Annotated in this window: 36 protein-coding genes, 2 tRNA genes and 1 pseudogene (1 of these 39 only partly in view); 19 read left to right on the forward strand and 20 right to left on the reverse strand. The window is 62.9% G+C overall.

Going from position 1 to position 47,523, the window contains the following annotated elements; translation table 11 throughout:
• The 3 genes and pseudogenes from QM672_RS20920 to QM672_RS20930 all read right to left on the reverse strand — a co-directional run.
• Positions 1-91 carry the start of a hypothetical protein gene (locus QM672_RS20920; protein WP_311938362.1) on the reverse strand. It extends 191 nt beyond the left edge of the window, so the window shows 91 of its 282 coding nt (coding positions 1-91); the start codon lies at positions 89-91; its stop codon lies off the left edge, out of view.
• Positions 92-194: 103 nt separating this feature from the next.
• Positions 195-1,668 (reverse strand): annotated as a pseudogene (locus QM672_RS20925) (FAD-dependent monooxygenase).
• A 239-nt stretch (positions 1,669-1,907) separates the two neighbouring features.
• Positions 1,908-2,747 carry an oxidoreductase gene (locus QM672_RS20930; RefSeq protein WP_415084864.1) on the reverse strand — a complete coding sequence of 280 codons (840 nt, stop codon included), beginning with the start codon at positions 2,745-2,747 and terminating at the stop codon, positions 1,908-1,910.
• A 112-nt stretch (positions 2,748-2,859) separates the two neighbouring features.
• On the opposite strand from QM672_RS20930, the gene QM672_RS20935 reads away from it, so the two are divergent.
• The 5 genes from QM672_RS20935 to QM672_RS20955 all read left to right on the forward strand — a co-directional run bounded on the left by QM672_RS20935 (position 2,860) and on the right by QM672_RS20955 (position 6,072).
• Positions 2,860-3,501: a TetR/AcrR family transcriptional regulator gene (locus QM672_RS20935; protein WP_415084866.1), complete on the forward strand. Its 642-nt coding sequence runs from the start codon at positions 2,860-2,862 to the stop codon at positions 3,499-3,501.
• Between the two features lie 231 nt (positions 3,502-3,732).
• Complete coding sequence (locus tag QM672_RS20940; RefSeq protein ID WP_068282915.1) at positions 3,733-4,218, forward strand: hypothetical protein; 486 nt, start codon at positions 3,733-3,735, stop codon at positions 4,216-4,218.
• Between the two features lie 194 nt (positions 4,219-4,412).
• A complete protein-coding gene (locus tag QM672_RS20945) occupies positions 4,413-4,613 on the forward strand; it encodes a hypothetical protein (RefSeq protein ID WP_156771352.1) in 201 nt (66 codons plus the stop codon).
• A 270-nt stretch (positions 4,614-4,883) separates the two neighbouring features.
• Positions 4,884-5,414 (forward strand): dihydrofolate reductase family protein, encoded by a 531-nt coding sequence (locus QM672_RS20950; protein WP_415084869.1) that lies wholly within the window; start codon positions 4,884-4,886, stop codon positions 5,412-5,414.
• A gap of 217 nt (positions 5,415-5,631) precedes the next feature.
• The gene (locus tag QM672_RS20955; protein ID WP_311938369.1) at positions 5,632-6,072 is read left to right on the forward strand and encodes a hypothetical protein; all 441 of its coding nucleotides are present in this window, start codon (positions 5,632-5,634) and stop codon (positions 6,070-6,072) included.
• Between the two features lie 188 nt (positions 6,073-6,260).
• On the opposite strand, the gene QM672_RS20960 is transcribed toward QM672_RS20955, so the two are convergent.
• From QM672_RS20960 to QM672_RS20970, 3 genes are all read right to left on the reverse strand, one after another.
• Complete coding sequence (locus QM672_RS20960; RefSeq protein ID WP_415084871.1) at positions 6,261-6,713, reverse strand: hypothetical protein; 453 nt, start codon at positions 6,711-6,713, stop codon at positions 6,261-6,263.
• Between the two features lie 51 nt (positions 6,714-6,764).
• Positions 6,765-7,073, reverse strand: coding sequence for a hypothetical protein (locus tag QM672_RS20965; RefSeq protein ID WP_415084873.1), 309 nt, complete (start codon positions 7,071-7,073; stop codon positions 6,765-6,767).
• A 412-nt stretch (positions 7,074-7,485) separates the two neighbouring features.
• A tRNA-Ser gene (locus tag QM672_RS20970) sits at positions 7,486-7,575 on the reverse strand.
• A 463-nt stretch (positions 7,576-8,038) separates the two neighbouring features.
• Here QM672_RS20970 and QM672_RS20975 point away from each other — a divergent pair.
• The 6 genes from QM672_RS20975 (at position 8,039) to QM672_RS21000 (ending at position 14,908) form a co-directional block, all read left to right on the forward strand.
• Entirely contained in the window at positions 8,039-9,130 is a 1,092-nt protein-coding gene (locus QM672_RS20975; RefSeq protein ID WP_415084875.1) for a sugar ABC transporter substrate-binding protein, read from the forward strand.
• A 123-nt stretch (positions 9,131-9,253) separates the two neighbouring features.
• On the forward strand, positions 9,254-10,213 hold the full coding sequence (locus QM672_RS20980) for an ABC transporter permease (RefSeq protein ID WP_415084877.1): 960 nt from the start codon (positions 9,254-9,256) through the stop codon (positions 10,211-10,213).
• A gap of 12 nt (positions 10,214-10,225) precedes the next feature.
• Positions 10,226-11,728 (forward strand): sugar ABC transporter ATP-binding protein, encoded by a 1,503-nt coding sequence (locus QM672_RS20985; protein WP_311938374.1) that lies wholly within the window; start codon positions 10,226-10,228, stop codon positions 11,726-11,728.
• 2 nt (positions 11,729-11,730) lie between these two features.
• Complete coding sequence (locus QM672_RS20990; protein WP_311938376.1) at positions 11,731-12,675, forward strand: ABC transporter permease; 945 nt, start codon at positions 11,731-11,733, stop codon at positions 12,673-12,675.
• A 23-nt stretch (positions 12,676-12,698) separates the two neighbouring features.
• Positions 12,699-13,460 (forward strand): SDR family NAD(P)-dependent oxidoreductase, encoded by a 762-nt coding sequence (locus QM672_RS20995; protein ID WP_311938377.1) that lies wholly within the window; start codon positions 12,699-12,701, stop codon positions 13,458-13,460.
• 227 nt (positions 13,461-13,687) lie between these two features.
• The gene (locus QM672_RS21000; protein WP_311938378.1) at positions 13,688-14,908 is read left to right on the forward strand and encodes an ROK family protein; all 1,221 of its coding nucleotides are present in this window, start codon (positions 13,688-13,690) and stop codon (positions 14,906-14,908) included.
• Positions 14,909-15,254: 346 nt separating this feature from the next.
• Here the strand turns inward: QM672_RS21000 and QM672_RS21005 are convergent, their stop codons facing one another.
• Positions 15,255-18,056, reverse strand: a complete 2,802-nt coding sequence (locus QM672_RS21005) for an ornithine decarboxylase (protein ID WP_311938379.1) — start codon at positions 18,054-18,056, stop codon at positions 15,255-15,257.
• Positions 18,057-18,441: 385 nt separating this feature from the next.
• On the opposite strand from QM672_RS21005, the gene QM672_RS21010 reads away from it, so the two are divergent.
• Both QM672_RS21010 and QM672_RS21015 read left to right on the forward strand, forming a co-directional pair.
• Positions 18,442-19,248, forward strand: coding sequence for a class I SAM-dependent methyltransferase (locus tag QM672_RS21010; RefSeq protein WP_415084881.1), 807 nt, complete (start codon positions 18,442-18,444; stop codon positions 19,246-19,248).
• A 177-nt stretch (positions 19,249-19,425) separates the two neighbouring features.
• Complete coding sequence (locus QM672_RS21015) at positions 19,426-20,106, forward strand: haloacid dehalogenase type II (RefSeq protein WP_367622708.1); 681 nt, start codon at positions 19,426-19,428, stop codon at positions 20,104-20,106.
• A 149-nt stretch (positions 20,107-20,255) separates the two neighbouring features.
• On the opposite strand, the gene QM672_RS21020 is transcribed toward QM672_RS21015, so the two are convergent.
• Genes QM672_RS21020 through QM672_RS21035 form a run of 4 tightly spaced genes read right to left on the reverse strand, consistent with a single transcriptional unit; the run spans position 20,256 to position 29,354 of the window.
• Complete coding sequence (locus tag QM672_RS21020) at positions 20,256-23,363, reverse strand: efflux RND transporter permease subunit (RefSeq protein WP_415084884.1); 3,108 nt, start codon at positions 23,361-23,363, stop codon at positions 20,256-20,258.
• Positions 23,360-26,548, reverse strand: a complete 3,189-nt coding sequence (locus QM672_RS21025) for an efflux RND transporter permease subunit (RefSeq protein WP_415084886.1) — start codon at positions 26,546-26,548, stop codon at positions 23,360-23,362. The genes QM672_RS21020 and QM672_RS21025 overlap by 4 nt, the downstream gene beginning before the upstream one ends.
• Positions 26,545-27,909 (reverse strand): efflux RND transporter periplasmic adaptor subunit, encoded by a 1,365-nt coding sequence (locus tag QM672_RS21030; RefSeq protein ID WP_415084888.1) that lies wholly within the window; start codon positions 27,907-27,909, stop codon positions 26,545-26,547. The genes QM672_RS21025 and QM672_RS21030 overlap by 4 nt, the downstream gene beginning before the upstream one ends.
• 59 nt (positions 27,910-27,968) lie before the next feature.
• Entirely contained in the window at positions 27,969-29,354 is a 1,386-nt protein-coding gene (locus QM672_RS21035) for an efflux transporter outer membrane subunit (RefSeq protein ID WP_311938389.1), read from the reverse strand.
• A gap of 679 nt (positions 29,355-30,033) precedes the next feature.
• Here QM672_RS21035 and QM672_RS21040 point away from each other — a divergent pair.
• The gene (locus QM672_RS21040; RefSeq protein ID WP_415084890.1) at positions 30,034-31,188 is read left to right on the forward strand and encodes a septal ring lytic transglycosylase RlpA family protein; all 1,155 of its coding nucleotides are present in this window, start codon (positions 30,034-30,036) and stop codon (positions 31,186-31,188) included.
• Between the two features lie 93 nt (positions 31,189-31,281).
• Here QM672_RS21040 and sseA read toward each other — a convergent pair whose 3' ends face one another.
• From sseA to gnd, 5 genes are read right to left on the reverse strand one after another with little or no spacing between them, the layout of a single operon-like run.
• On the reverse strand, positions 31,282-32,127 hold the full coding sequence (gene sseA, locus QM672_RS21045; protein ID WP_415084892.1) for a 3-mercaptopyruvate sulfurtransferase: 846 nt from the start codon (positions 32,125-32,127) through the stop codon (positions 31,282-31,284).
• 9 nt (positions 32,128-32,136) lie between these two features.
• A complete protein-coding gene (locus QM672_RS21050) occupies positions 32,137-33,651 on the reverse strand; it encodes a tetratricopeptide repeat protein (protein WP_415084894.1) in 1,515 nt (504 codons plus the stop codon).
• A 51-nt stretch (positions 33,652-33,702) separates the two neighbouring features.
• The gene (gene pgl, locus QM672_RS21055) at positions 33,703-34,428 is read right to left on the reverse strand and encodes a 6-phosphogluconolactonase (protein WP_415084896.1); all 726 of its coding nucleotides are present in this window, start codon (positions 34,426-34,428) and stop codon (positions 33,703-33,705) included.
• Positions 34,425-35,945 (reverse strand): glucose-6-phosphate dehydrogenase, encoded by a 1,521-nt coding sequence (zwf, locus tag QM672_RS21060; protein WP_311938399.1) that lies wholly within the window; start codon positions 35,943-35,945, stop codon positions 34,425-34,427. Before zwf ends, pgl begins: the two co-directional genes overlap by 4 nt.
• A 3-nt stretch (positions 35,946-35,948) precedes the next feature.
• A complete protein-coding gene (gnd, locus tag QM672_RS21065; protein WP_415084899.1) occupies positions 35,949-36,941 on the reverse strand; it encodes a phosphogluconate dehydrogenase (NAD(+)-dependent, decarboxylating) in 993 nt (330 codons plus the stop codon).
• Positions 36,942-37,154: 213 nt separating this feature from the next.
• Here gnd and QM672_RS21070 point away from each other — a divergent pair.
• From QM672_RS21070 to QM672_RS21080, 3 genes are all read left to right on the forward strand, one after another.
• Positions 37,155-37,230 (forward strand) — tRNA-Lys (locus QM672_RS21070).
• A gap of 130 nt (positions 37,231-37,360) precedes the next feature.
• Positions 37,361-38,206 (forward strand): SAM-dependent methyltransferase, encoded by an 846-nt coding sequence (locus QM672_RS21075; protein WP_311938403.1) that lies wholly within the window; start codon positions 37,361-37,363, stop codon positions 38,204-38,206.
• Positions 38,207-38,295: 89 nt separating this feature from the next.
• Entirely contained in the window at positions 38,296-38,499 is a 204-nt protein-coding gene (locus tag QM672_RS21080; RefSeq protein ID WP_415084901.1) for a heavy-metal-associated domain-containing protein, read from the forward strand.
• Between the two features lie 96 nt (positions 38,500-38,595).
• Here QM672_RS21080 and QM672_RS21085 read toward each other — a convergent pair whose 3' ends face one another.
• Positions 38,596-41,454 carry a phosphoenolpyruvate carboxylase gene (locus tag QM672_RS21085; RefSeq protein ID WP_415084903.1) on the reverse strand — a complete coding sequence of 953 codons (2,859 nt, stop codon included), beginning with the start codon at positions 41,452-41,454 and terminating at the stop codon, positions 38,596-38,598.
• A 328-nt stretch (positions 41,455-41,782) separates the two neighbouring features.
• Positions 41,783-42,238 (reverse strand): manganese-binding transcriptional regulator MntR, encoded by a 456-nt coding sequence (gene mntR / locus QM672_RS21090; RefSeq protein ID WP_149255206.1) that lies wholly within the window; start codon positions 42,236-42,238, stop codon positions 41,783-41,785.
• A gap of 225 nt (positions 42,239-42,463) precedes the next feature.
• Between mntR and QM672_RS21095 the strand changes: the two genes are divergently transcribed.
• Positions 42,464-43,828: an Nramp family divalent metal transporter gene (locus tag QM672_RS21095; RefSeq protein ID WP_311938513.1), complete on the forward strand. Its 1,365-nt coding sequence runs from the start codon at positions 42,464-42,466 to the stop codon at positions 43,826-43,828.
• A gap of 207 nt (positions 43,829-44,035) precedes the next feature.
• Here the strand turns inward: QM672_RS21095 and QM672_RS21100 are convergent, their stop codons facing one another.
• Positions 44,036-45,487 (reverse strand): hypothetical protein, encoded by a 1,452-nt coding sequence (locus QM672_RS21100; RefSeq protein ID WP_415084905.1) that lies wholly within the window; start codon positions 45,485-45,487, stop codon positions 44,036-44,038.
• 578 nt (positions 45,488-46,065) lie between these two features.
• Between QM672_RS21100 and panB the strand changes: the two genes are divergently transcribed.
• Positions 46,066-46,887: a 3-methyl-2-oxobutanoate hydroxymethyltransferase gene (gene panB / locus QM672_RS21105; RefSeq protein ID WP_311938412.1), complete on the forward strand. Its 822-nt coding sequence runs from the start codon at positions 46,066-46,068 to the stop codon at positions 46,885-46,887.
• 55 nt (positions 46,888-46,942) lie between these two features.
• Here the strand turns inward: panB and QM672_RS21110 are convergent.
• The coding region (locus QM672_RS21110) for an AMP nucleosidase (protein ID WP_415084908.1) at positions 46,943-47,523 on the reverse strand (581 nt) is incomplete at its 5' end.

Raw genomic sequence — 47,523 nt, forward strand, 5'->3', positions numbered from 1 at the left:
CCAGATGAACCGGAGCAAGGGCGGATGACGGTGCAACGCTGGCAGACAACGCGCCGACGGCAATCAGGGCAGCAAGAAGAAGCTTTTTCATTGAAAATCTCCAGTCGGATTTGACGACACTGACATTCCGTTACGTAATATGAATGGATGCTGAATGAATTTCATCATCCGTATCCAATCGCCTCGCCCAAATCCTATCGCGTCGCTGGTTTCCCGAACCAGGTTCCGAGGGCAGCCTCGAGGCCCCGTGCGTCTCCATTCCCGACCCAGGCGACGTGGCCGTCGGGCCGGATCAACACGGCGATTGGCGATGAGACCGGGCCGATCACGGGAAGCTCGCATATCCCTTCGAATCTCGCCTCGACCAGCGCGATGCGATCCGCCCATCCCGGAATGTCGAGGCTGCCGGGCACTCCGAGATCAAGCAGCACGGGCCGGGCATCGCGCAGGAGATCGAAAACTCGAACTGGCCCTTTGGCGCCGACCAGGTCGAGATCGGGCATGCGGCGGCCGAGCAGCGGATGCCCCTCACCGAGGTCGTAGTGAATGTCGAGGCCGGACATCATGGCGCCATACCAGATGCGTGGAGCATCCATTTGCATCACCGGCGCCATCATCTCGCGCAAGGCCTTCGTTCGTTCATCGCCGCGATTGAGAGCCGTGAGCGCGAGGGTGTGTTTCAACAGGGCTGCTCCCACCGGATGCCGTTCGGCATGATAGGTGTCGAGCAGGTCGTCCGGTGAGATGCCCTTGACCACCTGTGCCAGCTTCCATCCCAGATTGACGGCATCCTGCAGGCCGACATTGAGGCCCTGTCCGCCGACCGGAGAATGCACATGGGCGGCGTCACCGGCGAGCAGCACGCGTCCCTGCCGATAGGAAGCCGCCTGTCGGGCAGCGTCGGTGAACCTCGACAGCCAAGTGACGTCGTTGATGCCGAAATCCGACCCATAGGCGGCGGCAAGCGTCCCGCGGAGTTCGTCCACCGTGGGTTTGCTGCCTGGTTCGAGACGCTGCTCCGTCACGACGCCGCGGACGCGCTTGCCGTCCTCCAACCGGCCAAGGGCATAGACACCTCTTGCGCCATGGCGCATGCCGATGGGCGGTTCGTCCGCCATGTCGGCTTCGAAAATCAGATAGCTGATGTCGGGATCCCATCCGGGGAATTCGATCCCCGCCGTCTTACGGACAAGGCTGCGACCGCCGTCGCAGCCGGCAAGATATTGCGCCCGCATCGTCCGGCCATCGTCCAATCCGATATTTACACCGGTGTCGTCCTGCGTGAAGCCCGTCACCTCACAGCCCCGATAGACCGGCACCGCCAATTCGGAAACCCAATCGGCGAGAAGGCGCTCGATCTTGGCCTGCCACAGCGCGAGCGTGTAGTTGTGGCGGGTTGCACGGTCGCTGGCGTCCAGAACCGTTCCGGCAAACGGCACGACCCGATGCTTTTCGCCCTGTGCGACAAAGCGATCGGCGATGCCGCGCTGGTCCAGCACCTCGATCGATCGCGGATGCAACCCGCTTGCGCGCGAACCCTCGACGTCCTGAATTCAAGCGCCGTTCGACGATGGCGACGTCGACACCCGCCAGGGCCAGTTCACCCGCCAGCATCAACCCGGTCGGGCCACCTCCAGCGATGACCACGTCATGTCCGGACGAATACATCTGCCACCTCACGAAATCACGGTCGGGGCCCGTTTTCTACGCGATGACCGACATCTTGAAGCAAGAGGGGGCGGCGCCCTATATCAGAGTGGAAGGAGCGGCATTCGCCGAACACCGACAGGACGCCTGCGGATCCAGGCAGTTTCACCGCCCCCGATAGCGAACAGGACAGGGAAGCCAAGCGGCGCCGGGTAGGAATCTTCGTCCCGTCAGCGCAGCAACGGCCTCTCCGATCAGGCTCACTCGATGAAGTCGGTCGAACGGGAGACTTCTTCCCAAGCCACCATTTCCGCCTTCATCGCATCGATCTTGTCGCGGACGAGCTTGAGCGCATCGACCCCGAGATAGAGCCGGACTGGCGGGTTCTCGGCCGAGACGAGTTTGAGCAGCGCCTGTGCGGCCTTGGCGGGATCACCCGGCTGATTGCCGCTTTTTGCCTGCCGGGCGGCGCGGATCGGGTCCATGACCGCATCATAGGCGGCAAGACTGCGCTCGGAGCGAACCATCGAGCGCCCGGCCCAGTCGGTGCGGAACTGGCCCGGCGCCAACGCCGTCACATGGATGCCAAGAGGCTTCACTTCCTTGCCGAGTGCTTCGGAGATGCCTTCGAGGGCGAACTTGCTGCCGCAGTAATAGCTGATGCCCGGCATGGTGATGAAGCCTCCCATGGAGGTGACGTTGACGATATGGCCGGAACGCCGCGCCCGCATGCCCGGCAACACCGCCTTGATCATCGCGACCGCGCCGAACACATTGGCGTCGAACTGGCGACGCATCTCGTCCAGCGACGATTCCTCCAGGATACCCTCATGGCCGTAGCCGGCATTGTTGACGAGGACGTCGATGGGACCAACCTCGTCCTGCGCTTGGGCAACGGCCTTCGGAACGGCATCAAAATTCGTCACATCGAGCAGCATGGCATGCGCACGGCCCGGTGCAAGCACCATGAATGCCTGTGCCGCCTCCGCATTGCGGACCGTGCCGATCACCTGGTGCCCGGCTGCAAGCGCGCCTTCGGCAAAGGCTTTGCCCAGCCCCGAACTGACACCCGTAATGAGAAAGGTCTTGTTGTTGCTCATGGGAGCTCCTTTTGCAGCGCGCCATCTGGCTCGCCATATTATATCGTGAACTTAATTATATATCGTGATATAGCTTTTCAAGTGATGCTCGAAACAGGGAGTTGAAGCGGTCATGGCCGGAACGGAGCGACAGCCCCTCAGGGAAAGGAACAGGCAGCTTGCCCGGGAGGTCGTACTCGACGCCGCCGAGCGCTTGCTTGAAAAAGGCGAGACAGCGGATTTCTCGATGCGGGCGCTGGCGGCCGAGGCGGGCGTAGGGTTCGCAACGCCGTTCAATCATTTCGGCAGCAAAAATGCGATCATGCAGGCGCTTTCGGCCCGCCTGATCCAGCGGATGGCGACGCAATTCGGCGACGAGGCCCCCGCCGGTGACGCGATCGACCATGTGTTGGCAATGGGACGGATCAGCGTCGCGCTCCTGCTGGAGAAGCCGGACGTCCACAAGGCGGTGGTGGGATCGCTCGGCGTTGCCAATTCCGAGCCCGGTCCGGTGCGGCAGAACTCGCGGGAACTCTGGTTGCTGGCATTGGGGGATTTCGCTGGCATGACCGTCGAGACGAAGGCGCTTGCCCAGGCCGTGCTGGCAGACCAGCTTGCCTTCAATTTCCGGGGTTGCGTCTCGTTCTGGATCGCGGGCGAACTTCAAGATGAGGATCTTGATAGCGCTTTCCGGATTGGCGCTTCCACGCTTCTTCTCGGCTTTGCCAGCCCGTCGCGTCGCACCGACCTGATCGAGCAGATCAAGCGCTCCTAGGGGCCGTGGGACGATGCCCGGTCCATCAGGCGAGTGACTTGACAGCCACCCTACCAGAAGGTAGATAGTGAGTGCCTCACTTAGCGGACGGAATGAGGCATTTTTCATCCCCGTAAAGATCGGAAAATCGGCTGAGGGCTCCCCCTCGATCGGTCCGGCTCAACTTTGAAGGTGTGTGTTGAGTTTGCCTGCTCAACTACCTTCTAGTTGGAAGAAAAATAGGAGACTGAGATGTTTGGAATCTCTCCGATCGGCTGGGTGCATACACTCGGCAGCTTGCCCGCCATTCCGCTGGCTCTTTATATGCTTATTCGCCACGGGCGGATTGTACCTGGCTCGACATCCGGCATCATCTATTTCATCTCGATGGTCATCGGTGCCGCAACGGCATTTCTCGTTGCGCATCAGCCGGTGAGCTATGTCATCGGTGCGGCGACCATCATGTTGCTGGTCGCAGGCTATGGCGTTGGGCGGCTTCCGGGGCTGGAACGCACCAAGCGCTTCATCGAGACGATCTGCCTGAGCCTGACCGTCTTCCTGCTGATGGTGCCGACGGTCACCGAGACCCTGCGCCGTGTGCCGGACGGCCATCCCCTCGTCACCGACTTGAAGTCGCCACTCCTCCTCGGGGCTCAGGGCAGCCTTCTCGTCCTGCTCATCGTCGGCCTGACGGCCCAGATCGTCTATCTCCGCCGGCAGGGGAGGGTTGTGGCATGACAGCCTCGCTGGCGTGACGGCCATCGCTGACATGCAGCCCGGCAGGGCTAGGGCTTGCAGTCGACGCACCCATTAACCATCATTCCACAGCGCTCATCATGCCGTGACTGATACTATCATTTTTCAGAAACCGTTCATTTTTGTCTCGCTAGTTTGCTCCCCATAGCTGGGGGCGGCTTTTCTAGGAGAATATTATGAAAAAGCTTATTTGCGCCGTCGTCCTTTCCATTGCGGCACTTGGCGGAACAACTCTTGCTGCCTCGGCGGCGCCCCGGCATGACTGGCGGCATCCGGGTTTTGATCGCCACCACCATCGCCCGGTGTGCAAGGTCGTCAAGACCAAGACCTTCAAGCATGGCCGGCCGGTGTGGGTGACGCGGCGCGTCTGCCGATAAGGGCGCTTGCGCAGCGCCGGACGCAAACAAGACCCCTCTGGCCTCACGGGCCGGAGGGGCGGCAACCGGGATTATGAAACCCGGATACATGAGCGAAGTTTCTCACCGTTTCGCGGCGGGGCTCCGTGCCGACTGCCTTAGCCTGGCTGATCACCGTCGCTCACCTTGCAGGTCTATCCCGGGCTTGGCCCCGGCAATCTGCGAATTTGATTGCCATATCCGGCAGCCCGTCAAAATATTCCAGGAGATTTGGGCTGGAGGCTTGGCGGTATGGCGAGGATCATCTTCGGAATGAATCTGTCCCTGGATGGCTATGTCGACCACCAGGACTTCGCGCCGGATCCCACGCTCTTCCGTCACTGGATAGAGCATGTGCGTAATCTGGCGGGCAGTGTCTATGGCCGCCGCATGTACGAGGTCATGCGCTATTGGGATGAAGACCATCCTGAGTGGACCTCGGATCTCCGCGCTTTCGCGGCGGCGTGGCGTGGCCAGCCGAAATGGGTCGCGTCGCGCTCGTTGAAATCAGTCGGCCCCAACGCCACGCTTGTCGCGGAGGACATTGCGGCTCTGATAGGCCGGTTGAAGAGCGAGCTCGATGGGGAGATTTCGGTTTCAGGACCAGACCTGGCTCAAAGCCTGACCGATCTTGGCCTCATCGATGAATATCGCCTCTACTTCCACCCCATCGTGCTCGGTCGCGGCAAGCCGTTCTTTGCCGGCCCCCGGCCGCCGCTGCGCCTTGTGGCCAGCGACTTGATCGGCACGGATGTGATCCGGTTGACCTATGTGCCTGCCTGATCACACAACGCCCCCGGGGAATCGCGCCAGCGCATCGGGGCGATACTGTCCGCAAGTGGCGATGGTCGCGTTGAAGGCCGTTCGATGAAGCCAGGGGGGCGGCCATTCGAACCGGCATGCCTGGAACCAACGACGGGCGAGACTGTTTAGCTCTAGCTTTGGCATGACGCTCACATGCCCTTCGCCGGGTCACCGGCAATTTTGAAAGATGTGCATCATGAATATTTCGCCCAGATTTCGCACAATCGTCGCTGCGGTTGTCGCTACGGCCGGCATCGGCCTCGCCAGTTCCGCCCAAGCCGACAGCGGTACGATCCGCTTTTACGTCTACAAGGCCGCCTTCTTCGTGGGAGGCTCCGGAGGTGAGGGCACCTTGACCTTCCATGGTCGCCGCTATCCCATCTCCATCGGCGGCATCTCGGGCGGCCTCGCTTTCGGCGCGTCCAAGACTTATTTCCAGGGCAGGGTGCGCAATATTTACCGCGTCCGAGACGCGACAGGGGTCTATGGCGCGGCAGGCGGCGGCGGCGCCGTCGGCAAGGGCGCGCAGGTGATCGTCATGACCAACGGAAAGGGTGCCCAGCTTGAACTCCAGGGCAGGCAGGTCGGTCTGCAGGTCAACGCCGATGTCACCGGCCTGGCGATCTCAATGAAGTAAGGGCGATTGCAATGGCGGCCGTATCGGAAGATGGCGGGTATCTTTCGCTTTGCGTTCTATGACGGCCGCCAACTTTGTTCACCATGGCCCGCGAGCATCTTGCGGCCCGAACGTCGCAGTTCGCCGTCTCATTCAGCCGTTAGTGTAGCCGGACTTGGATAAGAGGTACGCGCGCCTATGCGTATTATCTATGGGGAAGCGGGCTGTTGCGTCCGTTTCCAAAGATAGAGAGCACCGGCCGCCAAAATGACGAAGCTCAGTTCCCAGGCGTAGAAGGCTGAACCTGCGCGCTCGAACGGAACCCAATTACCCGCTTCATCGATCTCAAACCGTTCAAGGCGAAAGGTATCCAATCCGACTAGGGCGGCTACGATGGCCGACAGCGCTGATATTTTATACTCCGCAGCAAGGAAGAATATGAGCGACATCGCGAAGATCGGATTTGCCAGCCAAGCCTCACATTCGAGAGTCATAGCTTTAATCCACCCCAACAATAACAAAAACAAACCATATAAGCTTGATCCATGGCCATGAATTGCAGGCAAACACAGGGCGAATGCATAGAAGGACAATGAAAGAATAGTTATAGAAAGTCGGATAATCATGCAGCCATTTTTGGCATATTTCAGATCTTCATGCATATGATACCTTGATGATTTGGCCGCAGATGCGCTTCCAAGTGGAAAAAGCACTCAATTATTGTTCCTCGATTTCCATGTATTTTTGACCAATTTTACAATAAATATGCTTACCGCGGAGCCTATGATGCCACCGATGAGAGGGAAATAAGCGTGCATTCTCGTGCCCTCGATAACGAAGTCTTCGAAACCCCTTGTGCGTAAATTATTGACGTTCCATTCTGTAACCGCGATCTGCCAGCCAATTACCGCGATGCCTGCGGCGATAAGTGCAATTTTAAGAGGGCGCAAACCAAACATATTTTTGCACTTTTCTTCCGCCTTCGGTGGCGGGGAGGTCGGGATGCTGCCGTTGTCTGACATGCTTCATTCTTAGCGGGTGCAACCGGTAGGCAAGATACCTGAAGGGCATTTGTGAGAGTGCACTATGGGTGTTCTTAGCCATGTAAACGTTGGAAACTCACCAGACTTATAAAAAACTGAACTGTGTGGAAAGTACCAGCGGAAACAGGAAGTGCCTGCCGGCGCTTTCTTGCGGTGCCAATCGGCGGCGTGGCCGCTCCGAGAGCGGAAATGGTTTTAATCGGACAACAGCCAGGGTCGCCCTTCGCGCGACCGCAGGGGTGCGCCCAGATAGGTATCCCTTCAGGACATTGTGGCCTGCTCAACTTTGGCCAATCGCTCATACAGCAACGATTGCTGCGACAAGCCTGGGCTAGGCGAGTGCGCCAGAGCAAGAAATGGCGGCATTTGAAGTGGTCAGAAGAGATTGAAATGGCGGAAGGGGTGGGATTCGAACCCACGGTAGACTTGCGCCTACGACGGTTTTCAAGACCGTTGCCTTAAACCACTCGGCCACCCTTCCACATATTCGCGCGCTCGCAACGAGGTCACGCGAATAGGGGCGGTCTAGCAGAGTAGGGGGCTTCGTCAAGACCTTCTGCATCGAGAAAGGTCTTAGATCGCTCATGCCGGCGGCGATGGACGCTCGAATGCCGCGATCCGGCCTTTGCCGCCGGCCCTGTAGACGGGCGTCGGCATCGGCGAACGAGCCAACGCCATCCCGAAGCAACCCGCAGCGATTGCGCGGTTTGAGCGCCCGCGGCTTCGCCAGCGTGGTTCGAACACACCCACGGTTCCGGGATCAAGGTTCGGCAACGTCCCATCCCCAATTCCCTGTGCCATCCGACAGGCGCACCCTCGTCTCACCCACGTAAGAAACGCGCTTGACTCACTTAAATTCATCAATTTAATTAAAGATCGACGGCGCGAACCATAAGCATGAAAAGCCGTCTCTCGAACAACGAGATCCGAGGAGGAATAGTCCAATGGCTTCTGGCCTTGATTTCATCGAGGCGGCGCTGATCGAACGCCGTCGCTTTCTGATCGGTTCGGCCCTCGCGGCCGGGTCTTTGTTGCTGCCTGCCGGTGCAAGGCGTGCCTTCGCGGCATCCGACCTGCAATTTGCCAGCTCGATCCGTTCGCTCTCGAACGCCTTTCATGTCGCCTGGGACAAGGGCTCGAAGGCCTATGCCGATACGGTGGGTGCGCCCTATGCGGCTCTGGTGACGGAGGGCAACAGCGAAAAAGGGATCGCCGACATCAAGGCCATGCTGGCCAAGGTCGGCAACAAGCTGGTGCTGGGCGTCGATCCCAACGATGTTCCCGATGCCCGGCCGATCGTGGAAGCCGTCGCCAAGGCCGGTGCTCATGTCGTCACGGTGTGGAACAAGCCCGACGATCTGCATCCCTGGGATTTCGGCGACAACTACGTTGCCCACATGTCGTTCAACGGCGTGCCGGCCGGCGAGCAGACGGCCAAGGCCCTGTTCGACAGTTTCGGTGGTGAGGGCGGCATCGTGGCGCTTGGCGGCATTGCCTCCAATGCCCCCGCCATCCAGCGCAAGCAGGGCCTGATGAATGCAATCAAGGCCAATGGCAAGGTCGAACTCCTCGATTTCCAGGATGCCGACTGGGATTCCACCAAGGCCAACAATGTCGTGGCCGCCTGGATCACGCGCTTCGGCGACAAGATCAAGGGCATCTGGGCCGCCAATGACGGCATGGCCGTCGGTGCGCTCGAGGCGCTACGCGCCGAAGGCCTGGCCGGCAAGGTCCAGGTCACCGGCATCGACGGCACCAAGGACGCGGTCACGGCGATCCGCAACAAGGAAATGGCCGCGACCGTCGACTGGAATCCCTACTGGATCGGCGGCATCGCCCTTTCCCTGGGCTATCATGCGGCGACCGGCGCTTTCTCTCCCTCCAAGGAACCCAAGGAACACCGCGAGTTCTACGGTACCGGTGTCATGATCACGCAGGCGGATGTCGAGGCCTATTGGAAGGCCAATATCGACGAGACACCCAAGGTCGACTGGAACGATCTGTGGGGCAAGGTTACGGGCCAGATCACCTACTGAGATCGCGCCCGTCGGCGATGCGCGACACGCGGGGCAAGGTCTCTCCCAGCCTTTCCCCACCGGCGTTCGCGCATCGCCCCTCTCGCAAGGATTGTACGGAACTCTCGAACCGAGACAGTCGAAATGGTGATCTCCAGACAATCCCTCGCGCGTGCTGCGCCGGTTCTGGTCCTGCTCGGCCTGTGCCTCGGCATTTCGTTGCTGGACGCGCATTTTCTTTCGCTCGGCAATCTCATCCGCGTGGCCGCGTCGGCGGCAGCGCCGCTGACCCTGGCCCTGGGCGTGACCTTCATCATCCTGATGGGATCCATCGATCTGTCCATCGAGGGATCGATGGCGGTGACGGCGGCAGCGCTCTGCGCCTTCGTGGCCAATTCCACCGGCTCGGGCTTCGATCTCGGCCTGCTCGCACTGCCTTTGGCGCTTGCGACGGCGGCTGCCTTCGGTTGCATCGTCGGCACCATCCATGTGGCCATGAAGGTGCCGTCCTTCATGGTCAGCCTCGGCATGGGTTTCGTCGGCACCGGCCTCGCCACGGTCCTGCTCGGTGGTGAAAGGGTGCAGATCCTCGATCCGTCGATCCGCGCTTTGGCGCTCTCTCGTCTGGCCGGCGTTCCCCTGGCCGTCTATGTCGCAGCCTTCATGCTGCTCATCGCCTGGTATGTGCAGGATCATACCCGCCTCGGCCGTCACATCATGGCGCTGGGTGGCGGCGAGGATCTTGCCAAGGCTTCCGGCGTCGCAGCCGGGCGCGTCCGCATCCTCGCCTTCACCTTGGCGGGGGTCTTCTTCGGGGTAGGGGCCATCCTCGCCTGCGCGCGATTGGGCGCCGGCAGCGCCTTGATCGGCAGCGGACAACTGTTCACCGCGATCAGTGCCGTCGTGGTGGGGGGAACTGCGCTGACCGGCGGCAAGGGCGGGGTGTTCAACACGCTCGTCGGCGTGCTGATCGTGATGGTGCTCAACAACGGCATGATCATCATCGGCCTGCCGACCTTCGTGCAGCAGGGCGTGCTCGGCGTGGTGATCATCGGGGCGGTTCTCTTGAATACGCCCCTGCGCGCACTCTCCGTGGTGAAGTGAGGGGCCGGCGCCATGCTCGAACTTCTCGACATCACCAAGCGCTTCGGCAAGGTCGAGGCCCTCAAGAATGTCTCGATCACCGTCAAGCCCGGCGAGGTCGTCGGCCTGGTCGGCGAGAACGGGGCCGGCAAGTCGACGCTGATGAAGGTGCTCAACGGCATTAATCAACCCGATGCGGGCGAGATCCGCATTCACGGCAAGGCGGCCTCGATCTCCGGCCCGAAGGATGCGGCGGCGCGCGGCATCGGCATGGTGTTCCAGGAGCAGTCCCTGATCACCAATCTGTCGGTGGCGGAGAACATTTTCCTGGGTCACGAAAGCCCGTTCATCCGCCTCGGTCGCATCGATTGGCGGCGCATGGCCACCGCCGCCAGGCATCAGCTCGCCAAGGTTGGCCTCGACATCGATCCCCTGGCCGCCACCTCAGAGCTCAGCTTCGCGCAACGCCAGATGGTCGAGCTCGCCAAGGTGCTGACCCTGGAGGAGGCGGTGGAAGGAAGCCTGTGCATCCTGCTCGACGAGCCGACTTCCGTGCTGGAGCAGGCGGAGATCGATATTCTCTTCGACGCGATCCGTAAGCTGAAGCAGCGGGCCGGCATCATCTTCGTCTCGCATCGGCTCGACGAGGTCATCGACATTTCCGACCGGATCTATGTCCTCAAGGATGGTGTCGTCGTCAGCCGGATGGCCAAGCAGGAGGCGAGCCCCGAGCGCATCCATCACCTGATGGTCGGGCGCGCCGCCACGGGTTCCTACTACAAGGAGGAAGGACGGGCGCCGTTCGGGGCGGACATAGCCCTGCAGGCCAGGGGGCTGGCGCGGGCACGGGCCTATGCCGACATCGATCTCGATCTTCACGTCGGCGAAGTCCTCGCCCTCGTCGGCACCGAGGGGGCCGGCAGCGAGGCCCTGATCCGCAGCCTGTTCGGCCTGGAGAAGATTCACCTCGGCAGCGCCCACTATCGCGGCCGCAATCTGCGTTTCGTCTCCCCGAGCCAGGCCGTCTCCCTGGGCCTCGGCTATGTCCCGCGCGAGCGCAAATTCGAGGGTATCGTCGAGGAAATGTCGGTCGAGGAGAATATCAGCCTCGCTCATCTCAGGGGCATGAGCCGCTTCGGCATCCTGAAATTCGGCGAGATCGGCCGCGCGACGCGCAACCTCATCGACCGCATGCGGATCAAGACGCCCAGCGCCGACACGCTTTGCGCCAACCTGTCGGGCGGTAACCAGCAAAAGGTGGTGCTGGCGAAATGGTACAATGCCGGAGCCCGCATCTTCCTGCTCGATCATCCCACCCGTGGCCTCGATGTCGGCGCCAAGGAGGATGTCTACGGCCTGATCCGCGAGCTTTGTGCCAATGGCTGTTCCGTCATCCTGATCGGCGACACTTTGGAAGAGGCGCTCGGATTGGCTCACACGATCATCGTGATGAAGGACGGGCGCCAGACGGCGCGCTTCGACACGATGGCGGTGCCGCCGCCTGAGCCGCTCGACCTCATCCGGCACATGGTGTGAGCATGGTTCGCCTGCGTTTCCTCAATCCCTATCTGCCCTGGATCGCACTGGTCCTCGCCATCCTCGTCGTGGGCCTGTTCGACGCCCGCTTTCTCGATCCCATGACGCTGATCGGCCTGATGGCCGACAATGCCACGCTGTTCGTGATGGCACTCGGCATGACCTTCGTGATCTATGTCGGCTCGGTCGATCTGTCGATGCAATCGGTAGCAGCCGTCGCCTCCATCGTGCTCGCCCTTCTGCTGCCGGGATACGGCCTGGCCGCCATTCCGGCCGCCATCGTCATCGGCGGACTGCTCGGCCTGCTTTCGGGCTTCGTGCATGGCAAGCTGCGCATCCCCAGCTTCGTCGCCACCCTTGCCACGGGCGGCATTGCGGCGACGGCAGCGCTGTGGATTTCGGGCCAGAGAGCTATCGGCATCGCCGGCGACGTCCGCAACGACACCCTGGGCTGGATCATCGGCTCCACGCTCGGCCTCCCCAACGAAATCTGGGTCAGTCTCGTCGTCTTCATGCTGGCCTTCGTGCTGGAGCAGGCAACGCCCTTCGGCAAGATGATGAAGGCCGTGGGCTGCAGCGAACCGGCCGCGACCGTGTCCGGCATCCGCGTTACCAGGATCAAGCTTGCCGTCTTCGCCCTGGCCGGCGCCTTTGCCGCCCTGTCCGGGATCATGCTGGCAGGGCGTCTGTCGAGCGGAACGCCAACCATCGCCAATGAATTCCTGCTCCCGGCCATTGCCGCGGTGGTGCTGGGCGGCACCTCGCTCACCGGCGGCAATGGCGGCGTCCTGCGGACCCTTGCCGGCACCATGCTGATTGCCGTGTTTCGTACCGGCATGACCTTCGTCGGGGTCAATGCCCTGGCACAACAGATCGTCTTCGGCACGATCCTGATCCTGGCCGTCTGCCTGAACAGCGGCCATGCGCCCAAGGGCGTGATGAAATAACCACCACCACATAGGAAAAACGAATGCTCGAGAAATTTCGTCTGGACGGCAAGACCGCCCTCATCACCGGCGGCAATCGCGGCATTGGGCTCGCCGTCGCGCACGCCCTCGGCGAGGCCGGAGCCAAGCTCCTGATCTCAGGCCGGAGCAAGGTCGAGGAGGCCGAAAAGAGCCTGGCCGATGCCGGCTATGACGTTGCTTTCGTCCAGGCCGACATTCGCGATCCGGCCGCGCCGCAGCAGCTGGTCGATGCCGCCCTCGCACGCTGGGGGCGGCTCGACATTCTCGTCAACAATGCCGGCATTGCCAGCCATGGCGACACCCCCGATTTCGACGAGGAACGCTGGCGCCAGGTGATGGACACCAATGTCGATGCCGTCTTCCGTGGCTGCCGCGCCGCGCTCGTGCCGATGCGCAAGCAAGGCAGCGGCGCGATCGTGAATGTCGGCTCGATTTCCGGCTTCATTTCCAACGTACCGCAGAACCAGGTCGCCTATAACGCTTCCAAGGCCGCGGTTCACATGATGACCAAGAGCCTGGCCAGCGAATTCGCGGCCGAGAACATCCGCGTCAATGCGGTGGCGCCTGGCTATATCGACACCAACATGTCGCGCGGCGGCATCGAGAACCCCGAATGGTTTCCGATCTGGCGCGACATGACACCGATGGCCAGGGTGGGACAGCCGGAGGAAGTTGCCGCCTGCGTGCTGTTCCTGTGTGCGCCGGCGTCGAGCTATGTCACCGGTGAGGTCCTGGTCGTGGACGGCGGCTATCTGACCCGTTGATCCCGCTCGTTCCGGCTCTGGATGGACCGGGCTGTCGCGGCTGGAGCAAGATGTGTTCTGACGTCAGCGCCTGTGTGCTCCAGCCCGTTGTTTCCAGGGCGCTTCAAGGGCTCGGCGAAAGGGGCTTTGCGATTCTTGGTGATACCGCCTAATCGCAAAGCGCTTTAGGGTGAACAACCTATGTTTCTCAAGGCAGGGCCGAAAGCCCTGCCGGTTTTGGTCGCGTCATGAATGAGTCCAACCGGGAAAGACCGGCCCCATCGTCCGTCGGGCGGCGCAGGCAGCGAGGCTACAATGCCTCGCGGGTCGGCGATCTCAATCGCGGCCTGGTGATCGAGGGCATCCGGCAATCGCCCGGAATCGGGCGCACGCATCTCGCTGCCGAAACGGGCCTGACCCCTTCCGCCATCACCCAGATCGTCGCGGCGCTGATGGAAGAAGGACTGGTGGCGGAAGTCGCGGCCGCGCCCGCGGCGGATCGAGCCGGGCGTCCCCGCCTGGGACAGCCCATCCGCGGGTTGCGCCTGATCTCGGGCTACGCCGCCACGATCGGCCTGCATTTCGATCATGAATTTGCCCGCGCCGTGCTCGTCGATGTCGCCGGCAACATCATCGCGCATGAAAAGGAGCAGTTGCGGATCGAGGAACCCGAAGCTTCGACGCATCTGCTCGCCACGCTGTTCTCCCGGCTCGACGCCCATCCGCTGCGGCCGAAGCGCCTGTTGGGCGTCGGCGTTTCCGTCATGGGGCCGGTCGATCACGACAGAGGGGCCGTAGGGCAATCGAGCCAGTACCCCGCCTGGCGCAATTATCCCTTCGAAAAGGCGCTGTCGGACCTGATCGGCCACGATGTCTTCATCGCCATAAACGGAGCCGCGGCCGGCCTGGGGGAATACTGGTTCGGCGGCGGCCATCATCTGCCGAGCTATATCTATGCCTTTGTCGGCTATGGCCTCGGCGGCGCCCTGATCTTCAACCGACGCGCCGTGCGCGGCTCCTACGGCAATGCCGGCGAGATCGGCCATATCCATACCTATCCCGACGGCGAGATCTGCTATTGCGGCGCCCGCGGCTGCCTGGAAACGGTGGTGTCTCTGCGCGGATTGGCGCGTTTCCTGGGCAAGCCCACTGTCGAGGCCCTCGATTTCACCGCGCCGGGCTTTTGCGACGATCCCGATCTCGGCCGCTGGGTCGAGCAGGCGGGGACCGATCTCGGCCGCGCCCTGACCAGCGTCTCCAATATCGTCGACATCTCCAGCATCCTGATGAGCGGCCTGCTGCCCGAACCCGTGCTCGGACGCCTCGTCGAGCGCACCCGACGGACCGTTGCCGCCTATCAGATGAATGCACGGCCCAAGCCGATCGTGCTGGAGCGGGCGCAGGCACCGAGCGACCTCGTCGCAGCCCTCGGTGCCGCCGCCATGCCGCTCTATGGCAATCTGTTCTGATCGGATTTTCGGGAGCCACTCGGCCGTGTTTCAAGCCGAATGCCAGTGAACAACGCTTCCCGGCATTCGGGCATCGTCCCCCAGAGCAAAACGCGTTCAAGTGTGAACGCTTATTTTCTCTAACTCTTTGTTTGGACGCGTCTTTGCGATTCTTGGTGATTCCAAGAAATCACAAACCGCTATGGGATCCATGCGTCAATAGACGAATCGAATTGGCTCGACCTTTGTCATTGCCGGGCTTGCCCCCAATCCAGCCCCTCCTTCCAGACGTCGAAGGCGACCCCTGGATGCCCGGGTCAAGCCCGAGCATGACAAAAGTGGCGCCCAGCTATTTGCAGACGGTACCTCAGTTCTGCATGGCCTCCTGCTGGGCCTGGATCACGGTCGTCTTGGCCAGGGTCCGCTCTTCGGTACGGGCCAGGGCCTCCTCGCTGAAGATGCGGAAGCCGAGATCGGGGCGATAGCCGTGGATCTCGTGCACGTCGAGCGCCGACATGAACTGCAGGATTTCCATGCTGATGACCTGGCCGGGCACCAGGATGGGGAAACCCGGCGGGTAGGGGATCACGAACAGGGCGGAGACCAGCTCGCGCCCGGCCTGGATCGCCCGTGACGCCTCCATCATGTTCACATACTCGCAATTGCTGTCGTCATAGGACAGGAAGAAGGCACTGCGGATGTCGCCATTGCGGGTCTGGGTATTGCTGGTGAGATTGTCGCCCCTGAAGGCGCGATGGAAGCTGGAGAAGTCGGGCAGGGGCGGATGCTCCAGCGTCAGCGACCGCACCTTCTTGGCATGGATGCGGCGCTCGATGCTGCTCATGTCGGCGGCACGGCGGTCGAGGTCCCGGGCGATCTTGACCAGCACCTCGATCAGATAGGCCACCGCCGAGCGCGTCGAGCCGATATTGGTCATGAACAGGACGGTGTTGCGCGAGGTCTTGTTGATCTGGATGCCGTATTTATCCATCAGCTCCTTGTTCTTGAAGGTGTCGCCGTCGAGGCCGGTGGCCCCGATCGCCAGCGTCGCTCGGGTTGGGTCCAGCGCGAACTCGTCGGTGCGCCAGGCGAGCTCAAAATTGTTCCAGCCCGTCTCCTCGTTGAAATAGCTTTCGACGCCGGATTCCCGGTGCTGCAGCGGCACGAGGTCCCCGACCGCCAGGAAGCGGAAATAGCGCTTGAGCAGGGGATGCGCCTGCACCTGGTCGCGCAAATTCATCGCCAGTTCGAGCTGGCGCTGTACCAGTTCGTAACCCTCGAGCTCCACCTGCCGCCGCCCGACATCGAGCGAGGCGAGGATCTGGTAGTTCGGCGAGGTCGACGTATGGGTCATATAGGCTTCGTGGAAGGCTTCCTCCGCCTTGTCCCTAAAATCCTGGTCCCAGACATGGATCATCGAGCCCTGGCGCAAGGCCGTCAGGGTCTTGTGCGTGGAGTGCGTGGCATAGGCACGTATGCGTACCTTGTCGGGATCAGGGATCAGCTGCCGTTCGAGCAAAGCCTCTTCGTCGTCCCAATCGACGCTGGCCGCGAACTCCTCATAGCGCTTGGCGTAGCCGGGATCCTTGAACATCTCGGCAAGGCGCGCCGCCGTGGCCATGGCCGTGCGCGGCCGATAGACGGGGTGGCAGCGCGCGAAGGCGAACCAGGCCTCGTCCCACAGGAAGACCAGATCCGGCTTGATCGCCAGGCATTCCAGCATGACGCGCTCGACGTCATAGACGATGCCGTCGAAGGTACAGTTGGTCAACAGCACCATGCGGACGCGATCGAGCGTGCCGGCGCGCTTGAAGGTCAGCAACTGCTCCTTGATGTGGCGGATCGGCACCGCGCCATACATCGAATACTGGTCGAGCGGATAGGAATCGAGATAGGCGACCTGCGCGCCCGCCAGCACCAGGCCGTAATGATGCGATTTGTGGCAGTTGCGGTCGACCAGCACGATGTCGTCGGGCCGCACCAGGGCCTGCACCACGATCTTGTTGCAGGTCGAGGTGCCGTTGGTGGCGAAATAGGTACGGCGGGCGCCGAAGGCGCGGGCAGCATGTTCCTGGGCGATCTTCAAGGGCCCGACCGGATCGAGCAGAGAGTCCAGGCCGCCCGACGTTGCCGACGTCTCGGCCATGAACAGGTTCATGCCGTAGAATTGCGAGAGATCCCCGATCCAGCTCGAATTGAGGATGGCCTTGCCGCGGGCGAGAGGCAAAGCGTGAAACACCCCTGTCGGCTGCTTGGCATAGTCGCGCAGCGCGTCGAAGAACGGCGTGTGGTAGCGCTCGCCGACGCCCTGCATGATGGCGCCGTAGAGCTCGACGTGGTCCTCTTCGCCGAAGAAGATGCGCTTGAATACCTCCCCGGCAGTCGCCGCGATGTCCTCCACCTTCATGTCGGTGACCAGATAGAGATCGAGTTCCGGACGCAAGCGGGCGATCTGGCGGCCGAGCAGGGGGCCGCGCTCGAATTCGGGGATGGTCTCGATGCCGTCCTGAACGCCGTCGAGAAAGCGGCGCAGCATATCGTCGCTGTAGATCGAGCGGAACGGAAAGCCGTGGCGGATCACCACCGCCTGCAGATTGAAGTTCACCAAGGTGGCGATCAGGGCGTCTTCGAAACTGGGCACGATGACGATGTCGAAGACGAACTCATCCTCGGCATGGCGCTTGCGCTGGACGCGCCGGCGTAGCGCCGCCTCTTCGCTCGCCGACATCTCGTCGACGATGAGCACCTCGAAATAGGGACGCGACAATTGCGCCTGGCGTTCGCTTTCGGTCTCGATCTGCGAGGGCAGTTCGCCCTCTCCTTCGAGCGAGCTTGCCTCATGCCGATAGGTCCGGGCCACCAGCACGCGATGGATGCGGCGCGCGGTCTGGTGGGCGCGTGCCAGTTCTCCCCGTTCGATCCAGCTGCAGAGATCCGCGAAAACCCTGCCGCCCGGAAAGGCCCAGTAGCTCTCGATCGGCACCAAAGCGGCAATCAGCTCGTTGATATGGGCAAGCCGGGACTGGCGTTCGGGATGGTCGGGCGGGAGGGCTACCAATCGGCTCAGATCGTCGACAAGGCCGATCCAGCTTTCGGAGCGCATTTCCCATACGCTGCGATGACGGCTCAGCGAGTTCTTGCTTTTGTCGAACGAGACCCCGGCACTCATATGTTCCTCCAACGCATTATCGTTATACTTTGTGATTTCTTCCGTGAGAGGTGGTAGCGGACATCATAGGTTGAGCTCTCAGGACTGTGCTTTCGCTTTCGGCCCAGGCACATTCCCTTATGCAACCATCACGCCCGTCACGCATCGTCGAAGATACTGATCGGCTCAATGTCGAATCTGTCGGCCAATCCCCCCTGCATCTCTTGATATTGGCAGTCAGATTACAGTCACCGGGATGTCGCACAAGCGGATTTCAGCGCCCATCCGAGCTATTTCGAAAGGGGTGGCCGGTTATTCATTCATCTTCCGAATAGGCAGGTACCATAGGACGACGAGGGGCTAGTCGGCACTCGGACACACCAGAACAGGGCAGACGGGTAACGCCATGGCATCGACGATCGCGCGAACCGCTGGCAGGGTGCTCTTCGGGGAGAATGCCCGCGCCTATGCCGCGTTCCGCCCTGGCTATCCCGAGCGTGTCTTCGATATCCTCAGGGCCCGCTGCGGGGCGGGCGAGGGCAGGACCGTTTTCGAGGTCGGCGCCGGGACCGGCCTGGCGACCGCTCCCTTGCTTGCCATGGGCTGCCGGGTGACGGCTGTCGAACCGGACGCGAAGCTGGCAGCCCTTCTCGTCGACAGCCAGGCCGCCTATGCGGAGCGGCTGGCCGTGCAGGTCGGTCCGTTCGAAGAAGCGGCCCTGTCGCCCGGCTCCTTCGATCTTGGCATTGCCGCGACATCCCTGCACTGGGTCGACCCCGACCTCGCCCTGACCAAGGCATTCCATCTCCTCCACCCTGGCGGCCATTGGGCGATGTGGTGGAACATCTTCGGAGACCCTGACGAGCCCGACGCATTCCAGCAACGCACGCATGCGCTGTTCGAGCGATTGTCGAAAAGCCCTTCGCATGGCGATGGACCGAAGGGGCATTTCGGCCTCGATAGGAAGCGCCGCATCGCCGAGCTTGAGCAGGCGGGTTTTCGATCCATCGTCGCCGAGGAACTGCGCTGGCGCCCTGTTTTGAACAGGCAACAAATCCTGGGGCTGACGGCGACTTTTTCCCCCGTCGCCCGCCTGCCGGAAATTGAGCGCCAGGCGTTCCTCGGTCGTCTCGGAGCCATTGTCGACGAGGAATTCGGGGGCAGGGCTCAGCGGCATTTCATGACGGCGATCTATGTGGCAAGGCGGCCTTGAGAGGCACTCCACATATTGTCGCCATCTGGCGATCTTCGCACCACTCCTGGCAATCAGCTTGCCGCGACGCCGACCAGATGCTTGAAAGGCTTCTGGAAACAGTCCGGCGGAAGGCATCATCGGCAGTCCGCCCCATCGTTCACCCATTGTCATGACAGATTGCTGCAGGGTTCATCGATGAGTATGTCCGTGCCTTTTTCGGCTGTTTTGTTCGATGCTTACGGCACATTGCTCGACCTTGGCTTCATCACAGAAAAGGCGGAGCAGGCTTTTCCGGGGCATGGCGCCCAGCTCGCCACGCTCTGGCGCGACAAGCAGCTCAACTATACCTGGCTGCGTACGATCAGCGAAAACTACGCCGATTTCGCCTCGGTCACGGCCGATGCCCTGGATTATTCGATCGAGCGGCTCGGCCTCACAGCTTCTCGGCAAAAGCGGGAGGAGTTGCTGGCCGCCTACTGGTTCTTGCCGAGCTTTCCTGAAGCGCCTGCAACCCTGGTACATCTCAGGCAGAAGGGGGTGCGGCTCGGCATCCTCTCGAACGGCACGCCAGCCATGCTGGAAGCAGCCTTGCGGTCGTCCGGCCTCGATGGCCTCTTCGACGATATCCTCAGTGTCGATGCGGCCGGCTGCTACAAGACGGCGAGGGCTGCCTATCAGTTGGGAACCACTCGATTGGCCCTGCCGCCCGAGCGTATCCTTTTCGTCTCCTCCAATGGCTGGGATATCTGCGGCGCAACCTGGTTCGGCTATCGCACCTATTGGGTAAACCGCGCCGAGCAACCAGCGGAAAGATTAGGCGTTTCTGCCTATGCCACCGGCGAAAGCCTGAAGGACCTCGCGGCCCTGTTCGCTTAGGGCCACGGTTGCAGTTTTCATGCGAAGGAATTTGGAGTGTCAGTCTCCTGGCTGACATCCTGAAAACGAAGCGCTTTCCGGCGAGTCGGATGTCGGCCAGGAGACTGACACTCCGCATAGAACGCCTTCATGCAGGCGTAGGTGTCGTGCTAACCGGAATTTGATGTCTGCACCGTCGTTCCTGGCGGTTTCTGAGGCTTGACGCTCCAGCGCCGGTGGAGGCGCGACAGCATGAGATAGATCACCGGGGTGGTATAGAGCGTGAGGATCTGGCTGACGATCAGCCCCCCGACGATGGTGACGCCGAGCGGACGGCGCAGTTCCGTACCGGGACCGGTCGCCAGGATCAGGGGCAGGGCGCCCAGAATGGCGGCAAGCGTGGTCATCAGGATCGGACGGAATCGCACCAGGCAGGCCTCGAAGATTGCGTCCCTGGCGCTGAGATTGCGCTCGCGTTCGGCCTCCAGCGCGAAATCTACCAGCATGATGCCATTCTTCTTGACGATGCCGATCAGCAGGATGATGCCGATGAAGGCAACGATGGTCAGTTCCATATTGGCGAAATGCAGGGCGAGCAACCCACCCAATCCAGCCGATGGCAGGGTCGAAAGAATGGTGAGCGGATGCGCCAGGCTCTCATAGAGAACACCGAGGACGATGTAGACCGCCAGCAGGGCCGCCAGGATCAGCAGGGGCTGGCTTGATCCGGATTGGGCCGCCTGTTTGGCATCGCCGGCAAATTCCCCCCGGATATCGGCAGGCAGGTGCATGCCGGCGACTGCCGCCTCGATGGCCTCCGATGCATCCTGGATCTTGGTACCCGGCGTCAGATTGTAGGAGAGGGTGATAGCCGGATATTGGCCCTGATGATTGACCTGCTGCGGCGCGAGCCCGCGCTCCACCGAGGCAACCGCCGAAAGCGGCACCAGGCCCGACCGGCCGGGGACGTAGAGGCCCGTCATGTCGCCGGGATCGCGGCTTTGCTCGGGGGAGGCGGCGAGCACCACGCGATATTGGTTGCGCTGGGTATAGATCGTCGAGATCTGCCGTTGCGAAAACGCGTTGTTGAGGGCGCTGTCGATGGAGGTAATAGCCACACCGAGGCGTGCGGCAGCCTCGCGATCGATGACAAGCTTTGCTTGCAACCCGTTGCGTTGCCTGTCGGAATTGACATCGGTCAGGCCCGGCACGCTTTTCAGCCTCTCCATCACCTTCGGCGCCCATTCGACCAGCAGGTCGGCATCACCCGACCACAGCGTATACTGGTATTGCGACTGGGATTGGCGCCCTCCCGCGGATACGTCCTGCGGCGAGAACATGAAGACGTTGAGCCCGGCGACGGCCCGCACGCCCTTGCGCAATTGAGCAATGACCTCCTCGGTGGGCGGGCGCTGGTCCGGAGGCAGCAGGGAAATGCTGAGCTGGCCGGAATTGGTGCCCCCGAAGGGGCTCGAACCGATAGAGGAACCGACCCCGGTGACATAGGGGTTACGTTGAATGATGGCCGCGACCTCGCGCTGCCAGACCACCACCGCGTCGTAGGACGCATCTGAGGAAGCTTGAGAAAAACCTTGAATGAAGCCGCCATCATCCTGAGGGACCAACGATTTCGGCAAGGCATAATAGAGCCAACCGGTGCCGAAGACCGTGGCGAAGATGACAAGCAGCGTCAGAAATCCGTGATTGAGCACGCCGCGCAGGCTGGCGCCATAGAAGCTCACGACCCGCTGCAATATCCCCTCGACCAGGCGATCGAACATCCCCCGCCCGGAGCCGATGCTGTCATGGCCGCGATGGGCCAGGATCATCGGCGTCAGAGTGAGCGAGATCACGGTCGAGGCGATCACCGCAAAAGCCAGCGTCATCGCGAATTCGAACAAGAACTTGCCGGTAATTCCTCCGGCAAAGAGCAAGGGAATGAAGACGGCCAGGAGCGAGAGGCTGATCGACACCACGGTGAAGCCGATCTGCCGGGCGCCCTCGATCGCAGCCTGCAGCGGCGGCAGGCCGGCTTCGCGCTTGGCATGCACGTTCTCAACCATGACGATGGCATCGTCGACCACGAAACCGACCGAGACGACCAGCGCCATCAAGGAGAGATTGTCGATGGAAAAGTCGGACAGCCACATCGCCCCGAAGGTGGCGGCAAGCGAGAGGGGCACGGTGACACCGGCTGCCAGGACCGGCGTGGAGCGGCGGAGAAAGACGAAGACCACCAGCACGACCAGGAGGACGGAGGCCATCAGCGTCCATTGCATGTCGTCGACACTGGCGCGGATCGTCGTGGTGCGATCGGTCAGGATGTCGATGTCGATGCCGGCCGGAATTCTTGCCTTCAGAACAGGCAGTAACGCCTTGATGGCGTTCACGGTATCGATGACGTTGCCATTGGCCTCCTTGGTGATGTTGAGGAGGATGGCCGGCTTGCCATTATAGCTCGCGCTGGAGTTGAGGTTGCGCACGCCGCGCTCCACGGTGGCGATGTCGCCAAGCCGCACGGCGGTGCCGTTCCCGGCGCGGATGATGATGGAGGCATAGTCTTCGGGCGCCGACATCTGGCCGCCGGCATCGAGCGCCATGACGATGTCGGGGCCATCCAGGGAACCGAGAGGGCTGATGGCGTTGGCGGCCACGATCGCCTGGCGCACCGATTCCATCGACAGGCCCATGGCCGAGATGCGGTCTGGGTTGAGCGTAACCCGGATCGCCGGCTGATCGGCACCGCTGACGGCGACTTCGCCGACCCCCTCGACCTGGGAGATACGCTGCACGATCACGCTGTCGGCGGCATCGAACATGTCGCTGGCACCGACCGTGTCCGAGGTCATCGCCAGGATCAGGATCGGACGGGCGTTCGGGTTGAACTTGCGGAAGGAGGGCGCCGTGGACAGGTCCGATGGCAGGTCGGAAGCTGCGGCATTGATGGCCGCCTGCACGTCCTGGGCCGCACTGTCGACATTCCGCGAAATATCGAACTGGATGATGATGAGGGTGGAGCCGAGCGACGAGCGCGAGGTGATCTCGGTCACGCCGGCGATCGAGCCGAGCTTGCGCTCCAGCGGCGCCGCGACGCTGGCAGCCATGGTCGACGGGTCGGCGCCGGGTCGGCTCGCCGTCACCACGATGGTCGGCAGGTCGATGGCAGGCAGGCTCGAGACCGGCAATTGGCGATAGGCAGCGAGCCCCACCAGCAGGAGGCCCATTGCCAGCAGGATGGTGCCGATCGGCCTGCGGATGAAGGGCTCCGAGATGCTCATGCCTGCGGCACCGCCTGTGGCTTGCGGGCAAGGCGCTCGCGCAACCGCTCGAAGCCGAGATAGATCACCGGCGTGGTGTAGAGCGTCAGCAACTGGCTGAGCAGCAAGCCGCCGATGATGGTGATGCCGAGCGGTATGCGCAGTTCCGATCCCATGCCGTGGCCCAGCGCCAGGGGCAGGGCACCGAACAGGGCGGCCAGGGTGGTCATCATGATGGGACGGAAGCGCAGGGCGGACGCGGTGACGATCGCCTCATGCGGATCCATGCCCTGCTCGCGCTGCGCCTCGATGGCGAAGTCGATCATCATGATGGCGTTCTTCTTGACGATGCCCATCAAGAGCACGATGCCGATCAGCGCGATGAGCGAAAGCTCGTGTCCGGTATATTCCAGCGCGAGCAGGGCGCCGACGCCGGCCGACGGCAGCGTCGAGAGGATCGTCACCGGATGGATGGCGCTCTCATAGAGGACGCCCAGCACGATATAGATGGTGATCACCGCCGCCAGGATCAGCCAGGGCTGGTTGGCGAGCGAGGAGGAAAACTCAGCCGCATCGCCGGTGAAACGGGTGGAGATCGACGCCGGCATGCCAATCGCGGCCTGTGCCTTGCGGATCGCGGCAACGGCATCGCTGAGCGAGGCGCCGTGGGCGACGTCGAAACTGATGGTCGCCGAGGGGAATTGATCGTCGTGCTCGACCACCAATGGCGCCGTCTCGTGGCGGATGCTGGTGAAGGCGTTGAGGGGGACCTGATTGTCGGCAGCGCCCGATGCCGTCGGTATGTTGGTTGCCGTTCCGCTGGCGCCGACCGTCCCCGCTGTAGGATTGGTGGTGGTGGCAAGCCCGGAGGAGCTGGCGGAACTGGCGACATAGATGCGGCTGAGTACGCTTGGTCCCACCTGGTCGTCCGGCTCGGCCTCCAGGATGACGCGATACTGGTTGGCCTGCGCATAGATCGTGGCGATCTGGCGCTGGCCGAAAGCGTTGTTCAGGGCGTTGGAGATGTCCTGCATGGAGACGCCGAGGCGGGAGGCGGTGTCGCGGTCGACATCCACGAAGAGCCTGGCGCCGCCATTCTGCACCTCCGAGGTGACGTCTCGCATCACACCGGAGCGCTCGAGCTCGGCGGCCAGCTGATCGGCCCAACGGTCGACGTCACCGGCATCGGTTCCGGTCAGCGTATACTGGTAGGGCGCGCGTCCGGCTCGGGCCGTGATGCGGATATCCTGCACGCTCTGATAGGTCACGCGCAGGCCCGGCAGCCGGCTGGTCTCGGCCTGCAGGCGCTGGATGATATCGGTGGCGTCCGCCCTGCGCTCGTTGCGCGGCTTGAGCACCAGGGAGAGCGAGCCGGTATTGGAGGTCAGATTGCTTCCCGAAACGCCGATGCTGGCAATGGCGGAAAGGACATCGGGATCCTTGCGGGCGATGTCGGCAATGGTCGCCTGAGCCTTCTTCATGGCATCGAAGGAGGCCGTCGGCTCCGCCTGGATCACGGCCGTGATCAGCCCGGTATCCTGCTGGGGCAGGAAGCCCTTGGGCATGGCGATATAGAGCCAGACCGTGGTCGCCAGGGTGCCCAATGTCAGGAGCAGCATCAGAAAGCCATGGCGCAATGTCCACACCAGGCTGGCCCGATAGCCGCGGATGACGGTGTCGAAGCCACGGTCGATCCAATCCAGCACCCCCTTGCGCTCGCCATGGCCCGACTTGAGCAGGCGTGCGCACATCATCGGCGTCAGGGTCAGCGAGATCACGGCCGAGACCACCACGGCGATGGTCAGGGTCAGGGCGAATTCGCGGAACATGCGCCCGACGATGCCGGTCATGAACAGGAGGGGAATGAAGACGGCGATCAGCGACACCGTCAGCGAAATGATGGTGAAGCCGATCTCCTTGGCGCCCTTGAGCGCGGCATCAAAGGGATTCTCTCCTTCCTCGATGTGCCGCACGATGTTCTCGATCATCACGATGGCGTCGTCGACCACGAAGCCGGCACCGATAGTGAGCGCCATCAGCGAGAGATTGTCGAGGCTGAAGCCGCAGAACCACATGACGCCGAAGGAAGCGATCAGCGAGAGCGGCAGGGCGACGCCGGCGATGATGGTGGCACGCAGGGTTCTGAGAAAGATGAAGACGACGAGAATCACCAGGCCGACGCTGAGGGCCAGGGTCATCTCCACTTCGTCGATCGAGGCCTGGATGGTCTGCGTGCGATCGTTGACGACCTCGAGCGAGACATCGGCCGGCAGGCTGCGGCGCAGTTCCGGCAGCGCCGCCAGCACGCTCTTGACCGTGGCGATCACATTGGCGCCTGGCTGGCGCATGATGTCGATCACCACGGCCGGCTGGCCGTTGTAATAGGCACCCACGCGAGCGTTCTCCAGGCCCTCGACCACATTGGCGATGTCCTTGAGACGCACGGGAGCGCTGTTGCGGTAGGCGATCACCACATCGGCAAAGGCATCGGCCGCACTGATCTGGTCATTGGCCGCGATCGTATAGGATTGGGCCGCGCCATTGAGCGACCCCTTGGCGCCGGCTACTGTCGAGGTGGTGATGGCGAGCCTGATGTCCTCCAGGCCCAGCCCATAGGCCGCGGCCCGGGCGAGATTGACCTGCACCCGCAAGGCCGGGCGCACGCCCCCCTGCACGTCGACATGCCCGACGCCGCTGACCTCCGCGAAACGCTGGGCCAGCAGGGTATCTGCCATGTCGGACAGGTTCCGGATGGTCTGCGTCTTCGAGCGCAGCGCCAGGGTCAGGATCGGCGTGTCGGCCGGGTTCACCTTGGCGTAGCTCGGCGGATAGGGCAGCCCCGAGGGCAGGGTGGACGCCGAGGCATTGATGGCCGCCTGCACGTCCTGGGCCGCCCCATCGATGTCGCGGTCCAGATTGAATTGCAGCGTGATCTGGCTGATGCCGAAGGCCGACGACGACACCATGGTCGCGATCGACGGGATCTGGCCGAGATTGCGCTCCAAGGGGGCGGTCACCAGCTTGGCCATGGTTTCCGGTTCGGCTCCCGGCAACTGGGTGGTGATCTGGATGGTCGGGAAATCGACCTGGGGCAGGGGAGCGATCGGCAGCGCAAAGTAGCCGAGCAGGCCTCCCAGCAGCACGGCGATACCGAGCAGCGAGGTGGCGATCGGCCGAAGGATGAAGGGGGCGGAGACCCCGTTCATGGCGCCGGCGCAGCGCCGCCGCCCTGCTGGCGACGATGCCCTTTGCGTTGAGGCTGGCCTTCCCCTCCCTCCGTCTTGCTACCGGTTTCCGGCTGGGCAGCCGGCGCGCCCAGCCCTTCTTCATCTTCCTCGGCCGGTACTGCGCCCGATTTGGAAACCTCGACCTTGGCGCCGTCGCTCAACCTGGCGAAGCCGGTGGTGATGATCTTTTCGCCATTTTTCAGGCCGCTATCGACGACAACTTGCTGATCGCCCTGTTGGCTGACGGTGACCGGACGCATCTTGGCGGTGCCGTCATCGCCGAGCACATAGACGAAGGTGCCGTTGGGGCCACGCTGAATCGCTGCCGTCGGCGCAACCACGACACCCGCCAGCGTTCTCACCTTGAGCTTGGCATTCACGAAGGCGCCCGGCCACAGGCCCAGGGCCTCGTTGGGAAAGATCGCCTTGAGCTGAATCGTGCCGGTGCTGGCATCGACCTCGTTGTTGACGACTTCGAGCTTGCCGGTATCGATCAGCACCTTGTTGTCGCCGCGGAGGGCCTCGACCTGCAAAGGCTCCTTGCCGCCGGCCGGTGCGATCTCGGCCAGGGCCTGCTGCGGCACCGAGAACAGCACGGCGATGGGCTTGAGCTGGGTCAGCGTCACCAGTCCCGTGCTGCCCGACGCCTGGACGACATTGCCCACATCGACGCTGCGGATGCCCGCGCGGCCGTCGATCGGTGCGGTAATGGTGGTATAGGCCAGGGTCGCCTGCGCGCTGGCGATGGCCGCATCGTCCGATTTGAGCTGGGCCTCGTACTGCGCCACGGTGGAGCGCTGCGTATCGGCCGTCTGCCGGGTCACCGAATTGCTGGCGGCCAGACCGATATAGCGCTGGAGGTCGCGCTTGGCATTGTCGAGCAGGGCCTGGTCCTGAGCTCTTTTGGCAATCGCCTGGTCCAGTGCTGCCTTGTAGGTCGAATCGTCGATGCGAGCGATCACCTCGCCCTTCTTGACGTCCTGCCCCTCCCGAAACGGCATGTCGACGATCTGTCCGCTGACCTGGGGCGTGATGGTCACGGTATTGTACGCCTTCACGGTGCCGACACCGTAGAGGTAGACCGGCACATCGGCTGTCTTGGCCTCGGCGATCAGCACCGGCAGGGGCCCGCCATCGAAGCTGCCGCGTCGGCCGCGCCGTCCGCCGCCAGCCCTTGGTGCGGCGGGCTTGCCCTGGTCCGCGCTCTCGGCCGGCGGCAGATAGGCCTGCAGCCATGGTGGGGCCGAGGCGCGCCAGCGATCACGCGTCAGATAGGCCGCCCCGGCTCCGGCAGCCAGTAGAATGGCCAATGTCGCGAGGCTGCGCGAAAGTTTGGGCATTTCAACTCACTCGAATCGAGAACGGGCGCGAGCAGGATTTCGCATCACCACGACACGCCCTAATTTTGCGGCGTTTGCGCGGCGGACATGGTCCAGCCGCCGCCCAAGGCCTGATGCAGGCTGATCAGCGCCTGCAGACGCAGCAGCTTCACCTGCACCAGCGTGTCCTGGGCGTTGAAGAGAGTTTGCTCGGTCTGCAGCACCGTCACCAGATCGACGGTACCTTCGCGCAACTGCTGCTCCGAGATGGCATAGGCCTTGCGCGAACTCACCACCACGGCCTGCTGCAGCGCTTCCTGGCGGGCATATAGGCGCACGGCCGCCAAGGCATTCTCGACATCGACGAAGGCCTGCACCACCGTCTTGCGGTAGGCGGCAACCTGGGCGCTCTGCACGCCATTGGCGCGCTCGACATTGCCGCGCAGGGTTCCGCCATCGAAGATGGGTTGGGTCAGGCCTGCCGCGATCGAATAGAAACCCGATGCCGGATCGAACAGGCTCTTGAGCGCAGCGCTCTGGACGCCGCCTTGCCCGGTCAGCGAGATCGAGGGGAATTGGGCGGCTCTTGCCGACAACGCATCCTGATGGGACGCCATCAGGCTGGCTTCCGCCGCAGCGATGTCGGGCCGGCGCGTCAGCAATTGCGAGGGCAGCCCTGCCGCGACGACCGGCACGCGCAAACGGCCGAGACCGCCACCCTTGATGTCTACCAGGGCCGGGGGCTTGCCGACCAGCAAGGCGACAGCCGCCTTGTTCTGCGCCACCGACAATTCGAGCGGCGGGATGCTGGCGCGCTGCTGGTCGAGCAGGCTCTGCTGCTGGGCGACCTGCAGCGACGTCGCCGTTCCCGCTTTGAGCTGGTTGTTGATCAGCGTCATGATCCGGCTGGCACTGGCGACGTTCTCGCGCGCAATGCGCAGCCTGTCCTGGGCGCCGAGGATGGCAAAATAGGCATCCGCCACATTGGCGATCGCCGTCAATTCCACCGTGTCGCGATCGAAGCGGCTTGCAGCCTCGCTCGACCTGGCACTGGCCAGGGCCTGGCTGTTCTTGCCCCAGAAATCGATCTCGTAGCTGGCGCTCGCCGACAGGCCATAGGTGGCGCGCCCGCGTCCGACTCGCCCTGTCGACGAGGCTGCGCGGGCCCGCTGGGCCGAGACGTCGCCATCGATCTGGGGAAACAAGGGGGCCCTTGCAATGGTAATGCCGGCCTGGGCCTGCTCGATATTGGCGATGGCGGTTGCGATGTCGAGATTGCCCATCTGCGCCTGCGCGACCAGCGCCGTCAGTTCGGGAGAACCGAAACTGCGCCACCAATCCGTACGCAGCGGCTCGGTCGGCTTGGCTTTCGCAGCCTGGTCATAGGCGCTCGGCACGGCAATTGCGAGGTTGAGCGGGCGAACATCGGCGCAACCGGCCAGGATCGCCGCAAGCCCGGGCAACATACCGACTGCCGTTGCTGAAGTACGCATCTGACGAAGAGAAAACTTCACGATGGGGCCTTCGAAAAGGAGCGTTCCAGTGACCCTAGGGCAGGAATCACCAACATGCCAAGCACATAGCCAAGTCGACGGCATCGCGCGAGCGTTGCGGGAGCACCTGTTTGCTGGCAAGCGCCATGCCTCGATTCCTTTCCGTCATGCCGTGTGCCTCAAACTGGCCCGGTGACTATGGCAGGACCGTGTTTGCGGGGGTCGTTCTGCTCTGTAAAGTTGTGTGAAGTGAACTTTTTTGCCGGCAATCGAACAATGCTCGACTGCACTGGTTAACCGCCCTTTTCCTACTGATTTTGTTCAGAAAATATTGACCCCACCATGGCCGCCACGACGAGTGGGCCGGTGTCCTGGTGCCGCATGGGCCCATTCGGGGGCTTTCAATTTGTCGGATCTTGCGCTATCGGCTGTTTACGGTTTGGAAACCTTGCCGCAATTCAGACGCAATGTCAGGGCGTCTTTATGGCGGAAATCGGGGAAATCCACCACCGGACACGAAGTGCAGAACGGCTTCGTGCTTCGAAATGAAACAGCAGGATGCGCTCGTACTGCGCCCCGCCATGTCGTGTTCGACACGCCATGGCCGCACGCAGACCACGACGCCTCTTCGCTCCATAAGAAGGATTCTGAGATGGCGGAAAACCTCTCGGCTGTTCCAAATCGCGTCGAGTTGCGTATTTCCGACACTTCATCTCCTTCCCGGGTATCCGGAGCGGTCGTCAAGGCGACCGTCGCTCTCATGGGCTGTGCCGCATTGGCCAGTTGTGCTGCACCCAACCAGGCCTATGCCCCCAAGCCTGCCACCACGCAGGTCGCGGCCGCCACCAGCACCGCCGTCGTGCCTCCGCCGTCAGGCACGCGCGTGGCCATGCCGCCCGTCCGCAGCAAGAACGGCACGGACAAGCCCTATGCCATCGGCGGCAAGCGCTATGTGCCGGCAAGCCATGATTCCAAATACACCGCCGTCGGCCTGGCGTCCTGGTACGGCCCGGGCTTCAACGGTCGCAAGACGGCTGTTGGCGAACGCTTCGACATGACGGGGCTTTCAGCCGCGCACAAGACCATGCCGCTGCCGAGCTATGCCCGCGTCACCAATCTGACCAACGGCACCTCGATCGTCGTTCGCGTGAACGATCGCGGCCCCTATGTACATGGCCGCCTGATCGACCTGTCGAGCCGGGCCGCTGACCTGCTGCAATTCAAGGGCTCCGGTGTCGGGCGGGTAAAGGTCGAGTATGTCGGTCGCGCTCCAGAATCCGGCTCCGACAACAAGATGCTGTTGGCGACCTTGCGGACCGACGGTACGCCGGCTCCCTTGCCGGCCGGCCTCCCGAACACCATGGTCGCCGATGCGGCTCCGCCGACGCGTCCGACCGCGACACCGATCCTGCCTGTCAAGGCCGTGACGCAGGTCGCTTCGGCAACCGAAGCCAAGCCCTCCAGGCTTGCAGCCCCCGAGATCAAGCCGGTGATGGTGCCGCCGGTCATTGCCCAGGCCGATCCGATGGATCCGCCCGTCGCCACGACCGAAGTGGCCGGCCTGACCAATATGGCGTTCACGCCGCTGCCGCCCTCGCGCCCGCGCAGTTCGGATGGTGTCCTGGGCAAGGTGCCGACCGGCTCGGTCGGCCAGGTCAATCTGGCGAAGGCCAAGGCGCCCGACGCTTCGATGGAACCGTCTATGGCCGTACAGCCAACGGCTCAGGCCTTTGCTGCGACACCGGCTCACGGGCCTGCGGTTCTGGTGCCGACTCCGCCCGTCACCGCTTCGATGGCTGGACAATAGGCCGGATCGCCAATCAACCAAAGAATCAAAAAGCTCGCACATCCCTTTGTGCGAGCTTTATTTTTGCGCGGATGAGGTTGTTTCCGCTCGCGTTTAACCGCCCGTTGCCAAAGGCAGATCCGGCCGGGCACCCCATTCGGCCCAGGATCCGTCATAGATACCTTCGACAGGCTTGCCGACCGTATCGAAGGCCAGAGCCAGAATGGCAGCCGACACGCCTGAGCCGCAACTCGTCACCAGCGGTTTTTGGGTATCGATGCCAGCCGCCGCCATCGCCTCCTTGATTGTCTCTGGAGAGGCCAGGCGGCCGTTTTCGACAAGAGCGGCATAGGGAAGGTTGCGGGCGCCCGGCATGTGACCCGGGCGCACGCCCGGCCGCGGTTCAGCTGCCTCGCCGCGGAAGCGCTCTGCCGGCCGGGCATCGACGATTTCCGCGCTGCCTTCCGCCAAGGCGGCCTGGACCTCGCCGACGCTCTTGACCTGGCTGCCGTCGAAACGCGCAGTGAAGCGAACCGGCACCGGATGCGGCTCACCGCTCTCGACCGGACGGTTCTCGGCCTGCCAAAGCGGAAAGCCGCCGTCGAGGATGGAAACCCTGGAGGCGCCGAAGATCCGGAAGGTCCACCACACTCGCGGCGCCGAGAACAGACCGGCACCATCATAAATGACGATATGCTTGCTCTCGGCGATGCCGAGCGCACCGACGGCTGCAGAGAAAACCTCGGGACTGGGCAGCATATGGGGCAGACCGCTGCTCGCATCGACCACCTTGTCGATATCGAAGAACACGGCACCGGGAATATGAGCGGCCAGAAATTCGGCCTGACCGTTGCGATTGGCGGCCGGCAGGTGCCAAGAGGCGTCGACCACAGCCAAGTTCTCGTCGCCGAGATGTGCGGCCAGCCAGGCTGTAGATACCAGGTGGGGAGAGGAGGTCATGGTGTATCCCTATGCCTTCTTGCGGGTTTTCTTGCCGGTGAGCCGGTCGAGAGCCAACCTGGCTTTCTCATGTCCCTGGGCAGCTGCCTTGCGATACCAGGCTATGGCGTCCTTCTTGCTGGCACGGATCCCGCGTCCGTCCTCATAGAAAACACCGAGATTGAACTGGGCGACCGGCTCGTCCTGCTCCGCCGCCAGCTTGAACCACTTCAACGCTTCGACTTCGTCCTTTGGTGCACCGGTACCATCGGCAAGTTGCACGGCAAGATTGGTCTGGGAAGGACTGTAACCATCCTCGGCTGCTTGCCGATACAGTGAAACTGCCTTGGCTGGATCCTTCGGCACGCCTTTGCCTTCGGCATAGAACAACGCCAGATTGTGCCGGGCTGCGTTATATCCCTTGTCCGCGGCCTTGGCATACCATTTGGCCGCCTCGGCCGGCTCGGGGGACAGGCCCAGCCCCTCGTCATAGGCATAGCCGAGATCCATCTGCGCCGAGCCCAGGCCCTGTTGCGCTGCCTTGGTGTACCAGACCACGGCAAGAGCCGCGCTCTTCTCGACTCCATCCCCCTTGGCATGACGTTGGGCGAGCTCATATTGAGCATTGGCGCTGCCGGCGGCAGCTGCCTTGCGATAGTAGTCTACGGCAGTGGCAGGATCGGCTGCGACGCCATTCGCCTGTTCGTACATGACCCCTAGATTATAGGCGGCTTCACCGTCGCCATGCTCGAAGGCTTGGCGATAAAGAGCCAGGGCCTGCTCGACGCTCTGTTCGACGCCGTCGCCTCTGAGATAGAGGCCGGCAAGATTGTTCTGGCAACCGCTTTCGCCCGCATCCGCCCCCTTCTTGTACCACGCCACAGCCGCTGCGAAATCCGCTTCCACGCCACGGCCTTCCTCGGAAAGGATGCCCAGGTTGAGGAAAGCCCGTTTCTCGCCGAGGTCGACGGCCTGAAGGTAGGATTGGCGCGCCTTCTCATACTGCCCGGCCGCGTCCAGGGACCGCCCGAGCATATAGGCAAACCGCCCTTCCTTCGGCTGTTCGGCCAGAGCCTGCTCACAAGCCGGGATCGCCTTGGCATGATCGATATCCGCCATGGCGAACCCCGGGGCGAGGGAAAGCGGGTCGCTTCCGTTGCGCGAAGCCAGGCGGTCGCAATCGGTCACCGGCACACCGGTGCCGGGGCGGGACCGATCGGCGATCTCACGCTGTGTACAAGCCAGGTGCCTGGCGTAGGAGCCAGCTCCCGTTTCGACCTTGGTCCGGCCTTCCGCATAGCAGGCGCCCTGGATGTCCTCCGGTACCTTGGCCCAGATGTCGTTCAATTCGACATAGGCCGTCGATTCCCGGTTGAAACAGGCGACCATTTCCGGGCTGTCCAGCATCACCTTCGGCGGCCGGCCGACCGTGTCCAGGCAATAATCGTCCGACCGATAAATCGGAAACATCTCCGCCGAGGCCTGCCCGGCGAGCACCGTCACCAGCGTCGCTGCCAGCGCGGCCCCGCCTATTCTTCCTGCCATCACGCCCCCAAAAGCCAAGCCGTCTACCGCGCTAGCCAAATCGCCAGGCGGTTATCCCGGTACAGCCGCCTTATCCAGGAACCAGTGGATCGGACCGGCAGCCTCCACATGGGCCGATGGCAGATCGGCACCGGCAAAGACCTTTGAGAGCGTCTCGCGCTTGTCGGCCCCGGCCGCGAGAAAGGCGACGGCCCGGCTCGAGGCGATGGCCGGGAAGGTCAGGGTTACCCGCGGCACGAAGGGGTCCAGGCCGGGATCGGAATGAACGACCCAGCGATCTCGCACCGCCAGAGCCGGCTTGCCTGGAAAGAGGGAGGCCGTATGCCCGTCCGACCCGACACCGAGCAGCATGATATCGAAGAGTGGCCGATCCGGATCGAGCGTCTGGGCGCCATAGTAAGCCTTGAGCGCCTGCTCATAGGCTTGCGCCGCAGCCTCGGGCGAGGTCGGCGCGGCCGCAATCTCGTGAATGTTCTGCACGGGCACCGGGACATGGTCGAGCAGAGCAGCCTTGGCCATCAGCGTGTTGCGCCTGGCATCGTCGCCAGGAACGATGCGTTCGTCGCCCCAGAACCAATGAATGCGCTCGAAGGGCAGGGCGGAACGCCAGGGATCGCGAGCCAGGCGCTCATAGAGGCGCTTGGGCGTCGAACCACCGGACAGAGCCACGGCAATGGGCCCCGGCCGTCCCTTGAGTTCGGCGACGAACCAGTCGGCCGCACGGTCGGCCAAGGCGTCGGCGTTCTCGGAGACATCGATGATGCGTTCGCTGCTCATGCGATTGGCCGCCAGCTGCGCCCGTCGCGGGCAAGCATGACCTCGGCTGCCGCCGGGCCTTCGGAACCGGCAGCATAGGTGGCAAGCCCCCGATCGCCGGCATTGGCCCAGGCATCGAGGAAGGGCTGCACCGCGGCCCAGCCGGCCTCGACCCCGTCGGCGCGCTGGAACAGCATGGCATCGCCGATCATGCAGTCATAGATCAGCGTTTCGTAACCCGTGCTCGCGGCCGCTTCGAAATAATCCTTGTACTTGAAGTCCATGCCGACACCGGCCAGGTCGATCTTGGGACCCGGCACCTTGGCGTTGAAATGCAGCGTGATGCCTTCTTCCGGCTGGATGTCGAGCACCAGCGTGTTGGGACCCATGCCGGACAGGGCGGTGTCGCGGAACATGGCGATCGGCGCGTCCTTGAAGCGGATCGCCACTTCCGTCTTGCGCTTGGCGAGGGCCTTGCCGGTGCGCAGATAGAAGGGCACGCCTGCCCAGCGCCAATTGTCGATGGCGAATTTGATCGCGGTAAAGGTTGGCGTGACGCTCTTGGGATTGACGTCCTGCGAGGCACGATAGGCCGTGATCGGCGTGTCCTTGATGATGCCGGGACCATATTGGGCCCGCACCGAGTTCAGGATCGCCTGTTCGGGCGTATATTGGGTGATTGCCGCTAGGGCCTCCGCCTTCTCCGAACGCACCGAATTGGCCGAGTAGCGGGCCGGCGGCTCCATGGCGACCAGCGACAGCAGCTGGCACAGATGGTTGGGCACCATGTCGCGCAGGGCGCCGGTGGCATCGTAGAAGGCGCCGCGACGCTCGACCGTGACGGTCTCGGCCACACTGATCTGGACGTGGTCGATATGATCGCGGTTCCAGATCGGCTCGAACAGGCCGTTGGCAAAGCGCAGGATCATGATGTTCTGGACCGTCTCCTTGCCCAGATAGTGATCCATCCGATAGATCTGGTCTTCGCTCAGCACGCTCAAGAGCTGCCGGTTGAGGGCCTGGGCCGAGGCAAGGTCGGTGCCGAACGGCTTTTCGACGATGACGCGTCGCCAGGGGCCGCCTTCCACTTCCTGGCTGAGGCCGACCTCCTGGAGGAGCCGGGTGATCGGAGCGAAGCCCGAGGGCGGCGTCGCCAGGTAGAAGAGGCGGTTGCCGCCGGTGTTGCGTGCGCTCTCGACCTTTTCCAGATGCCGGGCGAGATCCCGGAAACTATCGGGGTTCTCGACTTCGGCAACCACGCTGGTGACACAGGCGAACAATTTGTCGGCGACGGCCTGGTCGACCGGACGGGTAGCAAACTGCTTGAGGCCGTCCACCAGGGACTGGCGGAAGACATCGTCCGCCATGGGGCGGCGCACCACGCCGACGATGGCGAAGTTTTCCGGCAGCAGGCCGGTGGCCGCAAGATTATAGAGGGCGGGGACGAGCAGGCGCTTGGTCAGGTCGCCATTGGCGCCGAAGACGACGAAGCAGCAAGGGCCGGCGGCGCCGCCCTTGTTGATGTGGTGGGCATTCATAACTCAAGCCTTGGGCGTGGAATTCTTCGGTTCGACGTGGCCGCCAAACCCCTTACGCATGGCGGAGAGGATCTTCTCCGCATAGGTGTGCTCCTGGCGGGAGCGGAAGCGGGTGTAGAGAGCGGCGGTGAGGACTTCGGCCGGTACGGCCTGGTCGATGGCCGCCTCGATCGTCCAGCGTCCTTCCCCGGAATCCTCCACGAAGCCGGAATATTCGCTCAGTTCCTCGTCGGCGGCGAGAGCGCTCGCCGTCAGGTCCAGCAGCCAGGACGTGACGACACTGCCGCGACGCCAGACTTCGGCGATATCGGCCATGTTGAAATCGAATTTCTCGCCTTCGGCCCGGCCTTCATTGGCAGCCGAGCGCAGGATGTCGAAACCTTCCGCATAGGCCTGCATCAGGCCGTATTCGATGCCGTTGTGGATCATCTTGACGAAATGTCCGGCGCCGCACGGGCCGGCATGGATATAGCCTTGCTCGGCGCGCGGATCGTGCTTGTCACGCCCCGGCGTGCGCGGAACATTGCCGATGCCCGGCGCCAGCGTGGCGAAGATCGGATCGAGGCGGGTGACCGTTTCGGTCTTGCCGCCGATCATCATGCAATAACCGCGCTCCAGGCCCCAGACACCGCCGGAGGTGCCGACATCGATATAATCGAGCCCCTTGGCGGCCAGTTCCTTGCCGCGGCGGACATCGTCCTTCCAATTGGTGTTGCCGCCATCGATGATCACATCGCCCGGAGACATGAGGCGCGAAAGCTGGTCGATGGTGCCCTGGGTGACGGCTCCCGCCGGCAGCATGACCCAGACGGCACGCGGCGGCGTCAGCTTCGAGACGAGATCGGCAAGATCGCTTGCACCAACCGAGCCTTCGGCCACCAGAGCCTGAACCGCCGGAGGAGCGCGGTCATAGACGACGGTGGTGTGGCCGTTCTTCATCAGGCGGCGAGCAATGTTGCCGCCCATGCGGCCCAGGCCGATGATTCCCAATTGCATTGGCTGATCTCCTTTTGCCGCCCCCGGCAGCTTATCGTCCGTTACGTGCTTAGCACCGTTTTCAGCTCTCGCAAGCGCATGTATTCATCACTTCATGAGCATGACGAGGGGATGACGCGCCATTTTTGCATGGCACGCCGCAATGGCAGCTTGACCCATCCGCTCATGACGCTTAGAGACACCGCAATTGCAGGGCAAGGTCCTGCCTGGTGAGAGCTCGTAGCTCAGTCGGTAGAGCACGTGACTTTTAATCATGGGGTCGTGGGTTCGAATCCCACCGAGCTCACCACTGATTTTCCTGACACTATCGAAGAAATGATGGGGCGTCCCGATACCGGGACCCAGTCCATACTATCTGCAAGCCCATCTGCAGAAAGAATGCTAGATTTTGCAGCGGGATCAGAGCAGGCAGGGACATCATGGCCAGCGAGAAGGCCGCGCTGGAGCAGGCACGTCGCGATTTTGCCAGGTCGATGCTGAAGGAAAGCGGATCGGGTGATCCGCGCATCGAGAGGGCATTCGAACTCGTGCCGCGCGAAGCCTTCTTGCCGCCCGGCCCCTGGCTGACCACTCATCATGGCGGTTATGTCGAAACGCCGAATGCCGACCCGATCCACCTCTACAGGAACCGTCTGATTGCCATAAAGGCGGACAAGCAGATCAACACGGGCGAACCCGCCCTGCATGCGGCATGGCTTGGGGCGGTGGCTCCCAGGGCAGGGGAGAGGGTCAGCCATATCGGGGCCGGCCTGGGATATTATACTGCGATGTTATCCGTGCTGACATTGCCCGGCGGGCACGTAACGGCATTCGAGATCGAAGAGGATCTCGCCGAGCAGGCCCGGCACAACCTCAAGCCGTTCGATGGCGTCAACGTGATTCGAGCCGATGCAACGCGCACCGCCTTGCCGCCCTCGGATCTCATCTATGTCAATGCAGGCGTGGTTGCCCCGCCGCTGGCCTGGCTTGCCGCGCTGCAGCCTGGGGGGCGCCTGATCTTTCCCTGGCGGCCGCGTGAGGAAATCGGCCTCGCCCTGCGGGTGGAGGCCACGGCCGCTGGTTTCGCCGTCAAGGCACTGATGCCATCCTGGTTCATTCCGTGCACGGGCGCGTCGCGGGAGATCCGCACGATTCGCCAGCCGCGCTCCTCGCGTGAAGCCTCGGCCGTCCGCTCGCTTTGGCCCCTTGCGCAGAAGGCGCCGGATGAGAGCGCGATCGCCATCTATCCCGATCTTTGGTTCTCCTCGGCCGCATTGAACGCCTGATCGCCTGGACCAACAATAGCGTCCAAAAAGGCGCTTGACCTTACAATGATGGGAAGCCCTACAAGGTCTTCATCGATTGGAGACCTCGCATGATCACGTTGAAAGTACCGGAAATGAGCTGCGGCCACTGCGTCAAGACGATCACGGGGGCGTTGCAGGCGATCGACCCCGGCGCAAAGGTCGAAATCGACCTCGGCACGCAAACCGTCAAGGTGGCAAGTGCCGCCGACGAGGCGAAATTGCGCGCTGCAATCGCCGAGGCCGGTTACGAGAGCGAGAAGTTGCCGGCCTGATTGCCCGGCCGACGGAGAAGGGGCCGGCCATCGCCGGCCGGCCCCTTGGCTCGTCTGGGCACATTGCCATGCAACGGCGCCGCGATCCGTTTCGGCCTAGCCGTGCGCGCCGAACTCGAGGGCAATGGCGGCGCCGATGGCGAGAATCGTCCGATAGGTTCTTTCGATCGGATCGATGAGATTGCGCGTCAATGCCGCATAGTTTGACGGTGCATCGCCCGGATAGGTGAAAGGCTCGGCGAGACTGTAGCCTTCCATGGTCAGTCCATTCACCGGATAGGCATCGCGCAGCAGCGCGACGGCTTCGGGAATGCGCAGGCTGAAGATCAACTCCATGATGTCCTCGCGCGAGACATCGTTGCGCGTGGAGAATTTCGGCACCCGGGCGGCCATCAGCAATATGTGCTGCAGCAAGGCAAGTCGAACCGCCTGCAGCATGTCGAGCCTTTCGCGGTTTTCGGAGATCGACTTGCCCAGATCCTGCCCGGCAAGGTCGAGCAGGCGATGCAGCGAGATGGCATCGAGCCTGAGCCTTACCGCCAATTCGTTGATCGAGACGGCCCGGTCGTCATCCTCCAGCAATTGGGTGATGAACAAGCAGGGCTCCGCCAGATGCGGTTCAGCGCCGGCATAGGGACGCGTCGACCAGAAGGAACGATCGAACAGAGTCGAGAAGGCGGCCAGCGCCTTGATGCTGGAGCGCCGTTTCATGTGCACGACGTGCGAGGTCAGGCGACGCAGCCGGTCCGATTTGGCGAAGGTGTCGATGAAGCGATCCTCGTCGCCCCGCAGCGCCGTACCGAAACCGGCGATCACCGTGGCGGGATGGCCGAGCTGCTGCAGAATGGCATTGTGCGGAATGGCGCGGATACGCCGGACCTGATGCACCTCGCCGCCGGACACGTCGAACTGCCGGCGCGACTTGCGCGAGCCGGTTTCGTTCAGGAGGCCCTGGGCAAAAGAACCGAGCGCCCGGTGATAAGCATGATCATCGAGCAGTTTGCTATGAAAAGAGGCAAGCCTGCGGAAGAAGTCGAAGGAGAAGGTGGTGTTGGAATAGAAGGGATCGTCGCTGGCCGGCATTTCCCGCCAAGCCACTTCGGCTTCCAGCATGCGTGTCAGCGAGGCGAGGGCGAGTTCGGGCGTCTCGAAATAGATGAAGCCATCGCCCCCCTGAAAGCTGACCTCATGCTTGAGGGCAATGCCCCGGCTTTCGAATTCACGGCGAGCCCAGGGGCTCATCACATAGAAGGCTCGGTCCTCGAAATTGCCCTGGTGAGCGCCGCGCCCCGCCGATTCACCATGGGTGTCGAAGATCAGGACTTCGACATCCGTCAGCCGATGCCGCTCGCAGGCCCTGGCCAATTGGCCGTGCAGACGCTCGATTGCCAGCGCCGCGGTAATCTGGCCCATGAATCGGCCCGAATCGGAAAACCCGGTCTGGATCGCCAGCCGGCCACGCCGGCGCACCGCCTGGCGGTATTCCTCGATACCGAACAGCACATCGAAGAACCGCGAGGCGCCTTCCAGCGCCGTCGGCGTCTCGAACAGGGGCGAAACATCGAGCTTGTCCTCGACACCGAACAGGCGGGCAAAATAGACCGCGGCCATCACGGTCGCCGGCGCCTCGCATTCGGCAATGAGCAGACGGATGCTCGAATCCCGGTCGACATGTTTGAGGATCTGCGCCGCCAGCACGAATTGGCGTAGCGCCGTCTTCTGCTCGATGTCGAGCGAACCGAAATTGACGGAGACCGGCTGGGCCTCGCGAATGAATGTCGCCAGCCGTTCCAGCATCGAGCGGGAGGTGATGTTTTCCTCCGAATCGATATCGAGATGCTGGCGCATTGCATTGTGCAATTGCGTGGCATTGATGCGCATATGCACTTCGCCGACCCCGAAGCCGAGGGTCAGCATTTCGCTGCGCAGGGCAACGAGGTCGAGCGCGATCTCGGGCGGCGCATCAGCGATCGCGATGTCGATCAGGGCAATATAGGGCCGCACGCTGGTGGCCGCATCCGGATGGCGGGCCGTGAGAAGATCGGCCGCCTGCCGAAGCGCGGGACGATCGAGCGGCGACTGGCTGAAGGCCGCCAGAATGCCGCCATTCCAGGCACGCGTGCGCTCGATGCGAGCGCTCAGCTCTTCGAGACGCTGGGCGGTCTGGGAGTCTGGCCCGACCTGGGCGGCGATGCGCAGAACCTCGCCGAGATAGCGATCGATCTGGTGCTGCTTTTCAGCGAGGCGGAAACGGAAGGAATCGATCCAACGAATATCGGTGCGGCCATCGAGATCATAGCCGATCCACGTACCCAAGCCGGCATAGCCGACTGTAACGGCCCGCCATTCCGCCGATCGCCGTTCACGCAGGACTTCGGCGACGATACGAGCGAATTCACCGATTGCCGTCTTGGCGGCATCGAGGGCGACCATGGCGGCCGCATGCTCGACCTGCAGGGTAATGGGATTGTCCGGTGCCATCAACGCATCCGGCAGCGTGGCCTCGCTACCGCAGGCCATCCGTGCCAGGCATGCCCGATTGGCGCTGGAAAGCAGGAAGGTCGGATGTCCGGTGAAGACGATGCCAAGCTGGGTGCGCGCCAGCGGGGAAGCGCTCGAAACGCCGCGGCGACCGGTTGCGAGCAAATGTTCGGCCACACGGCGCAGGCTCTTGCGGTTGCTTGCCATGTCGAGCGGGCCGACATAGTCCCGCAGGGCCTCCGCGCGCGCCGCGAAGGTCTCCTGGCTGAGCCGCAGGGCAAGGGCCTCGAAATCCTCCCGCGTCAGGCGCCCGGCTTCAAGCTCGCGCGACAATTCGAAGGCCAGTTGGGCCACTGGATTGTAGCGCGGCTCGTCAACCAGCTTGGCGCGGGCGCTATCGAGCTTGTCGCGGCAGAAACGTTCGAGCTCGACGATACGGTCGTCAGGTCCAGGATCCGGCAAAGGTGCATCCATCTGGGTTCTCGGTCGACAGGTTCTTTTCAGGCGGTCCCATAAACCACCTCGGCATCGGAAACGAGCAAAAATCGTGCCGGAGACACAGCCAAAACGAAAGAATCGATCAACGCGGCCGGCCAGTTCGTTTCGATTGCGCTGAGTCTCCTTCATGCAGGACAGGGCTCAAGCGCGCGCGGGCTGGCAGTTCCCGCTTGGGTGTGCCCTATGGCGAGCGGCATTCGGCACCGATCCACACGCGCTAGCCGATACCACTCGTGCCGGCTGAAATCGCCGAGGAACGGAAATTCCACTCGGGTAAAATATGGGTGTCGGCTGACGACCGTCCCTAGCCCTTGGCTTTGACGAAACGCGAAAAGGCGTCGAGGGTGGCCTTGCTGACGTGGTGTTCGATACCCTCGGCATCCCGCCGGGCGGTATCGGCGTCGATTCCTAGGGCCAGCAGAAAAGCCTCGACGATATGATGGCGCTCACGGCTGGCCTCGGCGAGCGCCTGGCCCGCTTCGGTGAGGAAGACGCCGCGATAGGGGCGCTGGGCCACGAACCCCTCGTCCGCCAATCGTTTCAGCATTTTGGCAACGGTCGGCTGGGCCACGCCGAGACGGGCAGCGATATCGACCTGCCTGGCTTCGCCGCCGTCGCTGATCAGGTCGGCGATCAACTCGACATAGTCCTCGATCAGTTCGAGGCGGCGGGCTTCGCGCGCCTGGCGGAAACTCTCGACGTGGACGACGGCGTCGACCAGGCCCGGTTCGGGGGGTGAAAGCGCAGCGGAACGTTTCATGCCGGCTCTCCTAAGCTGATTCCGGTGTGCATCCCAAGGCGGCGAGCAATCGCTGGCAGCCGGGTTTGCGGCATTGCAATTGCGGGTATGCCCGATCCGCGTAGCCTTATCAATGGCGGCGATGAAATACAGCCTTGGCGTTTATCCATTGACCAATCTTTAGAGTATAGCATATGCTATATTCATCGACATGGAATGATGCGGATCGTCGTGGTGGAGAAGGGTATGAGTGCGGATGGTGCGGGAGCGGCCTCGGCCGAGCAGGGGGGCTGGCGTGCGGCTCCCGAAGAGGAACGGCGGCCAAGTCTGGGGACGATGAATGCCAGCATTCCCGTGCCGAAGACGGGTTTGTGGGTGCGCCGATTCCTGGCCTTTCTCGGCCCGGGTTACATGGTGTCCGTCGGCTATATGGATCCCGGCAATTGGGCGACCGACATCGCCGGAGGCTCGAAATTCGGCTACACGCTGTTGAGCGTGATCCTGCTGTCGAACCTGATGGCCATCGTGCTGCAGGCCTTGGCGGCGCGGCTCGGCATCGTAACGGGGCGCGACCTCGCCCAGGCCTGCCGCGACCATTATTCCCGCCCGGTGAACCTCATGCTCTGGTTCGCCTGCGAATTGGCGATCATCGCCTGCGACCTCGCCGAGGTCATCGGCACGGCCATCGCCCTCAATCTCCTGTTCGGCATTCCCCTGGTCTACGGCGCCATCATCACGGCGGTCGACGTCTTCCTGGTGCTGATGCTGATGCAGCGCGGCTTCAGGACGCTGGAAGCCTTCGTGATCGCGCTTTTGATCGTGATCTTCGGCTGCTTCATCATCCAGATCGTTCTGGCTGCGCCCGCAATCCACGATATCGTCGGCGGGTTCCTGCCGCAGGCCAAGATCGTCACCAATCCCGAGGCTCTCTACATCGCCATCGGCATCATCGGCGCCACCGTGATGCCGCATAACCTCTATCTGCATTCCTCGATCGTGCAGACCCGCGCCTATGAGCGCACGGAGGAGGGCAAGCGCTCGGCCATCCGCTGGGCCGTGACCGACAGCACCATAGCGCTGATGCTGGCCCTGTTCGTGAACGCGGCCATCCTGATCACGGCAGCAACCGTGTTCCATCAGAATGGCCGAACCGATGTCGAGGAGATCGAGCAGGCCTATCAATTGCTGTCGCCGATGCTCGGTGTGGGCATCGCCTCCACGCTGCTGGCGGTTGCCCTGCTGGCCTCGGGCGTCAACTCGACGGTAACGGCCACGCTCGCCGGCCAGATCGTGATGGAGGGCTTCCTCCACCTGCGCATCCCGGACTGGGCCCGCCGCCTGATCACGCGCGGTATCGCCATCGTGCCGGTGGTCGCCGTCACCGCCCTCTACGGCGATCAGGGCACCAACAAGCTGCTGGTGCTCAGCCAGGTGATCCTGTCGATGCAACTGCCCTTCGCGATCATCCCGCTGGTCCGCTTCGTCTCGGACAAGCGCAAGATGGGAGCCTTCGTCACGCCGGCCTGGCTGACGATCCTGTCCTGGATGATCGCCGGCGTCATCCTGGTTCTGGATATCAAGCTGCTGGTGGACACCTTCACGGGGGCCTGAACCCAGCGAAAGGCATGATGAGTGCCGCAGCCGTTGTGACAGCGTCGGGTCCGATCTCGAAATCGGGTCCGGCGCTCTAGTCATACCAGGGCGCGTAAGGGCCGACCCGTCATTGCGAGCGAAGCAATAACGGAGTTGGGTGAGCCAAACTTTATGCAGGCTTGTCCTATATGCGCCAAAGCGGATTATGCTGTTGGCAGCGTCAGGTCAGTTCGCATGCACAAGGGCCAGGCGGGCCAGGCGCTCGGCCGTATCCTGGGAGCCCGCCTTGGCAGCAGCTTCGTAGAAAGCCTTTGCCTGTGCCGCATTCGCCTGGGAGGCGTCCTTGACGATGGCAGGATCATAGGTCTCGGCCAAAGCGAACAAGGCGCGAGGATCGGTGCCGCTTCGATAAGATTCGAGAGCCTCCCTCGCGCCGACCACGTCACCGCCGGCCAACAATTCACGCGACGACTGCACGGCCTGGTCGATCTCGTCCAGGGTAATGGCAATGGTGCTGACATTGCGCGTCGCGCTCTGCGGAGCAGGCACCGAAGCCGGTGCGGGAGACGTGACGTTCGGGGCCGGCGCGGCAGCCGGGGGCGGTGCGGCGGCAACCTTCGTCTCCGGTGGAGCCGAGGCAGGCGGCGCGACCATACTGCCCAAAGATTGCAGCTTCTCCGGATTGGCCCAGAAATAGGCTCCGACTGCGGCGATGCCGGCCGCGAGCAATACGGAGGCGATCAGGGCCGGTGGAATTTTGATCTTTGCCCAATTGCGCCTGGAAACATGCGTATCATTGGCATTGGCCGCCGGATTGACACCGAAGCGCGTGGTTTTCCGCGCCGGTGCCGGCTGAGGCACGACCGGTTTTTCTTCCTTGACCGCAGGAGCAACGGGCGTCGCTCCTGCATCAGCATATGCTGCCAATGAACTGCCGCCATTTCTCAGGTCCAGATCCTGCGGCGGTTCGGCCGTCGCGCTTACCGTCGACATGCGCGGCCGTTCGCGCGAAGGCGGGCCACGGAATTCGAAGGCTTGCTCGGCCTCGGGGCCTGGCTGCTCGGGAGCGGGAGCAGGCGTATCCAGCGACGCCGCACGCGGCATCTTCGGCGGTTCGACCTGCGCCTTCTTCTCCGTCTCTGGCGCGATCTCGATGAAGAGTGCTTCGCCGAAATCGAAGCCGTTGTCGTCCGCACTGTCCTCGACTGCCGGCGCGGAATCTGCCCGCACGGCAGCAGGTGGAGACGGAGGCTCGGGTGTCGGTACGGGCTTCGCTTCGGCTTCCGGGACTGGCGCCTCGGTGGGGCGGGTCCCAAGTTCCTTCGGCGGCGACGCCAGCGCCACCAGATGATCGAGGGAGGGGGAAGAGGGCTTGACCTCAACCGGCCCCGATTCGTTCAACTTTGCTTGGGTCGACTCGGCTTGCGCCGGCTTGGCTTCCTTGGCTTCGGCCGTCTCGACGACCGCCCTTGTCTCGGCAGCGCCGGCCTCATTGGCCGGCTTGGGCACGATCAGGCGCGGATCACGAGCGGACGGGGAAACAGCACGCTGCGCCGTGGCCGCGGCCTGCTTTTCCTTCAAAGCCTCCGCAGCCAAGCGCGCATTTTCCATATGGCGCTGAAATGCTTCGCGAACAGCCGCCGCGAGAGCCTCGTCTTTCTTCAGGGGTTCAGCCATATCGTTCCCACCCAAACGCTACACGGGCACCCACTGTGACGTGAAAAAAGGCCATCCAGCCGCGAGAGCGGAAAAGATAGCGTCCGGAGGAGTGCCTGCGCAAACAAATTCTTTAACCATTTGTTAACGAAGATGCAGCCTGGGTCGACGCACTGCCCTGAAAAGTTCACGAATATGGTTAAGGCGCTCCACTAGAGCCGAGCAAAGCCCGTTTGGGGATGCTACGATGTTGCAGTGCGACAACAAGATACGGTAGGGGCAGGGAATATTCGGGCTTGATGCTTTACGCCGCGACGCTTTTCGGGGATTGCTGTGTCGCCTTCCGGCTAGGCGGCGTCGGGCCAAGGCTTTTTCACGTGACCGCCTGCGTTCTTGCGTGTTTCCTGGAGCCGAACGCGTTCATGCGTGAGCGCGTTTTGCTCTAACTCTTTGGTTCGATGCGTCTTTGCGATTCCAGGCGATGCCGCCAAATCGCAAAACGCTCTAGGAAGGATTCGTCACATCCTTCCGACCCGTGATTGGGGCATCGCAGCCGGGCTGTAACACCAGCATCGGCGCCTGACGCCCAGGAGGAATTCGTGTCCGTTCAAAATCAGTCCCAGCGAGTCACCGCGCCGCAGATCCGCCTGCGCAAGGGAGGAGAGCCGATCGTGGTTCTCACCTCCTACCACACCCACACCACACGCATCATCGATCCCTTCGTCGACTGCATCCTGGTCGGCGACAGCCTGGGTATGGTCATGCACGGCATGGAAACCACGCTGCCGGTGACGCTGGAGATGATGATCCTGCAGGGCAGGGCAGTGATGCGCGGCTCCTCGCATGCCCTCGTCGTCGTCGATATGCCGTTCGGTTCCTATGAGGAATCGCCGCAGCAGGCCTTCCGCAACGCGGCACGGATTCTGAAGGAAACCCGCTGCGGGGCGGTCAAGCTCGAAGGCGGCGAACGCATGGCCGAGACCATCCGCTTCCTCACCGAACGCGGTGTGCCGGTGATGGCCCATGTCGGGCTCACACCACAATCGATCATGGCGCTCGGCTCCTTCCGGGCCCAGGGACGTGAAGAAGTCGATTGGGCCCCGATCGAGCGTGATGCCCAGCTGGTTGCCGAAGCCGGTGCCTTTGCCGTGGTGCTCGAAGCGATCGCCGAGCCGCTCGCCGCCAAGATTTCCGCCAATATCCCGATCCCGACCATCGGCATCGGCGCCTCGCCGACCTGTGACGGACAGGTGCTGGTGCTGGAGGACATGCTGGGGCTGTCCGACCGGGTACCGAAATTCGTCAAGCGCTTCGGTTCGCTCGGCGACCAGATCCGCGAAGCCGTGCAGGGCTATGCCGAGGCGGTGCGCGACCGCAGCTTCCCGGCGGCCGAGCATACCTATGGCATGAAGAAGAAATAACCCCGGCAGGACACTCGTCTGCGCCCTCCCGTCGGAAGGGCGCAGACGCAAGCCGTCATTGGAAGGCGACCTCATTGAAGCTGCGCAGCTTGCGGGAGTGCAGCTGACGCTTGTCCGTCTCGCGCAGCAGCGCCATGGTCTCCAGGCCGACGGCGAGATGTTGGGAGACCCGTTCGCGATAGAAGGAATCCGCCATGCCCGGCAATTTCAGCTGGCCGTGCAGCGGCTTGTCGGAAACGCACAGAAGCGTGCCATAGGGCACGCGGAAGCGGAAGCCATTGGCCGCAATGGTGCTCGATTCCATATCGAGGGCGATAGCACGGCTCTGGATGAAGGGCAGGTTCTGCACCGTCGAGGGGCGCAGTTCCCAGTTGCGGTCGTCCACGGTGGCGACCGTTCCCGTCCGCATCACCCGCTTGAGGTCATAGCCGGTCAATCCGGTGACCCTTCCGACAGCGCGTTCGATCGCGATCTGGATCTCGGCGAGAGCCGGCACAGGCACCTCGCGCGGCAGATCGGCATCCAGCACCTGGTCCTGGCGCAGATAGGCATGGGCGAGCACATAGTCGCCCAGCATCTGCGAATTGCGCAGGCCCGCGCAATGGCCGAGCATCAGCCAGGCATGCGGCCTGAGCA

The organism is Labrys sp. (in: a-proteobacteria) (assembly GCF_047605565.1).
Lineage (GTDB): Bacteria > Pseudomonadota > Alphaproteobacteria > Rhizobiales > Labraceae > Labrys > Labrys neptuniae.

Coding starts and splice junctions, on each gene's coding strand:
- QM672_RS20930 (WP_415084864.1), bottom strand. CDS start 2,747: ATGAGCAACAACAAGACCTTTCTCATTACGGGTGTCAGTTCGGGGCTG.
- QM672_RS20935 (WP_415084866.1), top strand. CDS start 2,860: ATGGCCGGAACGGAGCGACAGCCCCTCAGGGAAAGGAACAGGCAGCTT.
- QM672_RS20940 (WP_068282915.1), top strand. CDS start 3,733: ATGTTTGGAATCTCTCCGATCGGCTGGGTGCATACACTCGGCAGCTTG.
- QM672_RS20945 (WP_156771352.1), top strand. CDS start 4,413: ATGAAAAAGCTTATTTGCGCCGTCGTCCTTTCCATTGCGGCACTTGGC.
- QM672_RS20950 (WP_415084869.1), top strand. CDS start 4,884: ATGGCGAGGATCATCTTCGGAATGAATCTGTCCCTGGATGGCTATGTC.
- QM672_RS20955 (WP_311938369.1), top strand. CDS start 5,632: ATGAATATTTCGCCCAGATTTCGCACAATCGTCGCTGCGGTTGTCGCT.
- QM672_RS20960 (WP_415084871.1), bottom strand. CDS start 6,713: ATGCATGAAGATCTGAAATATGCCAAAAATGGCTGCATGATTATCCGA.
- QM672_RS20965 (WP_415084873.1), bottom strand. CDS start 7,073: ATGTCAGACAACGGCAGCATCCCGACCTCCCCGCCACCGAAGGCGGAA.
- QM672_RS20975 (WP_415084875.1), top strand. CDS start 8,039: ATGGCTTCTGGCCTTGATTTCATCGAGGCGGCGCTGATCGAACGCCGT.
- QM672_RS20980 (WP_415084877.1), top strand. CDS start 9,254: ATGGTGATCTCCAGACAATCCCTCGCGCGTGCTGCGCCGGTTCTGGTC.
- QM672_RS20985 (WP_311938374.1), top strand. CDS start 10,226: ATGCTCGAACTTCTCGACATCACCAAGCGCTTCGGCAAGGTCGAGGCC.
- QM672_RS20990 (WP_311938376.1), top strand. CDS start 11,731: ATGGTTCGCCTGCGTTTCCTCAATCCCTATCTGCCCTGGATCGCACTG.
- QM672_RS20995 (WP_311938377.1), top strand. CDS start 12,699: ATGCTCGAGAAATTTCGTCTGGACGGCAAGACCGCCCTCATCACCGGC.
- QM672_RS21000 (WP_311938378.1), top strand. CDS start 13,688: ATGAATGAGTCCAACCGGGAAAGACCGGCCCCATCGTCCGTCGGGCGG.
- QM672_RS21005 (WP_311938379.1), bottom strand. CDS start 18,056: ATGAGTGCCGGGGTCTCGTTCGACAAAAGCAAGAACTCGCTGAGCCGT.
- QM672_RS21010 (WP_415084881.1), top strand. CDS start 18,442: ATGGCATCGACGATCGCGCGAACCGCTGGCAGGGTGCTCTTCGGGGAG.
- QM672_RS21015 (WP_367622708.1), top strand. CDS start 19,426: ATGAGTATGTCCGTGCCTTTTTCGGCTGTTTTGTTCGATGCTTACGGC.
- QM672_RS21020 (WP_415084884.1), bottom strand. CDS start 23,363: ATGAGCATCTCGGAGCCCTTCATCCGCAGGCCGATCGGCACCATCCTG.
- QM672_RS21025 (WP_415084886.1), bottom strand. CDS start 26,548: ATGAACGGGGTCTCCGCCCCCTTCATCCTTCGGCCGATCGCCACCTCG.
- QM672_RS21030 (WP_415084888.1), bottom strand. CDS start 27,909: ATGCCCAAACTTTCGCGCAGCCTCGCGACATTGGCCATTCTACTGGCT.
- QM672_RS21035 (WP_311938389.1), bottom strand. CDS start 29,354: ATGTTGCCCGGGCTTGCGGCGATCCTGGCCGGTTGCGCCGATGTTCGC.
- QM672_RS21040 (WP_415084890.1), top strand. CDS start 30,034: ATGGCGGAAAACCTCTCGGCTGTTCCAAATCGCGTCGAGTTGCGTATT.
- sseA (WP_415084892.1), bottom strand. CDS start 32,127: ATGACCTCCTCTCCCCACCTGGTATCTACAGCCTGGCTGGCCGCACAT.
- QM672_RS21050 (WP_415084894.1), bottom strand. CDS start 33,651: ATGGCAGGAAGAATAGGCGGGGCCGCGCTGGCAGCGACGCTGGTGACG.
- pgl (WP_415084896.1), bottom strand. CDS start 34,428: ATGAGCAGCGAACGCATCATCGATGTCTCCGAGAACGCCGACGCCTTG.
- zwf (WP_311938399.1), bottom strand. CDS start 35,945: ATGAATGCCCACCACATCAACAAGGGCGGCGCCGCCGGCCCTTGCTGC.
- gnd (WP_415084899.1), bottom strand. CDS start 36,941: ATGCAATTGGGAATCATCGGCCTGGGCCGCATGGGCGGCAACATTGCT.
- QM672_RS21075 (WP_311938403.1), top strand. CDS start 37,361: ATGGCCAGCGAGAAGGCCGCGCTGGAGCAGGCACGTCGCGATTTTGCC.
- QM672_RS21080 (WP_415084901.1), top strand. CDS start 38,296: ATGATCACGTTGAAAGTACCGGAAATGAGCTGCGGCCACTGCGTCAAG.
- QM672_RS21085 (WP_415084903.1), bottom strand. CDS start 41,454: ATGGATGCACCTTTGCCGGATCCTGGACCTGACGACCGTATCGTCGAG.
- mntR (WP_149255206.1), bottom strand. CDS start 42,238: ATGAAACGTTCCGCTGCGCTTTCACCCCCCGAACCGGGCCTGGTCGAC.
- QM672_RS21095 (WP_311938513.1), top strand. CDS start 42,464: ATGAGTGCGGATGGTGCGGGAGCGGCCTCGGCCGAGCAGGGGGGCTGG.
- QM672_RS21100 (WP_415084905.1), bottom strand. CDS start 45,487: ATGGCTGAACCCCTGAAGAAAGACGAGGCTCTCGCGGCGGCTGTTCGC.